We start from the raw sequence: 54484 nt of genomic DNA, 5'->3' as shown, positions 1-54484 counted from the left end.
CGGTTGCGACCTGTCCGACGCGACGTTGCACGGCACCCGGTTCGACGCCTGCCTGCCCACGCTGGCCGAGGCCGACTTCGGGCATCTCACCGGCTTCGTCTCCGTGGAGATCGACTCGCGCACCGCCATCGAGGACGTCGCGGACTTCGTCAAGCTGCTGGGCGCGGACGGGCGGCGGGAGCACCCCTTCGTCGGGCCGTGCCCCACCGCCCTTCAACTGCGGTTCCTGTTCCTGAAGTTCGTCCGCCCGGACGGCCACTACCGTCGCGACTCGCTCGACGAGAAGGGCCTGCTGTCCGGGCGGCGCATCGTCGATCCGGCGTCCGTGCTCAGCGGTGCGGTCCGCGCCGGCTTCCTCACCGCCATTCCGAAGCGCCGCCGGTACGAGCGCACCCACAGCCAGCTCTACGCGGACATGGTGGGGTTCGCCCAGAACCTCCGGGTGACCCCGGCCATCCGGTCGCTCCTGGAGGACACCTGCCGGGTGGAGGGGTGTGCCCACGTCGTGCAGGAGAACCCGACGACCGCGACCTTCGCGTGAGGGCTACTTGCCGTGCGGGTCGGCGGCGTTGACGGTGGCGACGACCTGGTCGTAGTCGCCGCGCGCCTCCCCGTACCGGAGGAACTTCACCCGCTCGACCTGGATCTCCTTCGCGTCGGGCTGCGACTCGATCAGCGCGACGACCTCGCTCACGAACTCGTCGAGCGGCATGGCGAACTCGCTGGTCTCCTGCCCGGGCATCAGCGCGGTACGCACCGACGGCGGTTCCAGCTCCACGACCTTCACGGTGGTGTCGGCGAGCTGGAGCCGCAGCGACTCGCTGAGCATGTGGATGGCGGCCTTCGAGGCGTTGTAGCTCGGGGTGACCTTGAGCGGCGTGAACGCCAGGCCCGAGGAGACCGTCATGATCGTGGCGTCCGGCCGCGTCTGCAGGTGCTCGATGAACGCGGCGATGAGACGGATCGGGCCGAGCAGGTTGGTGGTGACGGTCGCCTCGGCGATGGCGAGGAACGACTCGGGCCGGTGCCAGTCCTCGACGCGCATGATGCCGGCCATGGTGACCAGGACGTTGAGGTCGGGGTGTCGCGCCAGCACCGCCTTGGCGGCGGCGTCGATGCTCGCCGGATCCGTGGTGTCGATCTCCACGGTGTCGATGCCGGGGTGCTCCGCGGCGACCGCGTCGAGCAGGTCGGTACGCCGGCCGCCGATGACGACCGTGTTACCCCTGGCCCGCAGTTCGAGCGCCAGCGCGAGGCCGATCCCGCTGGTGGCGCCGGGGATGAAGATGGTGTTTCCGGAGATGTTCATGCACCGAGCCTGGCCGGTTCCGGCGGGCGGATGAAGAGAGCGGTTATCGGGGGATCGGCAATCCCTGGTTGGCCCGCGCGACGGGCGGATACTGGGATCATGGACCGCGCAGCCCTGGCCGACTTCCTCCGCCGCCGCCGCGAGGCGCTGCAGCCCGGGGACGTCGGGCTGGCCGCCGGCGTCCGCCGCCGCGCGCCGGGGCTGCGGCGCGAGGAGGTGGCCGCCCTCGCCACCATGTCGACGGACTACTACACCCGCCTGGAGCAGCAGCGCGGCCCGCAGCCGAGCCCCCAGCTGCTCGCCTCCCTCGCCCGGGCGCTGCGGCTGACCGGCGACGAACGCGACTACCTGTTCCGGGTGGCGGGGCACAACCCGCCGGCCGCCGTGTCCGCGGCGACGCACGTCTCCCCGGCGCTGCTGCGGGTGCTGGACCGGCTCGCGGACACCCCGGCGCTCATCCTGTCCAACCTCGGCGAGATCCTCGTGCAGAACCGGATGGCCGAAGCCCTGTTCGGGGACAGGTCGGGTCATACCGGCCTGGCCCGCAGCGAGATCTACCGGTGGTTCACCGACCCGGCGGAGCGGGCCCGCTACCCCGAGGAGGACCGCGACCGGCAGAGCCGCGCCCAGGTCGCCAACCTGCGCGCCGCGTACGGGTCGATGGGGCCGCAGTCGCGGGCCGGCGAGCTGGTGCGGGCGCTGCAGAAGATCAGCCCGGAGTTCGCCGAGCTGTGGGAGCGGCACGAGGTCGCCCAGCGCTTCGCCGACCACAAGACGCTGATCCACCCCGAGCTCGGCCCGGTCGAGCTGGACTGCCAGGTGCTGTTCACCGAGGACCAGTCCCAGGCCCTGCTGGTGCTCACCGCGCCGCCGCGCAGCGAGGGTCACGAGAAGCTACGGCTGCTCGCCGTGCTGGGGCACGAGCGCTTCCCGGCGAGCACCTGATCAGGGCTGGAACTCGGCGCGGGTCCGGGGCAGCCACTGCGGGTGCTGCTCGCGGATGAACTTCATCAGGCCCTCGCGCAGGTCGCAGCGCAGGTCCCAGGAGCTCGGCCCGTCGGCCGCCGAGACGCGAACCTGGAGTTCCAGCGTCTGCGGGGTGACGTCGACCACCTGGAGCACCCAGAGGGCCCGGTCCCAGAGCGCCGACTCCTCGACCAGCCGGCGCGCCTCGCGCCGGATCTGGTCCACGTCCGCGGTGTAGTCGACGTGCAGCCGCAGCTCGCCGACCACCCGGGACTCGTGCCGGGTCCAGTTCTGAAAGGGGCGGTCGGTGAAGTGGGTGGTCGGCAGAATCAGCCGGCGCTCGTCCCACATCCGCAGCACGACGCTGGTGAGCTTCACCTCCTCGACCCGGCCCCACGCCCCGTCGACCACCACCACGTCGTCGACGTGGATCGCGTCGGTGAAGGCGATCTGCAGGCCCGCGAACGCGTTCGACAGCGACGTGCGGGCGGCCACACCGATGAGCACGCCGATCACGCCCGCGGAGGTCACCAGGGACACCCCGACGACCCGTACCTGCTGGTAGCTCATCAGGGCGACGGCGATGGCGGCCAGGGTCACGACCACGGCGGTCACGCCCCGGACCAGGCGGATCTGGGTACGGATGCGCCGGTGCTGCCGGTTCGCCGTCGGCTCGTGGGACAGGCGCCCCAACGCGAGGCCCTCGGTGACCTGGAGGAATCTGATCACCAGCCAGGCGCAGGCCGCCGCGAACGCCAGCAGGAGCCCGTGCCGGAACGACGCCAGCCACTCGTACCGCCGGCCGGGGACCGAGGCGAACAGCGCCCCGATCACCAGGACGGCCACCGCGGGCCGGCGGCACGCCTCGTAGACCGGTTTGATGATCCACCCGTAGCGGGTCCGGCACGCCCACCGGAAGAACGGCCCGGCGAGCCACGCCAGGAGCAGGGCGGCGACCACCCACGCCACGACGTTCAGCAGCGCGCGCATGCGTCCCCCGAACCTGCCCCGATACCCGACCTCACGCGACGACCGCCGCCCGGCGGGTCGTCGCGGGACGGCGGCCCGGCCGGGCGACCCGGATACCCGGGAGGATCCGGGTGAAACGGCCGGCGGGCGTGACCGGTCACCGGCCACGCCCGCCGGCCGGCGCTCACGGCGTGGCGAGCGCCTCGGTCGGTGCGAGCCGCGCCGCGCGGATCGCCGGGTAGAGCCCCGCGAGGGCCCCGATCAGCAGGGTCGCGCCGATCCCGCCGCCGAGCGCCCAGGGCGGCACCACCGCCGGCCAGGACCGGGAGAACGCGTAGCCCGCCGTGACCGCGCTGCCCAGCAGGACCCCGCCGAGCCCGCCGAGGGCGGACAACAGCAGCGACTCCGCCAGGAACTGGGTACGGACCTGCCCGCGGGTCGCCCCGAGCGACCGGCGCAGACCGATCTCCGGGCGCCGCTCCAGCACCGAGATCACCATGGTGTTCGCCACCCCCACGCCCCCCACCAGCAGGGCGACCGCGCCGAGGCCGAGCAGCAGCCCGGTGAACGCCTCGTCGGTGGCCTGCTTCGCGGCGAGCGCGTCCGAGGGGCGCGCGACCTTCACCTCGTTCGGCGCCTCCGGGTTCGCCGTGGCGGCGAGCACCGCGCGTACCGCCTCGACCGCGGTCTCCGACGTCCGGGTGTAGACCGTGGTCGGGTGCCCGTCGAAGTCGAGGTACGACCTCGCGGCCTCCCAGCCGACCAGCGCCGACAGGTCCAGCTCCGGCGCGAGCGGCGCGGGCGCCAGGATCCCCACCACGGTGAACCAGCGCCCACCGAGCTGGATCCGCACGTCCGGCCCGGCCGCGCCGACGCCGAGCCGCCGGGCCGTGGTGGCGCCGAGCACCACCGCCGGGTAGCGGGCGGTGGCGGCGTTCAGCCAGGTGCCGCTGACCACCTCCAGCCCGACCGTGTCGCGCAGCTCCAGGCCCGCGGCGCGGGCCGCGATCCCGCCGCTCTCGCCCCGGGAGATCAGGTCCGAGCGGTACACCCGGGCGTCGGCCAGCAGCCCGGTGGCGGCGACCTCCCGCACCGGGCCGATCCGCCCGATCATCGCCACCGACTCCGCCGGGAGCTGGGCGTCGTCGCCGAAGAGCGTGTTGCCCGGACCGACGGTGAGCAGGTTGGTGCCGAGTTCGGCCAGCGTGCGGTCCAGCTCCGCCCGGGACGACGCCGAGATCCCGACCACCGACACCATGGCGGCGATCCCGATCGCGATGCCCAGCGCCGACAGGAACGCCCGCAGCGGCCGGGTGCGCAGCCCGACGCCGCCGACCCGCAGGACGTCCCGGGGGCGGAGCCGGGCGGGCGCCAGCCGGACCGGGCCGCTCATGCCGGCACCCCCACCGGTCGGTGGTCGGCCACGATCCGGCCGTCGCGCATCTGGACCCGGCGGGGCAGGCCGGCCGCGACCTCCAGGTCGTGGGTGATCACCACGATGGTGGTCCCGGCGGCGTGCAGGTCCCGCAGCAGCGCCAGCACCCCGGCGCCGGACGCCGAGTCCAGGTTGCCGGTCGGCTCGTCCGCGAGCAGCAGCGCGGGCGCGCCCACCACCGCGCGGGCGATCGCCACCCGCTGCCGCTCGCCGCCGGACAGCTCGTGCGGCCGGTGGTCCAGGCGGTGCCCCAGGCCCACCCGGGCCAGCGCGGCCTCCGCGCGCCGCCGCCGCTCCCGAAGGGGTACGCCCGCGTAGAGCAGCCCGTCGGCGACGTTGTCCCGCACCGGCACGTTCGGGGCGAGGTGGAACTGCTGGAAGACGAAGCCGATCCGGGTGGACCGCAGCGCGGAGAGCTGCCGGTCACCGAGCGCGGCCACGTCGTGCCCGTCGATGCGTACCCGGCCGGCGGACGGGCGGTCCAGGGTGCCGATCAGGTGCAGCATGGTGGACTTCCCCGACCCGGAGGGGCCGACGATGGCCACCAGCTCGCCGGACCGGACGGTCAGCGACACCCCGTCCAGGGCCCGTACGCCGCCCGGGTAGACCTTGGTCACGTCGGTCAGCTCGACGACCGTCTCGCCGGTCACGTCGGCATCCCCACGGTCGCCCCCTCGGTGAGCCCCGCGCCGGAGACCTCCACCCGGCCGGCGGCGAACAACCCGGTCTCCACCGCCACGATCCGGGTGGTGGCGCCCTCGACGAGCTGCACGCCGTAGCCGCCCTCGGCCAGCGCGAGCAGCGCGGCGACCGGCACGGTGAGCACGTCGCGGCGCTCGGCGGCGGTGAACGCGACCTTGGCCGAGGCCTGGTCGAAGCCGGTCAACGCACGGGGGTCGGCCACCGTCACGGTGACCTCGATCTTCGTCTCCGGGTCGCCCTGGCCGCCCGCCCCGCCCTCGGCGCCGGTCTCGATCACCGTCTCGGTGCCGGCGACCGTGCCGGCGACCTCCTTCCCGTCGGGCAGGGTGACGGTCACCCTGGCACCCTTCTTCGCCAGCCGCTCGTCGTCCACGTCGAGGGACACGGTCACCACCCGGGTGGTGCCGGTCCAGGTCAGGACCGACTGCCCGGGCTGGGCCGGGGCGCCGACCTCCGCCTCGTGGCTCTCCACCCGGACCGCGCCGTCGGCGTAGACCACCCGGCCCAGCTCGACCCGGCCGGTCTCGGGCACGCCGAGGTCCTCCTGCCAGTCCCGCACGGCCTCGGCCGTGGCCGAGGTGTACTCGTCGTCGACGGTGAACCCGGAGTAGCCCAGCGCCTTCAGGTTCCGCTCGAACTGACGCACGTCGTCGCCGGACACGCCCGGACCCAGGGTCCGGTACGCCGGCAGGCTGCCGTACAGCAGCACGACTTTGGCGTCGTCGACCGCGAACAGCGGCCTGCCCCGGGTTACCTGGCTGCCGGTGGCGGCCAGCCAGGTGACGGTGCCGCCGGTGCGCGGCGCCGCGCTGTGGCTGGCGCCGTAGTCGAGCGTCCCGTCGAAGCTCTCCGCGTCGACCAGGGTCTGCCGGCTGACCGGGGCGGTCGCCGGCGGCAGGTCGCCGCGGGCCGGCGTACCCCCGTCGCGGCCACCGGCCGCCACCGCGGCCGTGACGCCCGCCGCGGCGGCGACCACCACCGCCGAGGCCACCACCAACGGGGTACGCGCCCGGCGGCGACGACGGCTGCGCCCGGCGGCCGGTGGGATGGCGATGGTGGTCGTATCGGCCGGCGCGGTGGTGCCCGCGCTCACGGGGCCGCTGTTGTTCGCGACCGCGGGGCTCGCGAAGCCCGGCTCACTCCTCGCGCTCATGAAGTCCTCTTCATCAGCAGCGGCGCCCCGTCCTCGCGGCACTTCTCCAGGGCGGCGCGGGTGGTCGGGTTCTCCGGGTCGATGCCGGCGCCGGCCTTCAGCTCGATGCTGCCGTCCGGGCCCGGGTCCGGGAAGTCCGGCACCCCGTTCTCCCGCATGCACCGGGCCAGCTTCCGCACCTTCTCCACCTGCTCGGGGTCGAGCTTGAGCGCCTTGCCACCGTTGGGCATCAGGCTGCGGCACTGCTCCATGGCCGCCTGGACCTTCCCCTTGTCGGTCCCCGCGGGCATCCGGATGCGGAAACCGCCGCCCTCACCGGGCTCGGGGTCCGGGAAATCCGGCACCCCGTTCTCCCGCATGCACCGGGCGAACTCGCGCTGCCGGTCCTCGTCGCTGACCGGGGCGACGCTGGCGCTGGGCGACGCGCCGCCCGCACCGCCGCCCCCGGCCGTGGCCACCCGCTCCCCGTCCGGGTCGGCACCCGCGCAGCCGGCGGCCGCCAGACCCAGCAGCAGGGGCAGGACGAGCAGTGTGCCCGACAATCGTCGGCGCATGGCACAACTCCTTCCCTCCGGCCGGCGCCGATCGCCGGCCGATACGGACGAGTCGACCGCAGCGGCGGTATCCCGGGCGTAACCGCAGGCGTTAACGCCGGCGTTATCCGCGGGCGCGGCACCATGGGGGACGTGCGGGTGCTTGTGGTCGAGGACGAGACGCTGCTGGCCGACTCCATCGCGGAGTGGCTGCGGCGGGAGGCGTTCGCCGTGGACGTCGCGTACGACGGGGACGCGGCGCTGGAACGGCTCGGCGTCACCGACTACGACGTGGTGGTGCTCGACCGGGACCTGCCGGTGGTGCACGGCGACGACGTGTGCCGGGCCGTGGTGGACAGCGGCGCGGAGACCCGGGTGCTCATGCTGACCGCCGCCGCGGCCGTCCGGGAACGGGTGGCCGGGCTGGCCCTCGGCGCCGACGACTACCTGGTCAAACCGTTCGCGCTTGTCGAACTCTCCGCCCGGGTGCACGCGCTGGCCCGCCGGGCCCGGCCGGCGGTCCCGCCGAGGCTGAGCCGGGCCGGCATCGTGGTCGACCCGGCCCGCCGGGAGGTCTACCGCGACGGCCGGTACGTCGCGCTGTCCCGCAAGGAGTTCGCCGTGCTCGCGGAGCTGGTGCGGGCCGGCGGGGCGGTGGTCTCCGCCGAGGAGCTGCTGGACCGGGTCTGGGACGAGCACATCGACCCGTTCACCAACGTGGTGCGGGTGACCATGATGAAGCTGCGCCGCAAGCTCGGCGACCCGCAGGTGGTCGAGACGGTGCCGGGAGTGGGGTATCAGATCAGGTGAAACGACTGACCATCCGGGCGCGCCTGACCCTGGTGCACGGCGGGCTCCTGCTGCTCGCCGGCGTGGTCCTGCTCGCCGTCACGTACGTGCTGGTGGACCAGCGGATGCGGGAGCCGCTGACGGGCGTGATCGCCAAGGCCGACGTGGTCCAGGCCGCCCCGTTCGGCAAGGTGCCCGGCCCGGGCTCGATCGAGCAGGTACGCATCCTGCTCCGGGAGGCCCAGGACGAGGCGAAGCGGAACGCGCTGGAGTCGCTGCTCACCCAGGGCGGGGTCGCGCTCCTGCTGATCTCGGTGGTCGCCCTCGGCTTCGGCTGGCTGATCGCCGGACGGGCGTTGCAGCCGCTGCACCAGATCACCGGCACCGCCCGGCGGATCGCGGCCGCCGACGGCGGTGGCCGGGGGCTGCACGAGCGGATCGCGCTGCGAGGGCCGCGCGACGAGGTGAAGGAACTGGCCGACACCTTCGACCTCATGCTGGAGCGGCTCGACCGGTCCTTCGACGGCCAGCGTCGGTTCGTGGCGAACGCGTCCCACGAGCTGCGTACCCCGCTCGCGCTCAACCGGTCGCTGCTGGAGGTGGCGATGTCCCGGCCGGGTGCCTCCGCCGAGCTGCGGCAGCTCGGGGAGACCCTCATGGCGGTCAACGAACGCCACGAGCGGCTCATCGACGGGCTGCTCACCCTGGCCGACTCGGAGCAGCGGGTGGTCGACCGCACCCCGGTCGACCTCGCCGAGATCGCCGGCCACCTCCTCGACCAGGTGACCGGCACGCCGGGGCCGACCGTACGCCGTCGGCTCGCGCCCGCCGCCACGGCCGGTGACCCGGTGCTGCTGGAGCGGCTGACGCAGAACCTGGTGGAGAACGCGGTCCGGCACAACCTGCCGGCCGGCGGTGAGATCGACGTGCACACCGGCACCGTCGACGGCCGCGCCACCCTGGTCGTGGCCAACACCGGGCCCGTGGTGCCCGGCTACGAGATCGAGACGATCTTCCAGCCGTTCCGGCGGCTCCACCACGACCGGGTGGCCGCACCCCAGCGCAACGGCGCGCCGGACCGGGCCGGCGCCGGGCGGGGCTTCGGGCTGGGCCTGTCGATCGTGCGGGCGGTGGCCCAGGCACACGGCGGTGCCGTGCACGCCCATCCCCGGCCCGGCGGCGGGCTCGTGGTGACGGTGACCCTGCCGCCCCTGGGCGCCGCCGTCCCCGCCCAGCCGGCACGCGTACTGCCCGCCGCCGCGCGCCCCTGAGGGTGCTCACCGCCGCTTGATCGACTGCCTGCTCGCACGCGGTAACCGACGCCCGCTGATCCTCAGGACCAGGTGTCGCCGAACTCGCGGACTCCGTCGACGTCCAGGGTGACGTGGTCGTTGTCGGCCCAGGTGCCGGTGGCGGCCCGCCAGCTCGGGTCGTCCCGCTCGTCGAGGTCGGTCCAGGTCGGGCGGTGCAGCCGGAGCTGGATCGGCCCGGAGGAGGCGCCGGGAGCCAGCACGCCCGCGGTGAAGGTCAGCTCGACCCAGCCGGGGACCGGAGTGCCGGGAACCGGGTAGACCGTCGGCGTGGGGCTCGGCGTGGGACCCGGCGGCGGGGCGGGCGGCAGGAAGTACTGAAGAGTGCGCCGGACCGTGCCGCAGCCCAGCGCCGCCCAGTCGCACTCGATCGCCAGCGACGGGTTGCCGTCCTCGAAGCGCAGGTGGTAGCGCACCCGGACGGTCGTGAGGTCGAGGGACGTCGCGCCGGTGTTGGTGACCTGGAGGGCGAACTGCGCCTGGTTGTTCGTCGGCGACCAGTCCAGGTTGAGATAGCCGACCTTCGCCCGGCCGTACGCGGTGCGGACCACGGTGACCGGCGAGGTGTCGGAGTAGCCGCCGGGCGCGTACGCCTGCACGGCGATCCGGTAGCTGGTGCCGGGCGCCAGGCCGGTCAGCGTGATGGCGGTGGAGTCGGTGGTGCCCAGCCCCCGGTACGCGTTCGGGCCGACCTGCGCGCGCACGTCGTAGGTGACCGGCTCCTGCCGGGCGGGGTCGCGCCAGGTGGACGGTGTCCAGGAGAGCGCGAGCCGGTGCGGCTCGTTGGCGACCACCACCGACGCGCCGGGCGTGGTGAGGGCCGGGCTGTCGTCGGCGTGGGCGACGCCGGCGGCGAGCAGGGCCGCCAGCACGGCGACCGCGCCGACGGTGACACGACGGGCACGCATGGTGCGGATGCTAGGGAAACCCAGTCATCCTTATCAATCGGTAAGTCCAGCCCTCGGGATCGAACTCAGTCGCCCGGGGCGGTGTAGTCGGTCGGCGTCCTGGTGGCCTCGTCGACCTCGGTCGGGGTCAGCAACGGGGTGACCCGGCTCCGCAGCCCGCCGGCCGCGCCGATGCGCATGGCCAGCGCGGCGGCGGTGCGGTGATCGGGCAGGTCGCACAGCACGTACGTGTCGTCGTCAGCGAAGGCGAAGTGCATCGACAGCATCTGCCCGCCGGCCTCCTCGACCATCTTCCGGACCACCTCGGCGCGCTTGCTGCCACCGTCGCGGGTGAGCCCGTTGATCCCCTCGACGGTGTAGATGGAGCGCAGCAGGAACGCGGGCATCTCTAGCTGTTCCCTTGCCGCTGGACCCGCTGGGCGCCCTCGACCTTGGCCCGGCCCTGATCACGCTCGCTGCCCCCGGCCCCGGTGCTGGTGTGCAACTGGTGCCGCTTCCCCGTCCGTTCCATCCCCGAGCCCTGGCGGCCCGGTGCGCCGCTGCCCGGGTTCCGCCCCGCTCGCGCCGACTGGCCGCCCGGATCGTGCTTGTTCTGCTTGTGGCTACCCATGGACCGCGGTTACCCGCTGCCTCCGCCGCTAGTCATCGCCGACCTGGCGGCGTCGGCCGAGGCCCGCCGCCGTCTGGACGACCACCGGAATCCGACGGACGGCAGCGACCTCCGCGGCAGCGGGGCAGTCCTCTGACCCCCGGTCCGTGCCCGGCTGTGGCGCGGCAGCGGTGCCGCGTTGTCGGACCGATCGACTACCGTCGGGAGGTCATGGAGCCGCGGTTCGGCGAGGCCATCATCGGGCGGGAGCACCCCGCGGCCCTGCTGCGCGCCGAAGTGGACCGGGTGACCGCCAGCCACGGCGGCCTGGTGCTGGTCACCGGCGAGCCGGGCATCGGCAAGACCACGCTGGTGAGCGCCGCCGCCGACGATGCCCGCCGGCGCGGGGCGCTGGTGCTCGGCGCCGCCTGCTGGGACTCCGACAGCGCACCCGGCTACTGGCCGTGGGTGCAGGTGCTGCGCCGCCTGGGTCGCTGGCCCGACGACTGGGCCCGGGCGCAGGCGGCCGCCGGGCCCGGGTTCGCCGCGCTGCTCGGCGAGCGCACCGGCGCCGACCCGGCCGGGGCGGAGCCGGCCGACGACGGCGGTCAGGCGGAGTTCGCCCTGCACGACGCCGTGACCACCGCGCTGGTTGCCGTCGCCCAGCACCGGCCGGTGGTGGTCGTCCTGGACGACCTGCACTGGGCCGATCCGGCCTCGATGCGGCTGCTCCAGTTCGCCACCCAGCACACCTGGTTCGAGCGGCTGCTGCTGGTCGGCACCTACCGCGACGCCGAGGTCGAGTCCGGCGACCACCGGCTCCGGCCGCTGCTGCTGCCGCTGACCGCCAAGGCCACCACCATCACCCTCGCCGGTCTGGCCCGCGACGAGGTGGCCGCGCTGATTCGCCGCACCGCCGGGCGGGAACCGGGCGCCGACCTCGTCGACGAGGTGCACCGGCGCACCGGCGGCAACCCGTTCTTCGTCGAGCAGACCGCCCGGCTGTGGCACACCGACGGCCTGGCCACCACCATCGCCCCCGGCGTACGGGAGGCGGTGCGCCGCCGGCTCGACCAGCTGCCCGCCCCGGTGGTCGAGGCGCTCACCGTGGCCGCCGTGCTCGGCCGCGACTTCCACCGCCAGGTCCTCGCCGCCTGCCTGCCCGGCCCGGTCGCGCAGGTGGACCGGCTGCTCGACCGCGCGGCCACCGCCCGGCTCGTGCTGGCCCGGGGCGGCGGCCGGTTCGCCTTCGCGCACGACCTGGTCCGGGAGACCCTCTACGACGGGTTGGCCGACGCCGAGCGCCGGGCCCGGCACGCCGCGGTGGTCCGGGCCGTCGACCGGTCCGCGGCGCTCGCCGAGCGGCTCATCCCGGCCGACCTGGCCCGCCACGCCTGGCTCGCCGGTGCCGACCTCGACCCGGGGCGGGCCGTCGAGCTGCTGGTCGCCGCCGCCCGGGAGGCCGGCGGCCGGCTGGCCGTGGAGGAGTCGGCGCAGCACTTCCGTCGCGCGCTGGAGGTCGCCGACGAGCCGGCCCGCCGGGTCAAGGTCCTGCTGGAGCTGGCCCAACTGCTGCACCACGTCGGGTCGCAGGACGAGGCCGAGCGGTTGCTCGGCGACGCCGCGACCCTGGCCCGCTCGCTCGATGAGCCGGCGGTGCTGGCCCGCGTCGCGCTCACCGCCCACCGGCAGGAGGCGCCCGCCCGCCGCCGCACCGACGCCGACGGGCTGGTCCGCGAGGCGTACCGGCGGTTGATCGGCGAGCCGGAGCCGGGGCGGGGGACGAGCGCCCTGGTCACCGACCTGATCACGGCCACCGAGACGCTTGCCCGGCACGGCCGCGACGACGAGGCGCTCACCTTCAGCCTGTGGGCGCGGCACGACACCACCTGGGGGCTCGGCACCGCCGAGGACCGGGCCGTGGTCACCGCGGAGATCCGGGAGGTGGCCCGCCGCACCGGCGACCGGGAGACCGAGCTGTGGGCGACCTCGCTGCGCTGGGTCGCGTTGCTCGAACTGGGCGACCCGGGCTACCAGCACGAGCACACCGCGTTCGTCGACGGCTGCCGGCAGGGCGAGGTCGCCCGGCAGCGGATGGCGGCGGCCATCGACAGCGGCATCATCGCTGGTTTCCGCGGCGACTTCGCCGCGGCCGCCGCGCACTTCGCCGAGATGGACGGGTACGGCGAGTGGGAGCACTCCGATCACGCCTTCATGGGCCAGCACCTGCGCTGGTCCCTGCTGCTGCTCCACGGTCGCCTGGCCGAGGCGGAGGCCCTGCTCGACGGGCCGGAGGCAGCCGGCCACCCGCAGCGGGAGCTGCTCCGGGCGATCACGGCGGCCGAGCGCGGCGACACGGAGACCGTCCTGCGGCTCACCGCCGGGATCGAGGCCGCCGGCACCACGTACCCCCGGCCGGTGTCGCCGTTGTGGCTGCGCCTGCGGGCGCAGGCGGCGGCCGCCGGCGCGGATCCCCGCCGCTGCGCCGAGGCGCGGGCGGCGCTGGAGCCGCACCGGGGCGGCTGGATGGCCGCGTTCTTCGGCTGCGACATCAGCGGGCCGGTCGACCTCTGGCTGGCCGCCGTCGACGCCGCCGAGCAGCGCTGGGACGACGCGGTCGCCGGGTACACGGCGGCCCGCGCCGCCGCCGACCGGATGGGCGCCCGGCCGTGGTCGTTGCTCAGCCGGGCCGGGCTGGTGGCCGCCCTGACCGGCCGGGGACGGGCCGGCGACGCGGCCGCGGCCGCCCGGCTGCGCGCCGAGACGGTGGCCGAGGCGCGGGCGCTCGGCATGACCCAGGTGCTGCACCGTCTGGGCGAGGTGGACGCGCCGGCTCCCGTCGCCGCCGGACCCGTGGCACGACCACTGGACGCGGACCTGACCGTCCCGACGCCGGCACCGGTCGCGGCGGGCCACGTCGTCGCTGCGCCGGCGCCGGCCGGAGCGGGCCACGTCGTCGCTGCGCCGGCTGGAGGGGGCCAGCTGGTCGCGGCCGGTTCCGGTGTCGTGAGCGGTCAGCGGGCCGGTGAGGCGGAGGCCGACGCCGAGCCGGAGTTCAGGCGGGACGGGGCCGTGTGGCGGCTCGCGTACGGCGGCACGGTGGCGTACCTGCCCGATGCCAAGGGCCTGCACGACCTGCGCCTGCTGCTGAGCCGGCCCGGCGTCGACGTGCCTGCGGTCGAGCTGCTCGACCCCGCCGCCGGGCCGGAGCTGGTCGCGGCCCGGCGGCTCGGTGGTGACCCGGTCCTCGACGACGAGGCCAAGGCCCGCTACCGGCGCCACCTGCAACGGCTCGACAACGAGATCGACCGGGCCGCCGTCCGGGGCGACGACCGGAAGGTGGCGGCCCTGGACGCTGAGCGCACCGCGTTGCTGGCCGAGCTGCGCGCCGCGGCCGGGCTGGCCGGGCGCACCCGCCGGCTCGGCGACGAGGCCGAGCGGGCCCGCAAGGCGGTGACGGCTCGGATCCGTGACACGCTGCGCCGGCTGGACGATCAGCATCCGGCGCTCGCCACGCATCTGCGGGCCACCGTCTCCACCGGCAGCTCCTGCCGCTACCTGCCCGCGGAGCCCGTGTCCTGGCGCCTGTCCGAGGCTGGTGAGGCAGCCGGCCGCTGAGGCCACGGCCCGGATCGACGATGATCAGCTACCGGACCGGCCCGACCACCACGGCCGGTCCGAGCGGCATATGCTCCCTCGATGTTCCGGAACCTCTTCAGCCGTGGTCAGCGGCCGGTCGAGCCGGCCGTCGACCTGGACCGAGCCCTCGACGACCTGGAGCTGCGTGCCGCGCGGGACAAGGCGTCCGCCGACTGGCGTGCCGCCCGCGACGTGATCGAGGCCGCCGGCTCCGACTGGGAACGCCGCGCCCGCCGGGTCTCCGTCCTCAGCGACGCCGCCGCCGACGACACGTGGCTGGACGCCTGGCTGGTGTCCGCTCCCGACGATCCGACCGCCGCCGTCCTCCTCGCCGCCACGCTCGCGGAACGAGCGGGCCGGGCGCGGGGTTCAGCCCCGGCCAGCCAGACGACTCAGGAGCAGTTCCAGGGGTTCGCCGAGCTGTCGGCCCAGGCCGCGGTCGCCGCGCGCCGGGCCATCGCCCTCGCGCCCCACGATCCGGTGCCGTGGATCGACGTGCTGTGGGCGATGTTCTCCGACGGCCGGTCGCGGCAGGCGGAGTTCCACCAGGCGTTCACCGAGGCGCGGCGCCGTGACCCGTTCAACCTGGGGGTCCACCTGGCGGCGGTGAGCTTCCTCTGCGAGAAGTGGTACGGCTCGCACGAGGAGATGTTCGGCCTGGCCCGGGCCACCGCGGCCGCCGCCCCGCCCGGGACGGCGGTCACGCTGCTTCCCCTGTTCGCGCACTTCGAATACGCGATGCGCGAGTTCAACTGGGGCACCCCCACCCCGGAAGGGGTGCTGGCCTGCCGCCGGTACTTCCAGCGCCCGGAGGTGCGCCAGGAGTACGACGCCTGCGCGGCGAAGTGGCGAGCGGCCGGCCCGCCCCGGCACGGCGACGCGATGGTGTGCCGCAACTGGCTCGCCCTCGCCTACTCGCTGTCCGACCGCCGGGACGAGGCGAAGGCCATGTTCGACGAGATCGGCCCGTACGCCACGAGCCCCGTGTGGGCGTACTTCTTCGGCGGTGTCAAGCACGGATTCGTGCACAACTGGCAGTGGGCGAACCGCGTCCGGTAGGGCGGGACGACGACGGGGGTGTCGCGGCGGCGACACCCCCGTCGTCCCGTCGGTTCAGCGGCGGTTGTAGCGGTACATGGTCAGCGTGCCGAAGACGACCACGAACCCGGCGCTCCACAACAGCAGCCACATGGTGTTCGTGGCGTCCGTCGACCCGCCCATCGCGGCGCGTACGGCCGCCACCAGGTGGGTGACCGGGTTGGCCTTGACGAACGCCTGGAGCCAGCCCGGCATGGTGGCCGGGTCGACGAAGACGTTGCTCAGGAAGGTCAGCGGGAACAGCACCATCATGCTGACCCCCATCACCGACTTCTCGCTGCGCAGCACCAGGCCGAAGAACGTCCAGACCCAGGAGAACGCGAACGAGAAGACCACCAGCAGGCCGATGCCGGCGAGCACCCCGAGCGGCCCGCCGGCGGGCCGGAACCCGAGCACCAGACCCACGCCGAGGATCACCAGCGCGGCGAGCACGTAGCGCAGCACGTCGCCGAAGATCATGCCGACCAGCGCGGCCGGCCGCCAGACCGGCAGGGTGCGGATCCGGTCGAAGACGCCCTTCTCGATGTCGTTGTTCAGCCCGACGCCGGTGTACATGGTGATCATCACGACGCTGGTCACCATGATGCCCGGCAGGAAGAACTGCAGGTAGTCCCGCGGGCTGTCGGCGAGCGCGCCGCCGAACAGGTAGGTGAACATCAGCACCATGATGATCGGGAACGCGGTCACGTCGAAGAGCTGCTCCGGCACGTGCTTGATCTTCAGCATCGCCCGCCAGCCGAAGGTCAGCGACGCCGACAGCGCGCCCGGCCTCGGCGGCCGCTCGCCCGGGGCGAGGACCGTCGCCAGCGCCTCGGCGGAGGGCACGTAGACGGACGGGGGCCGCCCGGTCGTGGTCGCGGTGTCGCTCATCGGGCCGCCTCCAGTTCGTCGTCCCGCTCGTCCGTCGACACGGCGGGGTGGTCGGTCAGGGCCAGGAACACCTCGTCCAGGCTGGGCTGGCCGAGGGAGAAGTCGTCCACCACGATGCCGGCCCGGGCCAGCTCACCGAGGGCCCGCGCGGCCTGCTCGCCGGCCTCCAGGTCGGTGCCGTCCTCGCCGACCCGGGCGGTGAGCACCACCGGGTCCGCCTCCGGCTGCACCGGCACGCCCAGCGCCACCCGCAGCACCTGCTCGGCCCGCGGCCGCTCGCCGGCGTCGCGCAGTCGTACGTGGACGGTGCCGGAACCGACCGACGACTTCAGCTCGCCCGGGGTGCCCTCCGCGATCACCCGGCCGTGGTCGACCACCGCGATCCGGCCGGCGAGCTGGTCGGCCTCGTCCAGGTACTGCGTGGTCAGCAGCACCGTGGTGCCGTGCGCGACCACCGCCCGGATGATCTCCCACACCTGGTTGCGGCTGCGCGGGTCCAGCCCGGTGGTCGGCTCGTCCAGGAAGAGCAGGTCCGGGGTGTTGAGGATGCTCGCCGCGATGTCGATCCGCCGCCGCATCCCGCCCGAGTACTTCTTCACCTGCCGGCCGGCCGCCTCGGTCAGCCCGAACGCGGCGAGCAGGCGGTCGGCCCGCTGCCGGGCCGCCGGCCGGCCCAGGCCGAGCAGCCGGCCCAGCAGGACCAGGTTCTCCGCACCGGTCAGGTCCTCGTCGAGCGAGGCGTACTGGCCGGTCAGGCTGACCCGGGCGCGGACCGCGTCCGCCTCGGTGACGACGTCGTGCCCGAACACCCGGGCCCGCCCGCCGTCCGGACGCAACAGCGTGGCCAGCACCCGCACCGCGGTGGTCTTGCCGGCGCCGTTCGGCCCGAGCAGCCCGTAGACGGTGCCGGCGGGGACCTGGAGGTCCAGGCCGTCGAGCGCTCGGGTCGAGCCGAACGACCGGACCAGGCCGTCGGCCTCGACGGCCGGGCCGGTGTTCCGGTTACTCATGATCACTACCTCTCTTCGTCGGTGTTCTCAGGAGACGTACGGTCGCGCCGCGCGGCCCTCGCGCAGCGCCAGGCCCCACCAGCAGAGCTCGTCGAGGAGCACCCGGGCGTCCTGCCGGAGTTGCTCCTCGACCCGCCCCGTGGGCTCGCCGTCGAGCAGGTCGACGCCGACGGTGTCCCGCACGGTCATCGCGTGCAGGGCGGTGAACACGGTCCGCAGCTGGTCGACCGCGTGCAGGCCGACCGACCGGCAGCCGTAGGACACGAACCCGACCGGCTTGGCCTGCCACTCGTCGTAGGCGTAGTCGATCGCCTGTTTCAACGAGGCCGGGAAGCTGTGGTTGTACTCGGGGGTGACCACGACGAACGCCTCCGCGCGGTTCACCTCCTGGGCGAACGACCGCATCGCCGGTGTCGGCTCGGCGGGCAGGCTGGCCGGGAAGTCGTATCCGGCCAGGTCGAGCACGGTCAGCGCCAGCTCTTCGCGCTGCCGCGCCTGTGCGGCGAACCAGCGACCGATCCGGTCGCCGATCCGCCCCTCCCGGGTGCTGCCGATGATCACGGCGAGCCGCAACGGCGTCATGCTCCCCTCCCGTTGGTGTCGGGCCTCATCCCGCAGGCGCCAGACGCCGCCCGGCGGCCCGCCAGATCCGATCTGGCGGACGCGTGTCGGGGGTGGCTGCTTCAATCGGTGCCGGAACCAAGGGGGACGGCATGACCGAGGTACGCCTCGCGCGGTGGAGCGCCGACGATCTGGCGCTGCTGCGGCAGCTCAACGCGCCGGAGGTACGGGCGCACACCGGTGGCCCGGAGACCGACGAGCAGGTGCTCGCCCGGCACGAGCGCTACCTGCGCGGCCCGGGCCCGCGCAGCGGGCACATGTTCACCGTCGGGCTGCCCGACGGGACGAAGGTGGGCAGCGTCGGCTACTGGGCGCGGGAGTGGCGCGGCGAGCCGGTCTACGAGATGGGCTGGGCGATCCTGCCGGCGTACCAGGGGCGGGGGCTGGCGAGCGCGGCGGTGCGGGCGCTGATCGCGGAGGCCGCGGCGCACGGCGACCGGCGCTTCGCGCACGCCTACCCGTCGGTGGACCATCCGGCGTCGAACGCGGTGTGCCGCAAGGCCGGGTTCACGCTGCTCGGCGAGACGGAGTTCGAGTACCCGCCGGGGCACCTCATGCGGTCGAACGACTGGCGCATCGCGCTGACGAGAGAAGGGTGACCGGGCGGGCTCGACCGATTTGCGTCTTCGCACAGGGGGTGCGCCACCCGTCGTCGGGTGCCGGGTCGCCGACAGTCGGTGACCTGCCGGTCGCCATACGCTGCCGGCGGCACATGACGCACGGGGGAGCGTGTCTCGTCTGCTGCCACGCGGGTCCCCGTCGCGTACCGACCGGAGAGGGGACCCCTGTGTCCATCGCACGTCGAAGTCTCGCCACGCTCACCGTCGCGGCGCTGGCCGCCGCCTTACCGGCCACCGCCGCCTCCGCCGCCCAGGAGCAGGATGTCGGAACCCTCCGGCTCGCCGTGAGCCAGCCGGACGGCGCGCCCGCCCGGGGCAGCGTCCAGGTGGCGGCCACCGACGACAGCTACGGCAACTACCTGGTGCTCGACGAGTCCGGGCAGCTCAGCGTGGAGGTGCCGGCCAACGACTACAAGATTCTGATCACCCCGGCCTACTACGACCCCGACCTGCCGGACGATGGGCTCCGGCAATGGGTGCCCGGGAAGACCGGTTACGCCCAGGCCGAGGCGTTCCGCGTGACCGCGGGGGGCACGACGGAGGTCGCCGAGCGGCTGCTCCCGCCGAGCCCGATCACCGTGCGGGCGCGGGACGCGATCACGGGCGCGCCGATCACCCGGGTCTGCGCGTACGCCGACGGCCGCGGCGGCAACTGCGACGACACCGAGATCACCATTCCCCGGCTCGTCCCCGGCCCGCAGACGATCCGGGTCTACACCGAGGACGGCAACCACCTGGCCACCGACGCCATGGTGAACGTGACCGAGGGCGACCCCGCCGCCGCGGTCGTCGATCTGACGCCCGCCGCCCACGTCGAGACGACGGTGGTCGACGCCGCAACCGGGGCGCCGGTCGCGGGAGCGTGCGCGACGGTCGCGCCGGCCGGCACCGGAGAACTGCCCAGCGTCGGCCCGCTGGCCTGCTCCGACAGCACGGGGCGCCTCCGGCTCGACAACGTCGAGGCCGGTTCCTGGAACCTCTTCGTCCGTCCGACCGGCGGCTCGCCGTACGGGGCGCAGTGGGTCGGCGCCACCGGCGGCACGGGCGACCCGGCGAGGGCCGGCACCGTCACCCTCGCCGCCGGCCGGACCGTCACCGTTCCGCCGATCCGCCTCGACCGGGCCGGGGTCATCACCGGCACGGTGACCAGCGCCGCCACCGGTGCGCCGGTCACCTCGGGCGAGGTCTCCCTCGCCCACTCCTCGGGCCTGTCCTACCTCAGCTGGGGCACCTACCTGGACGGTCAGGGCACCTACCGGATCGACTGGCTCGGCCCCTACCGCTGGCCGCTCTTGTTCACCACATCCGACCACGCCCTCCAGTGGTCGGGCGGGGTCGCCACCCGGGGTGAGGCGAGTACGGTGACCGTCCGGGCCGGTCGCAGCACGGCCTACAGCCCGGCACTGAAGCGCGGCACCCTCGTGACCGGTGGGCTGACCGACCCCGAGGGACGCCCGGTCAGCGCGACGCTGACCTTCCACAACGCCGGGACCGGCGAGGTGGTCGGGTCGGTGTGGGACTACGACGGCCGGTACGAGGTGCGGGTGCTTGGCCGGCAGGCCGTCACCGTCGCCTGGCAGTGGGGTGGGTTCGCCAGCTACGCCGGCTGGTACGACGGCGTTGCCGACCCCGCCGGGGCGAAGCGGGTCAGGGTCCCGGCCACCGGCACGCTGACGCTCGACCTCCGGGTGAGCCGGACCCCGGCGGCCTGAGCGGGCCGATGGTCCTGGTCGGGTGTGCCGAGGTACGCCCGACCAGGATCGGCGTCAGCGGGCCGCGTACGGCCGGGCCCGCGCAGCGGGCGCCTGTTCACCGTCGGGCTGCCCGACGAGACCAGGGCCCGCCGCGCCGCGGGAGGACGGATCAGCTGGCGCGGGCCTTACGGCTCCGGATGCTCGGGGCGAGCCGGAGCAGGGCCGTGCCGGCGATCAGGAGCGTCGCCCCGGCCACCAGCGACCACGTGATGCTGACGCCGGTGACGGGCAGAGAGGCCGAGCAGCCGGCGGCGGCCGCGGCGCATCCACGCTGGTACATGTTGAGTGCCTTTCTTTTCAGGAATTGATCCATACGCGGTCGCTTCCGCGCACGGTCTCGGCAAGTGCTCGCCAGTAGGCGAACGACCTGACCTGCTCGTAGCACCACTCGGGGAGCAGTGCGGCGGCGGTGAGCAGTGCCCACCGGCCCTGCCGGCGGACGGTCAGCGCGCGTTCGAGCACGAACACGGCGGTGAGCGCGAGCCAACGGGGGTCCCACGGGACGAAACCGATCAGGAACCACCCCGCGATCAGGCTGGCCAGGTAGATCGGAACGAGGAGCGACGTGGCGTAGATGCCGAGCTGCCGCAGCCAGTTGCCGGCATTCCACCAGCGGAAGCCGTACAGGCGCAGTGAGTCGAGCATGCCGCGCTGCCAGCGGACCCGCTGGGTGACGAGGGCCTGGATGGTCGGCATGGAGTCGGTGACGGCCTCGAATCCGGGGGCGACCCGGGGGCGGTAGCCCAGCGAACGGACCGCGAACGTCATCTCGATGTCCTCGGTGGCCGGGTCGCGGTGGTAGAACTCGCCCCGATAGCCGGGCAGGTCACCGACGGCGCGGGCGGCCAGGATCCGCCGGACCACCGGGACGGGGAAGAGGGTGGCCACCCCGGACAGGACGACGGCGTGGCCGCCCTTGCGCCAGACCCAGCGGGAGAAGCGGGCGTACTCGTTGCCCTGCAGGATGTCCAGCAGCCGGGGTTGGCGGTCCAGCCGGTAGTCGGCGCAGACCGCGCCGACGCGCCGGCGCTCCAGTCCGCGGACGGCGGCGGCGACCGCGCCGGGCGCGAGGATGCTGTCCGCGTCCGTGACCAGCAGCATGTCCTGGTCGTGGAGTTGCGGCAGCAGCAGGTTGATGGCCCAGTTGAGGGCGCCCGCCTTCTTGTGCGGGTTCCGACCGGGCATCTCCCACACCTCGGCCCCGGCCGCCCGCGCGACCGCGGCCGTGTCGTCGGAGCAGTTGTTCGGCACCACGACCAGCCGGTCCACCGGCCGGGTCTGCGCCTGGAGGGCGCGGATGGTGTCGGCGATGGTGCCCGCCTCGTTGTAGGCGGGCACCACCGCGAAGACCCGCTTGTGGTGATAAGTGCTCATGGGGCAGTCGCCCGTGAGATCGTCCACATCGGTGTCTGGGCCCCGTTTCCCGTCGCTGGACAGTCAATTGGTCCAACGAGAGACAATGTCGGGAGTGATACTCAATTTTGGGCCGCACCCGGCAGGCGGACGGCCAGCCGAAATGCGCTGAACGGTGGAGATTCGCTACGCGCCTAGCGAGCCACGTCCAGCCGGGTCCGCTGCTCCGGGGTCAGCTCCAGGTCGACCGCCGCGAGACTCTCCTCCAGTTGCGCCACCGAGGAGAAGCCGACCAGCGGGATCGCCGGCACGTCCCCGCCCAGCAGCCAGGCGAGCACCACCTGGTTGACCGTCGCCCCGGTCTCGTCGGCCACCGCGCGCAGCGCCGCCAGCCGGGCCGGGGTGCTCGGCAGGGCGTACTCCTCGCCGAGGCGTTCCGGCTTCGCGTACGCGCCCTTGAGCAGCGGCGAGTACGCCACCAGGGTGAGCTGCGGCTCGGCCCGCAGGTAGCTGGCCAGGTCCGGGCCGACCGCGCCCACGTCGCCGTCCGGGTCCAGCTCGCCCGGCAGGTCCAGCCGCCGGGGCAGGTAGCTGCGGTGGTACTGGAGCACCTCGTACCCGGGCAGGCCGGCCGCGGCGGCGACGGCCCGGGCCCGCTCGACCCGCCAGGCGCGGTGGTTGCTCGCGCCCAACAGGCCGACGGTGCCCTCGGCGACCAGCTCCGCGAAGCCCTGGACCGTCTCCTCCAGCGGCACGGTCCGGTCCTCGATGTGCGCGTAGAGCAGGTCGAGCCGGTCCACGCCGAGCCGTTCCCGGCTGCGCTCGGCCGACTCGCGGATCACCTTGGCCGACAGCCCCTCGGCGTTGTCCACGTAGCTGGTGCCCGGGGCGAGGGGGCGGGCACCGAGCTTGGTGGCGATGACCACCTCGCGGCCGACGCCCCGGCTGCGCCGCCAGCGGCCGAGCAGCTCCTCGCTCTCCCCGCCCTGGCCCCCGTTCTGCCAGAACGCGTAGTTGTCGGAGGTGTCGATGAAGGTGCCGCCGGCCTCGACGTACCGGTCGAGGATGGCGTACGAGGTGGCCTCGTCCGTGGCGGTGCCGAAGAGCATCGCGCCGAGGCTGAGCACGCTGACCTCGCGGCGGGTGGCCGGGTCGGTGCCGATGGTGCGGTAACGCATGGAGTCCTCCCCGTCAGACGGTGGCCCCCACCCTCCACCTTCGAGTGCGCGCGAAGTCAAACCTTCACCAGGGCAGCACCCCGTAGCCGCCGCCGGCGTCCATCTGGTAGCCCCAGAGCAGGCCGCTCGGCCCGTCGGCTGGCAGGGTCGCCAGGTGCACGCTGACCTCCGCGCCCTCCTCGGCGGTGCGGAAGCCGCTGTGGTGGTTGAGGTCGGTGGCGCAGTAGCCGGGGTTGGCCGCGTTCACCTTGATCGGGGTGTCCCGCAGCTCCTTGGCGTACATGGCGGTGATCATGTTGAGCGCCGTCTTCGAGGACGGGTAGGGGATCGAGGTCAGCGCGAACAGGGCGCCCTCCGGGTCGGTCATCACGGCGATCGAGCCGACCTCGCTGGAGACGTTGACGATCCGGGCGGCCGGCGCCCGGCGCAGCAGCGGCAGCAGCGCGTTGGTCACCGCGACCACGCCGAACACGTTGGTCTCGTACACCTCGCGCAGCGTGTCCAGGGTGGTGTCGGTGGGCAGCCCGGCGCCGTCGGCCCGGATGATGCCGGCGTTGTTGACCAGCACGTCCAGGTGGCCGTACTCCCGCTCGACCAGCTCGGCCGCGGCGGCGACCGACGCCGCGTCGGTGACGTCCAGCGGCACGAAGCGGGCGTCCACCCCCTCGGCGCGCAGTTTGTCGGCCGCCTCCCGGCCGCGCGCGGCGTCGCGCGCCCCGACCAGCACGGTCATCCCGCGCGCGCCGAGCTGCCGGGCGGTGGCCAGGCCGATTCCCTTGTTGGCCCCGGTGATCAGGGCGATCGTCGTCGTCATGCGGTCGAGGCTGCCGCCGGTCGCGGGCCGGCGGGAGAGGCCCGCCGAGGCTGGTACCGGCGGTACCACCCTCGCCCGCCGGCGTTGCGGCAGGCTGGGGGGCATGAGCACGCTGCGCCGCGACGAACTGGCGAACTTCCTGCGCACCCGCCGCGCCCGGTTGCGCCCCGCCGAGGTCGGCCTCCCCGAGGGGGTACGCCGCCGCACGCCGGGCCTGCGCCGCCAGGAGGTCGCCCAGCTCGCGGGCATGTCCATCGACTACTACATCCGGCTGGAGCAGGGGCGCGGCCCACATCCGTCCCGGCAGGTGCTCGCGGCGCTGGCCCGGGCGCTGCTGCTCAGCCGGGACGAGCGGGTGTACCTGTTCCAGGTCGCCGGGGACTGCCCGCGGGACGCGACCGGCCCGTCCCGGGAGGTGCCGCCCGGGATGCGGCACCTGCTCGACGCGATGTCGGAGACGCCCGCCTACCTGGTCGACGCCGCGTACGAGATTCTGGCCTGGAACCGGCTGGCCGCCTGGTTCGTCGGCGACCTGTCGGCGGTGCCGGCGGGCGAGCGGAGCATGGTCCGCTGGATGTTCGGCCGGACCGTGCCCGAGTCGCACTGGGCCGACCCGGAGGTGCTGCGTTTCGCCCGGACCACGGTGGCCGACCTGCGGGCCGCGTACGGCCGTTACCCGGCCGACCCGGCGCTGGCCGCGCTGGTCACCGAGCTGCTCGGGCTCTCCCCGCGGTTCGCCGCGCTCTGGGCCGAGCACGAGGTGGGGGAGCGGCGCCCGACGGTCAAGCGGGTCGCCCACCCGGAGCTGGGCCCGCTGGAGTTCGAGTGCCGGGTGCTGCACGTGCCGGAGACCGACCAGCGGCTGATCGTCTACGTCGCCGCGCCGGGGTCGCCGACCGAGGCCGCGTTCCGCCGGGTCGCCGCGCGGGTCGACTCCTGAAGTTGCGACCGGGGGCCCGGCGGCCGGGCCCCGGTCGCGCGGCGGCTCATTCCGGCACGTAGTCGAAGGTGTCCGGGTTCGGTCCCTGCCGGCCCGGCTCGCCCTTGTTCAGCCCGTTGATCCGGTCCATGGTCGCGTCGTCCAGCTCGAAGTCGAAGATCCGGAAGTTCTCCTCGATCCGGCTCGGCGTGGTCGACTTCGGGAAGACGATGTCGCCGCGCTGCACGTGCCAGCGCAGCACCACCTGCGCCGGGGTCCGGCCGGCCTCCTCGGCGATGTCGACGATGGTCGGGTCGTCCAGCACCTTGCCCTGGGCGATCGGCGACCACGCCTCGGTGAGGATGTTGTGCGCCTTCCCGTACGCGCGCACCTCCTCGTTGCCGAAGTACGGGTGCACCTCGATCTGGTTGACCGCCGGCACGATCTGCGCCTCGGCGGCCAGCCGCTCCAGGTGGGCCACCTGGAAGTTGGAGACGCCGATCGACCGCGCCCGGCCGTCGCGCTGGAACTCCTCCAGCACCCGCCAGGTGGAGACGAAGTCGCCGTCGTAGAGCGTCGGCAGCGGCCAGTGGATGAGGAACAGGTCGAGGTAGTCGAACTTCAGCTCCGCGAGAGTCGACTCGAACGCCCTGCGGGCGTCGTCCGGGCGGTGGAAGGCGTTGTTCAGCTTGCTGGTGACGAACACCTCGCCGCGGTCCAGCCCGGAGGTGCGCACCGCCTGCCCGACCTCGGCCTCGTTGCCGTACATCTCGGCGGTGTCGATGTGCCGGTAGCCGATCTCGAGCGCGGTGCTGACGGCCTGCGCGGTGTCCTTCGGGTCGATCTGGAAGACCCCGAAGCCGAGCTGCGGGATGGTGTTGCCGTCGTTGAGCGAGATGTCGGGAACGCTGTTCGGGGCCATGGAAGCCTCATCTCCGATCGTCCGGGTGCCCGGGAACGCTTCCACGCGCGGCTCCGGGCCTGCCACCCGGGTTCTCTACCCGCTCGACCCGGCTCGTCACGGCCGCCGCCGGGTGATCTGCGCCGCCACCCTGGCGGGCACGTCGGTGCCGGTGGCGCAAGGTCGGCGGCGCACATCAGTTCGCGCTCAGGCTGTGTGTGGCGGACACATATCGGTGGGCATCAATGCTTGCAAGAATCCTGCAATTAGTTTCATCAATCTGCAAGATTCCAACACCACCCGAACGGGAGCGTCATGTCGTCCATCCGAAACGGTCTCCGCCGTCGCCTGCTCACCCTGCTCGCCGCCACCGCCGTCACCGTCGGCGCCGCCCTCGGCCTGGCCGCGCCGGCCTGGGCGATCAGCCACTCCAGCGCCACCTCGCAACTGCGCGCCGCCGGCATCTCCTGGACCTCCAGCGGCAACTGCAGCGACCGCTACGTCTCCACCTGCACCTCCTTCGAGGGCATCCGCCAGGCCACCATCGACGGCATCATCACCTTCAAGCGCGCCAGCGGCTGCGCCATCACCATCACCGCCGGCACCGAGGTCGGCCACGCGAGCGGCACCTACAGCCACTGGAACGGCTACAAGGTGGACATCGCCCTGAGCACCTGCATCCAGAACTACATCTCCGCCGCCTACACCTACGTCGGCTACATATCCGGCTTCGGCTACCAGTACCGCGCTCCCTCCGGCAACCTCTACACGAAGGAGGGCAACCACTGGGACATCCTCTACTACACCTGCGGCTGCTGACCCACGCTCCGCCCGCCCTGGCCGGCCTCGAAGAGGACCGGCCAGGGCCGGTCGGCGGACGCGAGTGCCACTGTCGCCGGTGGCGGCTCCGTGACGGCCAGCACCTCGGCCGCCAGCTGCCCGAACATCGGGGCCGCCGGGTGCCCCGCCCGGGCCGGCCAGGCCGCCGACGTGCGCTTGACCAGCGGGGCTCCGACCAGCGGCCGCCAGGCGACCCGCGGCTCGCGGCGGGCCACCGACTCCGGTTCCAGGGCGACCGCGCCGCCGGCCAGCAGCAGCCCGAACAGGAACTCCGGGTTGCGGGCGGGCCGGACCCGGGCGGGTGAGAAACCGTAACGGCGGCAGATCGCCAGCAGGTGCCCGTGCCAGCCGGGCGCGGTGGCCGGCGGTGCGGTGATCAGGTCCAGGCCGGCCAGGTCGGCCAGCTCCACCTCGCGGGCCCGGGCCGCCGGGGCGGCCCGGGGCAGCAGCACCCCGACCGGCGCGTCCACGGCCGGGCCGAAGCGCAGCCCCGCCTCCTCCACCGGGTGGTGCAGCAGGCCCACGTCGAGCCGCCCCTCGGCCAGCATCCGCCCCTGCTCCGCGCTGGTCAGCTCGTGCAGGTCCAGGTCGATCCCGGGCGCCCGGGCGGCGAGCCCGTCGAGCAGCGCGCGCAGCGTCACGGCCGGGGTCTCCGGGGGTACGCCGGCGCGCAGCACGCCGAGCGCGCCCCGGCGTACCTGGTCGACCAGGTTGCGCAGCCGGCGCTCCCCGGCGAGCAGCTCGTCGGCCTCGCCGAGCAGGAGCTGGCCGGCCGTGGTGAGCCGGACCTGCCGCTGCGACCGGTCGAAGAGGGTGGCGCCCAGCTCGCGTTCCAACCGCTGGATCGACTGGCTCAGCGGCGGCTGCGCCATGCCCAGCACCTCGGCCGCCCGGCCGAAGTGCAGCTCCCGGGCCACCACCACGAAGTGCCGCAGGTGTCGCAGCAGGTCCACGACGGGCACCCTACGCCCGCGGTGATCGCCGCTGGCTAGCGTGTCGGGGTGAGCGCGGAGCGGATCGGGGACATCTTCCAGCGGGCCGGGATCGGCGGCAGCCTGCACGCCGTGGACGTCGACGCGCCGGGGCGGGAGGTGGCGCTGCGCGCCGACGAGCAGGTGGTGATCGCCTCGGTGTTCAAGATCCTGCTCGCGCTGGAGTTCGCCCGGCAGGTCGTCGCCGGCCAGCTCGACCCGGTGGAGCGGGTGCTGGTCGGCGCCGGTGACCGGCTCGGCGGCTGGGGCGTCGCCGGCTGCGCCGACGACGTCGAGGTGTCCCTGCGCGACCTGGCCTACTTCGCCATGTCGGTCAGCGACAACACGGCCGCCGACCTGCTGCTGCGCCGGGTCGGCCCGGACGTGCTGCCGATGCTCGCCGCCGAGCTGGACCTGCCGCGTACCCGGATCGTCGGCGGCCCCCGGCAGCTGGTCGAGACGATGCTCGCCGACGTGGGGGCCCGCACCGAGGCCGACTTCGCCCGGATCTTCCCGACCCTGCCGCCGGAGCGGGTCCGGGCCATGCGGGTCTTCGACCCGGCACACACCACCTCCAGCACGGCCCGGGAGATGACCCGGCTGCTCGGCCTGATCTGGCGGGACGAGGCCGGGCCGCCGGTCGCCTGCGCGATGGTCCGCGAGCTGATGGCCCGGCAGCTGTTCTGGACCCGGCTCGCCGCCGGCTTCCCGCCGGGCGTCCGGGTCGCCGGGAAGACCGGCACCCTGCCCGGTCTGCACCTGGAGGCCGGGGTCGTCGAGTATCCCGACGGCGGCCGGTACGCGGTGGCCGTCTTCGCCCGCACCGAGCGGCTCAGCACCCGCCGGATCGACGTGGACCTGGCCATGGGCGAGGCCGCCCGGGCCGCGGTCGAGGCCCTGCGCGCCGGCTGAATTTCCCGGCCGGGCCGGCCCGATCTGACCGGCCATGACCTGCGGCGATATCCGGGCGCATATCGGCCGTGCCGCCGGCCGATCTTGGACGTGGGCGGGCGGCCGGTGGTGGGGTGGGCGTACCGATCAACCTGCTCCACGGGGAGGACGCTCCATGCTCGACGAACGGTCGTACGGCCGCCGCCGTTTCCTGCGCGACGCCGCGGTCGGCGCCGCCGCCGTGTCCACCGCCGGCCTCGCCGCCGGCGCGCCGGCCCGCGCCGCCGCCACCCCGGCCGCCGCCGGGACCCGGCGCTCCGGCGCGGTCAGCTTCCGCTGGTGGGGTACGTCCGGCTGGCGGATCGACATCGGCGACCGGACGGTGCTGGTCGACCCGTACCTGAGCCGCTACGACACCGGCCTGTTCCGGGGCGCGTTCGACCAGGACACGCCCCTGACGGTGCGGCCCGCGGTCATCGACCCGCTGGTGGACCGGGCCGACAACATCCTGGTCACGCACACCCACTGGGACCACTTCAACGACGTGCCCTACATCGCGGGTCGCACCGGCGCCCGGGTCCTCGGCACCCTGACCGCCTACCACCTCGGGCTGGCGTACGGGGTGCCGTCCGGGCAGCTCGCCCCGGTCAAGGGCGGCGAGGTGCTCGACTTCGGCGGCTACACGGTCGAGGTGGTCAGCTCCCTGCACAGCCGCAACGCCGGTTGGTCGATGGCCTTCCCCGGGGTCCGGGTGAGCCGGCCGGCGAAGCCGGAGAAGATCGCCGACCTGCCCGAGGGGGACACCCTGGCGTACCAGATCCGGGTCGACGGCGGACCGTCGGTGTTCTTCATGGGGGCGAGCGACTTCGTCGAGCGCAACCTGGTCGGGCTGGCCCCCGACGTGGCGATGGTGGCCTCCGCCGCGACCACCGCCACCGCCGACTACGTGCCCCGGCTGATGGCCGCCCTCGATCACCCGAAGGTCGTGGTGCCGGTGCACTGGGACAACTTCGAGACCCTGCTGACCAACCCGCCGACGGTGGCACCCAGCGATCGCGAGCGCCTCGACGGCCTGATCGCCGCGGTCCGGAAGGCGTCGCCGCGCAGCCGCGTGCTGGTGCCGGAATACCACACGGCGTACCACTTCTGACGCCGCTCGCGGAGGGGCCGGGCCACGGGGGCCGGCCCCTCCGCTCAACCGGGGCCGGCCCCTCCGCTCAGCCGGGGCCGGCCCCTCCGCTCAGCCGGCGGTCAGGTCGCGCAGGGCCAGCACCGACTTCCAGTTCCGGGTGGTCGCCACCACGCCCAGCTTCTTCTCCAGGTGCGCGTTGGTGAACTTCGTCCGCCCGTAGCCGCCGTCGGGAAAGTGCAGGTGCACCTCGCGGCCGTCGACCGTGAACTCCAGGTTCTCCCCGTCCGGCGCGGCCAGGTCCCTGACCTTGGCCGGGCTCGGCGCCGCGGCGAGGAAGGCCACCAGCACCCGCGTCGGGTCGTCCTGCTTGCCGGCGTACGGGCTGGCCGCGACGACCGCCGCGAGTTCGTCGCCGCTGCGCACCAGCACCGGCACGCGCAGGTCCAGCTCGTCGGCGAGCTTGCGGGCGATGCCCTCGGCCAGCACGTCGTCCTTGGCCGGCGGGCCGCTGAAGACGACGTTGCCGCTCTGCAGGTAGGTCTTGACGTCCTCGTGCCCGAGGTCGGTGACCAGGCGGCGCAGGTCGGCCATGGCGAGCCGGGTGGTGCCGACGTTGACGCCCCGGAGCAGGGCGGCGTAGCGGGTCATTCGGGCCTCCTCGCCTCGGCCTCCACGGGACCCCAGCGTAGAACCGGCCGCACCCGTCACGCGCGTGCGAAGACATGACTCACGTTCGTGACGTATTTGTTATCCGGGGCTCCCTCCCGCCGCACCGTCGCAAGTGGTTGCCTGAAGGCAACATTCCCCTGGTCAGCTGCTGCCTCGCGCGGCGGCGACGGGGCAACTGCTCACCCGACGGCGGTGGCCGGAGCTGATCACCGCCTCACAGCAGGAGGCATCCGCGTGCGAATGAGACGACCGAGCCGGATCGCGGCCGCGGTGGCGGGCGTGACAGCGCTCGCCTTCACGGTCTCGGCCCCGGCCGAGGCGAACGACCACGAGAACCTTCCCGGCGAACCGACCATCACGCTGCCGATCAACGACAGCGCGGCGGGCGGCAGCTACAACCAGGACTTCACCCGGGTCTACGCCAACACGACCCCCGACGGCACCCCGGTCTACATCTACGTGCCGGTGGGAACACCGCTCAACGGCACCGCACCCGCCGGTGTGGACAGCCTCGACCCGCAGTTCGACCACAACCCGGACGACGAGTTCGTCCCCTGTGCCACCGCCGCCGCGGGGCAGTTCACCCTCACCCAGGCGCAGATCAACTACGTCGGCGACAAGCTCGCCGGCCAGATCGTCGCGGTGGACGAGGAGCACTTCGGTCCGATGGAGGCGGCCGACCCGGACGAGCCGGCCAGCGACTCGCTCGTGATGGTCATCTACAACATCCAGGACGACGCCTACTACGACTGCGCCGTCGGGTCGTACACGGCGGGCTACTTCGCGCCGGACTTCATCGACAGCAACGGCATGAACGTGATCGTCGTCGACGCTCTCGACTGGGCCAACCGGGTCGGCCCGAACAGTTCGCCCTGGCGGGACGCCGACCCGGCCAACGACCGCCCCGAGCTGTACGAGGGCACCGTCGCCCACGAGCTGGAGCACCTGCTGCACAACTACAGCGACCCCGGTGAGCTCTCCTGGGTCGACGAGGGGCTGGCCGACTTCGCCATCTTCCTCAACGGCCTGGACGCCGGCGGCTCGCACCTGAGCAACCACCAGGTGCTGTACGAGGAGACGTCGCTGACCCGGTGGGGCGGCACCCTCGCCAACTACGGCGCCGCGTTCACCTACTTCCAGTACCTCTGGGAGCAGGCCGGCGGCAACGGCGACGGCACCTACACGCCGGACAAGCAGTACGACGGCCGGGCCGGTGACCTGCTCATCAAGATGATCTTCGAGGAGCAGGCCGACGGGATGACCGGCGTGCAGAACGCCATCGACGACTTCAACGCGGAGACCGGCGGCAACCTGCGCAGCGCGGCCGACCTGTTCCGCGACTGGTCGGTGGCGGTCTACCTGGACGACGAGGACTCGCCGATCTACGACATCAAGGCGTTCAACTTCGGCGACCCGGCCGACACCTCCTGGACCATCGACATCGCCGACGACGTCTACTGGGGCGGCCGGGGCAGCTACAACGGCGCCACCCCGGAGGCCAAGTGGGCGCGGCTGAAGAACCGTCCCGACACCACCGCCGTGCCGTTCGGCATGTCGGTCGAGCGGTTCCGCAACCCCGGCCCGACGGTGTCGCTGGCCTTCGACGGCGACGACGAGACGGTGATCCCGCCGCACACCGGCACCACCCACTGGTACGCCGGGTACGAGAGCCAGGACGACAACATCCTGGACGTCACCACCTCCGGTGCGGTCACCTCGCTGGACTTCTGGAGCTGGTACTTCATCGAGGAGGGCTGGGACTACGGCTTCGTCGAGGCGCTCGTCGGCGGCAACTGGGTGACGGTGCCGGTGCGCAACGACGCCGGCCAGGTCGTCACCACCGACGACGACCCGCACGGCAACAACGAGGAGGGCAACGGCCTGACCGGCACGTCCGGCGGGGCGTACTTCGTCGACGACCCGGTCTACGTGCACCTCACCGCCGACCTGCCGGCCGGCACGACGGACGTGCGGTTCCGGTACTCGACCGACGCCGCGTACCTGGACACCGGCTGGTTCGTCGACGACGTCCGGGTCAACGGCGCCGCCGCGACCCTCACCTCGGCCGCCGGCAACTGGGTGGCCACCACCGGCGTGCAGGACAACAACTGGACGGTGCAGGTCGTCAGCCACTGCGACCTCACGCCGGGTGTCACCTCGACGGGGGAGACCACCGACGGCGCCGGCAACTGGGTCTACCGGTACACCGGGGACGAGGTCGACGTGGCCGGCCTCAGGACCCGGTGCGCCAACGGCAACCAGGACGACTTCGCCGTCCTGATCTCCAACCTGCCGACCGGTGACCTCACCTACCTGGACGCGGACTACACCTTCCGGGTGACCAACACGGGCAACCGGAAGTAGCTCGCCCACCCCGTCGGGCCCGCGTCGCACGTCGGCGCGGGCCCGACGTCGTTCGTCAGGAGTCCCGGTACAGCGGCAGGCCGAGGCTGGTGCGTACCTTGTCGGCCTGCGCGCCGCCGTCATGGGCGGCGGCGGCCCGGATCTCCCGCATCAGCGCCTCGGCGCTCCCGGCCTCGCCGGCGAGCCGCCAGTGCCGCAGGGCCACGTCGTTCTCCTTGAGCAGCACGGCGACCGCGGCCTGCGTCTTCGCCGGCCAGACGGTGCCGCGGAGCTGCTCGGCGTGCGCGGCGTTGGTGGTGGCCACCGTGCGGGCCAGGCCCCGCACCGTCCGCCACGGCCGGCCCGCCTTCAGCGCCTCCTCCAGCTCCTCCAGCGCGGTGTTGTACGGCGCCACGATGGCCAGATAGCGGCCCTTCGCCTCCTTCACCGTCAGAGGAGCCGGCGCGGTCGGCGCCGGGGTCTCCCAGGCGGGAGGGGCGGTCGACGCGGTGCCGCCGCCGCAGCCGGCGAGCAGCAGCACCAGGGCCAGGGCGGCGGGCCAGCGACGCACGGGTCTCCCATCCGGTGGGCGGCAGGGTCACCGAGTGACCCGGCGACCGCGCCGGCCGCCGACTATTCGGCGACCGGGAGCACGACCTCGTTACGGCGCAGGAACCAGGGCCTCCACGGCGGGTCGAAGCGGGCGTACCGGACGGCGCCGGTCGGGCGCAGGCCGGCGGCGGTGACCGCCCGGCCCAGCGCGGTGGCCCGGCGCTCGAACGCCCGGGCGGTCCACCGCCCGGAGAACCGCATCGCCGCCGCGAGCTGCCCGGGGATCTCGCGGATGGTGACCAGCGGGTCCGCCGGCTCGGGGAGCGTCGCCGGGGTGAAGCTCGCCGGCATCACGAACCCCACGAGCCAGCTGCCCGGCCGCTCGCCCTCCTCCTGGAGCACGGGCACGGTCATGGCGATCCGCTCCGCGCCGGCCGGCTCGGGCGCCTCCGGCGCGGTCACCGGGACCGCCCGCCGCGAGCGGTTGGCGCCGGAGATGTACCGGGCCAGCGGCCGGAACCCCGCGGAGCCGGCCGACTCGAACGACCCCTCGACGCGGACCTCGGCGACCAGGTGGGCCGGGTAGCGGCGCAGCTCGAACCCCGGGTGACGGGCCACCACGCGGTACGGCTGCCGCTCGGTCATCGCACCCTCCCGCCCTCGGTGGTCCCACCGCCGACGCTACCGGCGCGCGCCGTCCCGGTCCGGCGGACCGGGGACCAGCCGCCAGTACTGCCGTTTCCCCTCGTCCCGGACCACCACGCCGAGCCGGGCCAGCTCCCCGCGCAGCTCGACCGCCTCGCCGCCCCGGTCGCCGTCGACCGCCCGCTGCCGGGCCCGCAGCAGCGCGTCCGCCCTGGCCGGCAGCCCCGGCAGGCCCTCGACCCACCGCCGGTACGCCGCCCCGTACGGGTCCTGCTCGACCCAGGGCCAGCCCTGCCCGGCGAACGCCGCGCGCAGCCCCGCCGGGCCGAGGTCGGACCGCTCCCGGGCCAGCTCGCCGCCGGCGGCGTCCAGCAGCACCAGCGCCTTCCCGTCGAGGAACACCCCGGCGACCCCGGCCCGGGCGACGTCCCGGCCGTGCCCGTCCCGGTGCAGCCGGACCGAGGCGCGCCCCACCGTCACGGTCAGCCGTTCCCGGGTGCCCAGGAACGCGAGCACCAGGCCGGCCAGCGCGGCCACCCCCGCCCCGACCGGGTACGACCGCTCCGCCGGCCACCGGTCCAGCAGCGCGAACCAGCCCTGGAAGGGGAACCAGGGCAGGTCGGCCACCCAGCCGGCCCCGGCGGTCAGCGCCGCGCCCAGCCCCGCCCCGAGCAGCGGGAACCCGGCCCACATCAGCACCAGCTCGCCGGCGCCGCCACTGACCACGACCGCCTCGCCGGATCCCCGCGCCGCCACGGTCAGGACACCTCCCGGCGCAGCGTACGGACCAGCCCGGCGACCAGCGGGACGAGCAGCCACACGGCCAGCGACACCCCGAGCCGCCCCCACTGCCCGGCGTTCATCTCCGGGCCGAGCAGGGGCTCCATGGTGACCGAGGTGTCCAGCCACCGCGCCGGCTCGCGCAGCGCCCGGATCATCGCGGCGAGGACGCTCCACACGGTCGGCAGCAGCAGGTAGGTGACGATCGCCAGCGGGGTGTTCAGCAGCAGCAGGCCGAAGCCCGCCCCCATCAGCACGTTCGCCACCTGGAACACCGCCGCGTACGGCAGCAGGTGCCAGTCGAAGGTCCAGGTGCCCGCCCCGCCGGTGGCCCGGGCCGCGAGCGTGCCGGCGGCCGCGACGGCCAGGCTGACCAGGACCGAGGCGAGCGCGGCGAGCACGACCGCGGCGAGCTTCGCGGTGACCACCCGTTCCCGGCGGGGCACCAGGGCGAAGGTGGTCAGCGCGGTGCGCTGCGACCACTCCCCGGTGATGGAGAGGATGCCGAGCACCGGCAGGAGCAGCCCCACCGGGAACAGCGACGGGGTGAAGAAGGCGGTGAAGGTCTGCTCCGGGTCCTTGAGCACGAAGATCTGCACGGTCACGATGGCGGCCGCGACGAGCCCGATGGTGATCAGGAGCCAGCGTCCGGCCCGGGTGTCGGCGAGCTTGCGCAGCTCCACCGCGGTCAGCCGGCCCAGTGAGGGCCCGGTCGCGGCCGGGCGGCGCAGGGCGGGGGAAGGGGCGGTGACGGTGGTCATCGGACGGCCTCCTTGGTGGACGCGCCGGCGGTGAGGGTGAGGAAGAGCTGTTCGAGGCCGCCGCTGCCGGCCGGGCGCAGCTCGGTGAGGACCAGCCCGGCGTCCGCGGCGGCCCGGCCGACGGCCTCCGGGTCGGCCCGGACGAGGTAGCCGCCGTCGGTGCCGGCGGAGGCCGGCAGGCCGGCCCGGTCCAGGGTGAGCCGCAGGGCCTGCTGGTCCCGGGCGCGGACCAGGGTGCCGGCGCCGGCCAGCAGCTCGTCCTTGCCGCCCTGGGCGACCACCCGGCCGCCGCCGATCACCACGAGCCGGTCGGCCACCGCCTCCACCTCGCGCAGCAGGTGCGAGGAGAGCAGCACGGTGCCGCCCCGGTCGGCGAAGTCGCGCAGCAGGCCGCGCATCCAGAAGATGCCCTCCGGGTCGAGGCCGTTGGCCGGCTCGTCGAGGATCAGCACCCGGGGGTCACCCAGCAGCGCCAGTGCCAGGCCGAGCCGCTGCCGCATGCCCAGCGAGTACGCCCCGACCCGCCGCCGCGCCGCGGTCTCGTTCAGCCCGACCAGGTCCAGCTTCGCGGCGACCTGCCCGCGGTCCACGCCCATGATCCGGGCGGCCAGGGTCAGCGCCTCCCGCCCGGTGCGCCCGGCGTGCTGCGCGGAGGCGTCCAGCAGCACCCCGATCTCCCGCCCCGGGTTGGGCAGCTCCCGGTAGGGCCGTCCGGTGACCGTGGCGCCGCCCGCGCTGGGCGTCGTCATCCCGCAGATCATCCGCATGGTGGTGGACTTGCCGGCGCCGTTCGGGCCGAGGAAGCCGGTCACCGTGCCCGGTTCGCAGCGGAACGAGACGTCCTCGACGGCGGTGTGCGGGCCGTACCGCTTGGTGAGGTGGGCTACTTCGATCATGCGATCGAGCCTGCCGGGGCCACCCGGCCGGGCGCTGCGGCCGGCGGTCGGGAGCCGCCGATACCTCGGTCTACCGGCAGGCGTCGACTTTGGTAGCTGGTGGGGCCCGGAAAGGGCTTCCTAGCATGGGTGGATGAGCAGCACCGTCGTACCCGATCACCCCTGGTTGCTGCCGGGATCCCTGGTGCCCGCCGCCCGGGCCGTCCGGCGTACGCCCCGGGACTGGCTCGTCGACGGCCTGGCCTTCCTGTTCGCGGTGGCCTGGGTGCTGCTCGCCTACGGCGACTCGGTGCAGCCGAAGCCGGAGTTCGCGCTGAACCTCGGGCCGGCCTGGCTGAACGAGCTGGACCTCGCCGTCGGGTTGCTGGCCAGCGCCGCCCTCTGGCTGCGCCGGCGCTGGCCGGTCGGGCTGGCCGTGGCCGCCGCGCCGCTGGCCCTCTTCTCGGTCACCTCCGGGATCGCGCTGCTGATCATCCTGTTCACGCTCGTGGTGCACCGGCGGCTGGCGGTGGCCCTGGCGCTGGTCGGCTGGCACCTGGCGACGACGCCGCTCTACCTGGCGATCCGTCCCGACCCGGTGCTGCCGTTCTGGGCGGCCGTGGCCTGGACCCTGCTGTTCATCGGCGGGACGGTGGCCTGGGCGCTCTTCGTCCGGGCCCGCCGACAGCTGGTGCTGTCGCTGCGCGACCGGGCCGAGCGGGCCGAGGCCGAGCAGCAGCTCCGGCTGGACCAGGCCCGCCAGCTCGAACGCACCCGGATCGCCCGGGAGATGCACGACGTGCTCGCGCACCGGATCTCCCTGCTCAGCCTGCACGCGGGCGCCCTGGAGTTCCGCCCGGGCGCGCCCCCGGCCGAGGTCGCCCGGGCAGCCGGCGTGATCCGGGCCAGCGCGCACGCCGCGTTGCAGGACCTGCGCGAGGTGATCGGCGTGCTGCGCGCCGAGCCGGCCGCCGAGGCCACCCCGGAGCGCCCGCAGCCCACCCTCGGCGACGTGCCCGCGCTGGTCGCCGAGTCCCGGTCGGCCGGCGTACGGGTCAGCGTGGTGGACGAGGTCGCCGACCCGGGGGCGGTGCCGGCGGCGGTCGGACGCAGCGCGTACCGGATCGTGCAGGAGGGGCTCACCAACGCCCGCAAGCACGCGCCCGGCGCGGTGGTGACCGTGCGGCTGGCCGGCGGCCCCGGTGACGGCCTGGCCGTGGAGATCCGCAACCCGTGGCCGGTCGGCGAGGCGGCCTCGCCCATCCCCGGCACGGGCACCGGACTGGTGGGGGTCGCCGAACGGGTCACCCTGGCCGGCGGCCGGCTCGACCACGGGCGGGACGCCGGCGGCGACTTCCGGCTCACCGCCTGGCTGCCCTGGGCTCCCGCGTGAGCGCGGAGCCGCCCGTCCGGGTGCTCATCGTCGACGACGACCCGCTGGTCCGTGCCGCGCTGTCGATGATCCTCGGTGGGGTGCCGGAGGTCCGGGTCGTCGGCGAGGCCACCGACGGCGCCGAGGTGCCCGCCGCGGTCGCCGCGTTCGCCCCGGACGTGGTGCTCATGGACATCCGGATGCCCCGGGTCGACGGGCTGGCGGCCACCGAGGCGCTGCGGGCCGCGCCCGATCCGCCCGAGGTGCTGGTGCTGACCACCTTCGACGCCGACGAGCAGGTGCTGCGGGCGCTGCGCGCCGGGGCGAGCGGCTTCCTGCTCAAGGACACCCCGCCCGCCGAGATCGTGGCGGCGGTGCGCCGGGTCGCGGCCGGCGAGGCCACCCTGTCCCCGGCGGTGACCCGCAAGCTCATCGCGCACGTCACCGCCCCGACGCCGGCCCGGGCACCGGACACCCGGCGGGACCGGGCGCTGCGGCTGCTCGGCGGGCTGACCGAGCGGGAGCGGGAGGTCGCCGTGGCGCTGGGGCAGGGGCGGACCAACGCGGAGATCTCCGCGGAGCTGTTCATGAGCGTGGCCACCGTGAAGGCGTACGTCTCACGGCTGCTCACGAAGCTCGATCTGAACAACCGGGTGCAGGTGGCGCTGCTGGTGCAGGACGCCGGGTTGGTCTGACCGCCGGGCGGGATTGAACTGCTGCCGTCGCGGGGCCGTACCAGTGGTCGAGGATGTGGTGCGGCCGGTCCGCCGCACCGCTGCCGAGCTGCGGGAGGCCTGCCGTGCGAGTTGGTGAGCAGTCGACGGATCCCATCGATCAGATCCTGGGCGAGGTGCCGGTGCCGGCGTCGTTGACCCCCGAGGATGTCCGGCTCGCGGTCCGGGCGGTGGTGGTGCACGCCGCCGAGGAGTGGCCCGCCGGACCGAAGTGCCGCAACGACGGCGCCACGTACCCCTGCCGGCTGCACCGGTGGGGGCGGCGCGTGCTGGAGGCCCACGGCCTCAACGAGCGCCAGATCGACGCCCTGGTCCGCCACGGGAACCCGTTCGTGCACGTGCCCTTCCCGTTCGTGCTGACCGGGCCGTCGGCCGGGCGGCCGGCGGCACCCCAGTCCCCGCGCGGCCCGGCCGGCCGGGTAGCCGCACCTCCGGTGCGGCCCGCTCTCCGGCCCGGCGGTACCGGTCGGCCCGTGGCGCCCCCCGCCACCCGGCCGCGCTGGCCCCGGGCGAGCTAACGGCCGTCCGGGGCACGGGACGGCGGCCCGGCCGCGGGGAGCCCCCACCCCCGCGTCGGGCCGCCGTCGACGTCGCTCAGCTCACGCCGCAGTTCGGTGCGGACCAGCTGGTGGTGTTGGAGGACCGGTCCTGGTTGTTCTCCCGGCGCGAGTCCACGTGGACGTGGTCGCTGTGGTTGGGGTAGCCGGGGCCGTACAGGCCGCTGAAGCCGTGGTCGCGGGCCGACCGGGCCACCTGGCAGAGGGTCCGGCTGCGCGAGATCACGTCGGCCGCGCTCCCGTAGAGGTGCTGGCTGTCCGAGGCGCCGCCCACCTGCTGGTTGCAGGCGATGCTGCGGAAGCCGCTGGTGACGTAGAGCGGCGTGTCACCGAGGCTGCGCCGCAGCGCCTCCAGCTTCCACATGGTGCGCAGCGCCTTCTCCCGCGTCGCGGTCGACGAGAGCGGGCCCCCGCTCCACCCGCCCTTGCCGCAACCGTTGTCGAGTTCGGCGTAGCTGAAGTGCTTCGGCGTGCAGTCGTTGTCCTGCAGGTCGTAGATCTTGGCGAAGGTCTGCGGGCCGGCGATGCCGTCGGCGCGCAGCCCGTACGCGGACTGGAAGCGCCGGACCGCCGCCGCCGTCTCGGGGCCGTAGATCCCGTCGACCCGGACGATGTCCCGGTAGGCGGCCCAGCCGGCCACCCGGATCTGGAGCTGCCGGACGTCCTCGCCGGACCGCCCCTGGGAGAGGTTCCGGTTCCAGGTGTAGCAGCCGTCGGCATGGGCCGCTGGCGCGGCGACGACCGTGGCGATCGCGGCCCCGGGCAGGGCCAGCGCGAACGCGACGGCCGCCCGCTTGAGCGTGTTGACGCGCACAGAATTCCTCCCGGTTAGAGAGTGATGTGGGGTTGAACGGGACATCGACCGGAAGGTCCCGTCCCTTCCACCGTGACAGCCGCGCTGCCGATTCGTGGCGAATAACGGGAATTGCTCTCGCATTACGCCCCTGCTGGGCATTACCTGTGAATTGCCGCGAATGGCGAAACGCCCAATCCGGCCCTGCGGCCGCGTGTCGGTGACGCAATCCGCCATTCCGTGACACCGAGGGTGATGTCCCCTCGTCACCCCGGCCCGGTAACGTCTGCCTCCGAGGCGGGGGAGGTGGACGTTGGCACGTGGTGGCGTCTTCTGCGTCGAGGGTCAGTGGCACCGGGACCTCAACGAGCGCGGCTCCGTCCTGCCCACCCTCGAACTGCTCGAACGGCTGGGCCGGATCCGTTTCATCCACAAGGACGCCGCCACCCGCGACGAGCTCTTCTACTTCCTCGACCGCTGGCTGCTCAAGCAGTACGCCGACTACCGGGTCGGCTTCTTCGCGATGCACGGCGAGCCGAGCCGGCTCTGCCTCACCGACTGGGACTCGGTCGAGCTGGCCGACGTCGCCGAGCGGATGGCCGGCCGCTGCGAGGGTCGCCGCCTCTACTTCGGCAGCTGCTCGGTGCTGCGCGCCTCCGACGCCACGCTGCGCGACTTCCTCGACGTCACCGGGGCCGCGCTGGTCTGCGGCTTCACCCGCGAGGTGGACTGGGTCGAGTCGGCCGCCTTCGAGACCGTGCTGCTCGACGTGCTGGCCAACGGGCAGCGGCACAACGCCGCCGAGCTGCGGATGGGCTCGGGGCACTGGGCGCCGCTCGCCTCCTACCTCGGCTTCCGGGTGATCTACGCCAACGGCCGCGCCTGGCGGGCGAGCGCACGGCCGCGCGTGCCGGAGCAGGCCTCCCCGCGCCGGGTCGCCGGCCGTCCCCGCTGAGGCCCGCCCGGGCCGCCTGGTAGAACCGAGGCATGGCACGCAGCATCGCGACCAACACCCGGGTCGACCGGGACGCCCTCATCGAGTTCCTCCGCCCCCGGCACCGGGTGGTGCTCATGACCACCCGCGCCGACGGCCGGCCGCAGTCCTCCCCGGTCTCCTGCGGGGTCGACGCCGAGGGGCGGCTGGTGATCTCCACCTACCCGGAGCGGGCCAAGGCCGCCAACATCCGCCGCGACCCCCGGGTCTCCGCGTGCGTGCTCTCCGACGACTGGGACGGGCCGTGGGTGCAGGTCGACGGCACCGCCGAGGTGCTCGACCTGCCCGCGGCGCTCGAACCGCTTGTCGAATACTTCCGCAGCATCTCCGGCGAGCACCCCGACTGGGACGAGTACCGCGAGGCCATGGTCAAGCAGGGCAAGTCACTGATCCGGGTGACCATCGACAGCTGGGGTCCGATCGCCACCGGGGGCTTCCCCGCCCGGCTGGCCGACTGACCTCAGTACGCCGCGGTGAACCGGGAATTGCCGAAGCGCGGGTTCTCGATCTCGTCGACGATCGCCACCGCCAGGTCCTCGTAGGTGAGCACCGAGCGGCCCTGCGCGTCGGTGACCGGGTGGTCGGTGCCGGTGCGGTAGTGGCCGGTCCGCTCGCCCGGGTGGAACTCCAGCGGCGGCGGCGAGACGTAGGTCCAGGTCACCCCGTCGGCCGAGGAGCGGTAGACATCCAGGGCGTCGGCCTGCCCCTCGGCCGAGTCCCGGTACTCCTCGGGAAAGTCCGGCTCGTCCAGGAACCGGGTGCCCTTCGGGGTGAGCAGGGTCGCCCCGCCCCCCACGTGGATCACCCGGGGCGGGTCGGGCAGCTCGCGCAGCGTGTCGACCAGGGTCCGCGCGGCGTCGCGCCACAGCTCCCGCTCGCCGCCGCCGATGGCCACCACGAACACGTCGGCGTCCCCGGCCAGCTCGCGTACGCTCCGCGCCGAGGTCGCGTCACCGGTCACCGTGCGTACCCCGGGCGGCAGATAGCTGGTCGCCTCCGGGCGGCGCACCGCCGCGGTGACCCGGTGCCCCCGCTCGACCGCCTCGGCGGCGATCCGCGAGCCCGCGGTCCCACCGGCGCCGAACACGACGATGTCGCTCATGCTCCCCAGGCTAGGGAGCGGGGCCGCCCGGCCGGTGCCGTTCCGACGAACCGGCCGGGCTGCCCGGTGGCTGTCAGTCGACCAGCGCCGAGTAGACGAGCTGGCGGAGCTGGGGGCGGAGCGGGTAGGTGCTCGACGGCATGAGCTGGGTGAAGAGCAGCGCGGTGACCTCCTCCACCGGGTCCACCCAGAACGCGGTGCTGGCCAGGCCGCCCCAGTAGTACTCGCCGACGCTGCTCGGCACCCGGGACGGCACGGGGTCGAGCACCACGGCGAAGCCCAGGCCGAAACCGACCCCGTCGAGGATCGTCTCGGCGAACCCGTCCGGGGAGAACGAGGCCAGGTCCCGGTCGCCGGGCAGGTGGTTGCGGGTCATGAAGCGCACCGTCCGGGGGCCGAGCAGGCGGACCCCGTCCAGCTCGCCGCCGCGCAGCAGGAACTGGGTGAACCGGTGGTAGTCGGCGGCCGTCGAGACCAACCCCCCGCCGCCGGAGAGGCACTCCGGCGCGGTGAGCGCGTAGCGGCCGATGGCCTCGGCGCGGACCGCCTGGCCGGTGGCCGGGTGCGGGGCGTAGAGCGCGGCGAGGCGCTTGGCGTCCGGCTCCTCGACCCACCAGCGGGTGTCGGTCATGCCCAGCGGCCGGAAGATCCGCTCGGCGAAGAACGCGTCCAGCGACTGCCCGGACACCACCTCGACCAGCCGGCCCAGCACATCGGTGGAGACGCCGTAGTTCCAGCTGGTGCCCGGCTGGAAGAGCAGTGGCAACCGGGCCATGCCCCGGGTCGCCTCGGCCAGGTCCGCGCCCGCCGGCACGCCCAGGTCGAAGCCCGCCGCCCGGTAGAGGCCGTCGACCACGTTGACCTGCGCGAAGCCGTAGGTCAGGCCGGCGGTGTGGGTGAGCAGGTGCCAGACCCGGACCGGCTCGACCGCCGGCACGGTGTACGGCTTCAGCACCGAGCCCCGGTCGTAGACCCGGACGTCGGCGAACTCCGGCAGCCAGCGGCTGATCGGGTCGTTCAGCTCGAACCGGCCCTCCTCCCAGAGCATCATGGCCGCGACCGAGGTGATCGGCTTGGTCATCGAGTAGATGCGCCAGAGGGTGTCCGGCTCGACCGGCGCACCGGCCTCCCGGTCCCGCAGCCCGTACGTCGAGGAGTGGGCGATCTCGCCCCGGCGGGTCACCACGATCTGCCAGCCGGCGAGCCGGCCGTCGTCGACGTACCTGCCGAAGTGCTCGTCGATCCGCGCCAGCCGGGCGGGGTCGAAGCCGATGCGGTCCGGGTCGGTGCTCACTGCGACGCTCACGACGCCGAACCTACCGGCCGGTACGGCGAGCGGGAAGTGTCGGCCGGTCACACTAGTCTCGGCCCCATGCCGGAAGCCGTCGAGGACGTCACCTACCGCCACGAGGACTGGTACGCCGAGGAGCTTGTCGACCGGCACTTCGTCCGGTGCCAGTTCTTCCACGTCGACCTCACCGAGGCGGTCAGCCAGGGCGCCACCTTCACCGAGTGCGTCTTCGGCAACGTGGCCCTCAACGCCTCCCGGCACACCGACTCCGCGTTCGACCGCTGCACCTTCAAGCGGTGCAACCTCTTCGAGGCGGAGTTCACCGGCTGCAAGCTGGTCGGCAGCAGCTTCGAGCAGTGCGACCTGCGCCCGCTGCGGGTCGACGGGGGCGACTGGTCGTTCGTCGCCCTGCCCGGCGCCGACCTGCGCGGCGTGCGGATCACCGACGCGCGCCTGCGCGAGGTGGACCTCACCGGGGCCGACCTGACCGGCGCGGTGCTCACCGGCCTCGACCTCTCCGGCGCCCAGCTGCACGCCGCCAAGCTGGTCCGGGCCGACCTGCGCGGCAGCGACCTGACCGCGCTCGACCCGACGGCGGTGGAGCGGGCCGGCGCCATCGTCGACGCCGAGCAGGCCGTCGTGCTGGCGCAGGCGCTCGGCTTCGAGATCCGCTGACCCTGCCCGGGAAAGCCGTCGCCGGCTGTCAGGTTTCCCTGCCAGGCTGACCCGCATGACATGGTGGTCCGACCTGGTGGCGTCCGAACCCGACTTCGCGGCGCGGGTGCGCGCCCGCTTCGCCGTCCGCAAGCACGGCACGATGGCGACCCTGCGGCGGGACGGCTCGCCGCGGATCAGCGGCACGGAGTTCGACTTCGCCGACGACGGGCACCTCCGACTCGGCAGCATGGCGGGCGCGCTGAAGGCGCTCGACCTGCGCCGCGACCCCCGGGTGGCGCTGCACAGCCCGAGCGAGGACGCCCCGGAGGACGACCCGACCTCCTGGGGCGGGGATGCGAAGATCGCCGGCCGGGCGCACGAGGAGCCGGCGGGCGAGGACGGCTCGCACCGGTTCCGGATCGAGGTGACCGAGGTGGTGCTGACCCGGGTCGGCGACCCGCCGGACCATCTGGTGATCGAGAGCTGGCATCCGGACCGCGGCCTGCGGCGGCGCGAGCGGCGCTGACCGAGGTGCTGCCGGGAAGAGGCCTCCGGCGGGCGCTCACCACGGACGCTGAAACCGTCACGGTGAGTTGAACCGCCGTCGCTACCCCTTGGTAACGAAGTGGAAATGCCCCCCGCCGACATATGGCGCACGGCCGCCCATGATGGAAACGTGAACCGGCGGCCGGAGCGGCGGTGAGCGGAGGTTCGGTGGGGCAGGAGGACCACGGTCGGGTCGGCGGCCGGACGTCGTACCCGCACGGGCAGACGCGCTCGGCGCTCCGCCGGCTGGCACGGGCCCGGCGACGGCGGCGCTGGCTGCTGGAGGCGCTGGCCGCGTTCGCCTGCCTGGCCGCGCTGGTGGCGTACCTCGGCAGCGAGCGACACGACGCGCCCCGCGAGGAGAGCGCGGTGCTGCCCGCCCCGCCGACCGGCCGCCCGGTGCTGCCGCCCCCCGGCGCGGCGCCGACCGGGGCCGTCACGCCGGGGCTGCGCCCCCGCCAGCGCCCACCCTCGCCGAGCCCGTCGCCGTCCACGCCGACCGTGCCGCCGACGCTGACCGTGAGCCAGGCCGACGTGCCGGCCCGGGTCGACCTCAGCGCGGTGGGCGCGGTCGACTGGGTCCAGTGGGGACTGCTCGGTCCCCGGACCCCGGTGCGCAAGCGGCACGGCTCCGGCGACATCCGGGACGAGGGCGGTCGCGGCGAGCGGCAGAGCTACAGCAACAACCCGGAGGCGTACTCCTGGCGCGACGGCGCACCGGTCGGCTCGACCGACGGCACCATGTCCGGGGTGTACACCTGCGACCGGGGCAGCGGGTTCACCCTGGCGGTGACCGCCGACGGGCAGCTCCGCACCGTGCACCTCTTCGCCGGGGTGTGGATGGCCCGCGGCCGCCTCGACCTGCGGATCTCCGGCGGCGGGCCGGGCAGCACGCTGCGCCTGGAGGACCCGCACACCGCGCGGACCGCCGACTTCGCCATCCGGTTCCGTGCCCCGGCCGGCGCGAAGCTGCTGATGACCTGGACGGTGGAGGAGTCCCTGGGAGACTGCGGCAACGTCAGCCTCCAGGCCGTCGCGCTGCGCTGACCGGGACAGTTTGTCCGTCGCGGCCGGCACGGGACGCCGTACGTTTCCGATGTCCCGTCCGACCATCCCCTGTGGAGGCCCGACCGATGAGCAGCAGTGCCCGCGTCGTCCGTTCTCTCGCGCCGTCCGACGGCGACGTGCTGCGGGAGATCCCGCTGCCGCCGTACGTGACCGGGGAGGACGCCCAGTTCGCGGTGCGGGCGGTGGTCGTGCACGCGCCGCGGCGCTGGTCGGGCGGGACGATCTGCCGCAACGACGCCAGCCCGCACCCGTGCCGGTTGCACCGCTGGGGGCGGCGGGTGCTCGGGCTGCGCGGCCTGCCGCCGGCCGAGATCGACGCGCTGATCGAGCGCGGCGACCCGGCCGCCGAGCCGCTTCCGCCCCGGCCCGGCGCCTGAGCGGGCGGCCCGGGGGCCCCTGCCCGGTCCCGAGCGGCAGGGGCCCCGGTGCTCAGCAGAGGGCCGGCTTCACCCAGGAGCACTCCAGACCTTCGGGCACCCGCGGCGACTCCGGCGCCGTCGGCACCGCCAGCCGCGCCGTGGTCGTCCCCTTCTCGGTGTACGAGGCCAGCGCGATCGCGATCTGGTCCTCCAACCCCTTGACCGACGAGGTCAGGTAGTTGTTGAGCACGACGGAGAAGGCCAGCACGTGCCCGTCGGCGTCGGTGGCGTAGCCCGAGAGGCTGGACGCGCCGGTCAGGCTGCCGGTCTTGGCGTGCACGTTGTCGGCCGCGGCGGTGCCGCGCATCCGGCTGCGCAGCGTGCCGCCGACGAACCGCTCCGGGTTGCCGGCCACCGGCAGGGCGGCGTACCAGGTGCCGAACCAGGGCTCGGCGCGGACCGCCGACAGCAGCGCGACGAACTGGGCGGGCGGGATCATGTTGCGCCGGGACAGCCCGGAGCCGTCGCGCTGGCGCAGCGTCCCGGTGTCCATTCCGGAGTCACCGACGTACTCGCCGATCGCGGCCAGCCCGGCGGACCAGGTGCCGGAGCCGGAGAGCACGCGGCCCAGTTCCTTGGTGAGCACCTCGGCGTGGCCGTTGTTGGAGAGCTTGAGGAACGGCACCATCAGGTCGGCCAGCGGCATCGAGTCGTGCCGGGCGACCGGCCTGGCGTCCTCCGGGGTGGCCTGGCCGAGCACGGTCCGGCCGAGGACCCGCACCCCGTGCCGGTGCAGCGCCGACCGGAAGACGTCGGCGGCGTAGCCGGTCGGCTCCCAGACCGTCATCCAGTCGCTCTCCTCAGCCTGGCCGACCGCGATCTGGCCGGTCACCACGATGGTGTTGCCACCGTGCTCGCGCTCGAAGGAGATGGTCGTCTCGCCGGTGGCGACCGTCTCGGCCCGGTTGTCGATCCGCAGCCAGCCGTTGGCCGGCGTCATGGTGACCTTCGGTCGCGCGCCGGCCTGCCCGGCCGGTGCGGCGTGCACGATCACCGTGCCGGCGTCGTAGTCGGTGTCCGGGGCGACGGTAAGCGCGGAGACCTGCGCGGCGTAGTAGTAGGACTCGTCGTCCCAGGTCCAGTCCGGGCCGAGCCGGGTGCGGTCGTAGCGGGTGTCGTCGGCGACCAGGTTGCCGGTCACCATCCGTACGCCCGCGGCGGCCACGTCGGCGGCCAGCCGGTCGTAGTCCTCGGCCAGCATGGTCGGGTCGCCCCCGCCACGGAGGTAGAGGTTGCCGGAGAGCAGCCCGGCCCGGCGCACGCCGTCGCCGGTCACGTCGGTGGTGAAGCGGTGCCCGGGGCCGAGCAGTTCCATGGCCGCCGTCGAGGTGAGCAGCTTGGTGTTCGAGGCGGGGATCAGCCGCCGGTCCCCGTTGCGGTCGTAGAGGGTCTGCCCGGTGGTGGTGTCGACGACGACCACGCCCGCCTGTGCTCCGTCCAGCCGGGAGTCGGCGAGGATCGCGTCGATGGTGGCGTGCAGCCGGGTCTGCGCGGGGGTGGGCGCTTCGGCCGTGGCGGCGGGGGCGCCGGCGGCGGCCGCGGTGGCGACCAGCGCCAGCACCGCGAACGCTCGGGGGAAGAGACGACGATGCATGTGCCGATGCTGTCACGGAGATTTCCTCCGGAGAAGACCGCACGGCGAAAAGATATTGCCGGACGTGGGCGGAACCCGGCCGAATACCCCGAACGCGGCGGCGAAAACATTCCTCGGCGCGACGTCACCGGTCCGGTGTCGACTGACCCGGCTCTATTTGACGGATGCCCGGGCAGGGGGCACCGTAGGCCATGAGGGGCGTTCGACCTGCCCTGGTTTGCACGGCGAAGCCTGATTCGCCTTCCCGGGGTCCCGACCGGCCGCGTGGGCCGCGTCGACCCGCCCGCGATTCCCGAACCAGCCATGAGGAGTTCCGCCATGCTGACCATGACCGACAACGCCGTGATGGTGATCCGCGACCTGGCCAACCAGCAGGACGTCGCCGAGGCGGGTGGGCTGCGCATCGCCGCCGACACCGACGCCGGCTCGCTCTCCATCGAGCTGGTGGAGCAGCCGATCCAGGGCGACCAGGTGGTGGACAACCAGGGCGCCCGGATCTTCCTCGACGCCGACGCCGCCGAACTGCTCAACGACACCTCGGTGGACGCCGTCGTCGACGACGAGGGCATCGTGCAGTTCGGCTTCACCGAGAAGGAGTGACTCACCCGGCGCGGCGCGTCTCACCGCCGCGCTGGGGCCGGCCGGCTCGCCCCCGCTCGGGGACGTCCTGGTCGGCCCGCCACGGCCCGCCGCGCTGCTCCCGCTCCGGCCGGAGCAGCGTGCCCAGCACGTGCGCCAGGTGGTGCGACGTGCTCCAGGCGATCCAGTTCGCCGGCGAGCCGGCGCCCGCGCCGCGCCGCGCCCGGCGCAGGATCTCGTGGTCGCCCCAGGAGAAGCCCGCGCCCGCGGCCGGCCAGTGCGGGGCCGCGACGAGCGTGCGGCACAGGTCGGAGAAGCGGTCGTCGCCCCGGCCGCCCCGGCGCGACCACCGGTAGACCCACCACGCCCCGGCCGTCGTGTAGCGCAGCGTCGGCAGCCGGTCGCCGGGCCCGTCCGCCCCGGGCACCGCGCAGCCCACGCCGTAGTCGCCGTAGCCGACGCCGAGGTCGGCCAGGCGCTGCCAGAGCTGCCAGTCGAAGCGGTCGAGGCGTACCGGCTCGTCGGTGGGGAGCCGGGCCAGCGTCGGCGGCATCCCGCCGGCCGCCACGGTCACCGAGCGCCAGGCGTGCCGCCGGGCCCACTCCGCCAGCCGCCGGATCCGCGGCTCGGCCAGCCGGACGTCCGCCGGGCAGCAGACGTCCCCCGCGTCGACGAGCAGGTCGCACTGTTCCGGCACCAGCCGGGCCAGCCGCCACACCCGTTCCACCGCGGCGGTGGTCGCGTCGGGGCCGGCGCGGTCCTGCCCGGTCCGCAGCCGGATCACCGCCCGCCGCGCGTACGCCCGGGCGGCCGCGCCGTGCGCGACCAGCCGCCGGTCGCCCTCGGCGAGCCCGATCACCGGCACCAGCGGTACGCCCCAGCGGACCAGCTCGCTCTCCGGCGACTCCGGCAGCACCGACACGTCGACGCCGGGGAGGAGCCCGGCCGGCAGCCGGCCGAGCAGGTCCACGGTGCACGGATCCACCGCGTGGACGTCGATGACCGGAGCGAGCAGCGGAGTGGTGGCGTCGTCGAGATGGGCCAGCGCCTCCAGCTCACCCCGGCGACCGGCCAGCACAGGGCGGTAGACCGGTTCCGCCGCCCGACCCCCGTGGGCGGGCACCATACTTCAATGTAGCGACCCGATCGCGTTCCGCCACAGGCTTTCCGGGCCTCGTCGACAGTCCATCCGTCCCGGTGACGGTCGGGCGCACCGGACGGGCAACCTGCGCCGGCCGCCGCACGGTCGGGTCCGGGCGGAACCCGGTCCGCCCGGACCCGTGCACCGGCGCTCAGTCGTCGCTGCCGGACCGGTCCCCGCCGTGGTCGTCGTTCCGGTCGTCCCCGCCGTGGTCGTCACCGTGGTCGTCGTCGCGGTCCCCGCCGTGATCGTCGTACCGGTCGTCACCGCCGCTTCCGTCGTCCGTGCGGCTGTTGTCGGCCGCCCGCCGTTCGACCTCGACCACCGCGCCGTCGCCCCGATCGACCTTGACCTCGTACGTGGCACCGCCACGGGCGACCTTGACGCTCCACACCGGACGCGCGTGCTCGGTCTCCGCCTCGATCTCCACGATCCGGCCGCCGCCGAGCCGGGTCAGCGCGATCCTGCCCGCCTGCTGCGGATCGATCGCACCACTCGGCGCGGTCTTCGGCGCTCCGCGCGTCGGCGTGGCGCCCGCGGTCGCGGAGTCGTCCGCTCCGGGGGTGTCGTCGGCGGTCCCGGGGTTGTCGTCGGCGCCTCCGCCGACCGGGTCGGTGACGTCGGCGGTCACGGCGGCCGGCGCGGTGCCCGGACCCGGCCCGTCGGCCGCGGTCACGCCGATCGCCGCACCGGTGACCGCCAGCACCGCGGCCCCGCCGATCGCGGCCAGGACCAGGGAAGTTCGTCGCATGGTCTCCACCTCTCCTCGGTTGTGTGTCGAGGATCGGTCGGGGGCGGCTAGCCCCGCGCTACCCGCGGTCTAAGGCCCGGTTAAGGCCGCGCCGGCCCCGAGCCGGAGCGTCACCACCGCCCCGCCGCCGGGTCCGCCGCCCAGCTCCAGCCGGCCGCCGCTGGCCCGGGCGGCCCGGTCCGCGATGTCCAGGCCCAGCCCGGTCGACCCGGCCCCGCTGGCGCCCCGCCGGACCGACCCGGCCGGCAGGCCCGGGCCGGCGTCCGCCACGGTCAGCGCCACCTGCCCGGCGTCCGGTGCGAGCCGCACGGTGAACGGCGTGCCGTCCGGCGTGTGCGCGAACACGTTGCCCAGCAACGCGTCCACGGCGGCGGCCAGCTCGTCGCCGGCCACCCGCACCGGCAACGGCCCGGGCGCGAGGTCGAGCGTCACGCTCCGCCCGGTGTCCTCGGCGAGAACCGACCAGAACGCCACCCGCTCGGCGACCACCGCGGCCGCGTCGCACCCGCCGCCCCCGGCCGCCGTGCTGCGCCAGCGGGCCTGCCGGATCACACCGGTCACCGCCCGTTCCAGGCCGTCCACGGCGCCGGTCAGCCGGGCCGCGTCGTCGGGGTCCCGCAGCGACTCGGCCTCCAGCCGCAGCACGGTCAGCGGGGTGCGCAGCCGGTGCGACAGGTCGGCCACCTGCTCGCGTTCCTCGCGCAGCAGCACCTGGATCCGCTCGGCCAGGTGGTTGAGCGCGCCCGCGACCTCCCGCAGCTCGGCCGGTCCGGCCGGGTCGACCCGGGCGTCGAGCTCGGCGTTGGCGAGCCGGTGGGAGACCGCGCCGAGGTCGGCGATCGGCCGGACCAGGGTGCGGGCCAGCCGGTCGGCGACGAGCAGCCCGACCAGCACCAGGAGCACGCCGAGCAGCGCCAGCACGAGCCAGGCCCGGGTCACCCCGGCGGTCAGCTCGGCCCGGGGAACGACGGTGCGGATCACCGCCGTGCCGTCCGGCCGGCCCTGGACCGCGATGACCACCTCCCGACCGGCCGCCGACTCGACGGTCAGGCTCTGCCCCCGCGCGGCCAGCGCCACCGCCGGGGTACGTGGCACCCGCGCGCCGAGGACGGCGCCGTCCGGCAGGAAAACACTCACCTCCCGGCCCGAGTCGGCGGCGAGCTGCTCGACGGTCAGCCGGAGGGTGTCCGGGTCGGCCGCGCCGACCACCGGCACCAAACTCTGGGCGTCGGCGGCGGCCCGGACGGTCGCCCGGTCCGCGGCGACGGTGCGCACCAGCACGGCCAGCGGCACCAGGAAAGCCACCATGACCAGCACGCCGACGGCGGCGACCAGCAGCGCCAGGCGGCCTCTCACCGGCTGCTCCCCGGCACGTCCAGCCGCACCCCGACGCCCCGGACGGTGTGCAGGTAGCGCGGTTCCTGGGCGCTCTCGCCGAGCTTGCGGCGCAGCCAGGACAGGTGCACGTCGACGGTCTTGTCGGCCCCGCCGTACGGGATCCGCCAGACCTCGGTGAGCAGCTCCCGCTTGGTGACCACCTGCCCCGGCCGGCCGGCGAGATGGTGCAGCAGGTCGAACTCGCGGGGGGTCAGCTCGACCGGCGCACCGTCCAGCGTGACCTGCCGGGCGCGCGGGTCGATCCGCAACCCGCCGACCACCAGCACCGGGTCGGTGGCGGGGTCGCCGGCCGTGCGGCGCAGCACCGCCCGCGCCCGGGCGTCCAACTGCGCCGCGGTGAACGGCTTCACCAGGTAGTCGTCCGCGCCGGCGTCGAGCATCCGGACGATCTCGGCCTCGTCGTCGCGGGCGGTGGCCACGATCACCGGCACCTCGCTGACCGCGCGCAGCATCCGCAGCAGCTCACCACCGTCCAGATCGGGCAGTCCGAGGTCGAGCACGACGAGGTCGGGCCGGTCGTCGAGCGCGTCGCGCAGCCCGTCCAGCGCGGTCGAGGCCGCGGCGACGGCGTGCCCGCGCTCCCGCAGGGCCCGGAGCAACGGCGTACGGATGGTCAGGTCGTCCTCGATGAGCAGCAGCCGGGCCACGGTTGGCAGGCTAGCCCCTTCCGCCGCCCGGTCCCGCCCTCGTTAACCCCGCCTTAGCGTTCCCCCGAGCCCGGCTCAACCCTGGATCGGGGAGACTCGGGGCATGGGCCGTCGTCCGTTCCTCGCCGCCGCCGGTTGGCTGGCCACCACCGTTGCCGCGACCCTCGTCGGGCTGGCCGCGATCCAACTGGTCGGCGAGGGCATCACCGGCGCCCCCGGCGGTGTACGCGACGAGCGGGAGGTGGCCCGCGCGCTCGCCTCGCCCGAACCGGTGGCCACGACGCCGGGCGCGAGCCCCACGGCGGGCGCGACACCGACGGCCTCCGCGGCGAGCCGCCCGCCGGCAACGAGCGGAGCCCGACGCACCTTCCGCACGGCCGGCGGGACCGCGGTCGCCGAGTGCGCCCCGGCCGGGGTGCGCCTGGTGACCTTGTCGCCGGCCCCCGGCTACCGGGTGAAGGATGCCGACTGGGGGCCGGACGAGCACGTCGAGGTCCGCTTCGTCGGCGCCGAGGGAGAGCACGAACTGCGCCTGCGCTGCCGTGGCTCCGCGCCGGTCGTCTCCCCGCACGACTGACGTTTTCCCAGCTCAGCGACGTCAACTGTCCCTGATCGGGCCGTGCCCACACCGACCGCCCGTGCCACCTGGCCGTCCTCGCCCGACCCCACACGGGTCACGTCCTGTGGCAGCATCGCCCGGTGCGTCCCCACCGCCTGTTCGTCGCGGCCGCGGCCCTGCTGGCCCTCGCCCACCTGGTCGGGCGCTGGTACGCCCAGCCGCTGCTGCCCGCCGCGCAGGCCCTCGCCTGGTGCGCCCTGGCCGGCGCCGCCCTGACCGCACCCGACCTGCCCCCGCGCGCCCGGTACGGGCTGGCGGTCGCCGCCGCAGCCCTCGCCGCGGCGACCCTGCCCCGGCACGGGGAGCCGCAGTTCGGCTGGGTCATGGCGCCGCCGGTCGAGCCGGGGTGGACGCCGTTCCAGGCCCTGCGGGGTGTGGCCGGGGTCGGGCTCGCGGTGGCCGTTGCCACCCTGCCGAGTCGGGCACCGGACCGGTGGCGGACGGCGGGCGCCGTGCTGCTGGCCGTGCTGGCCGGCCTGCTCGCCCTGGCCCGGACTTCTGGGGTCTTCCTGCCCCCGTACGTGCTGCCGCCCGACCCGGCCGACGTCCTGCCGTCGTACCTCGTGCTGGTGGGGCTGGCACTGGTGGCCCTGGTCCGGTCGGGGTCGGCGCCGGTGACCCTGGGTCTCGGCCTGGCGGCGGTGGCCGTGCTCGGCGTGCTGCCGCCGACGCCGGGGCCGGCCTCTGGCCCGGGGCTGGCCTTCTACAGCCTGGAGGAGTACCACGTTCGGGTGACCAGCGGCGAGATCTGGGGCGACCTGCTGGGGTTCCTCGCGGCGGCGCTGGTGCTGGCCGGCTGCCGGTGGACCGAACGGGTGCGCAGACGAGCGCACGGCGCCGTCCGACCTGGGTCGTAACGTCGCCGCGCTCTGGCCGTCTCCCACCACCGCAGCCGTACGGCGGTACGAAAGCGGGGACCTGGCTCGGCCGGCCCGGCGTGCACCGGCCTTGTGGGCAGCAGATGCCCGTCCAGAGGGGATCCAAACCCCGCGCGGGTGGGGAATTCCACCATTTGCGAGTCCCGGCGTGAGCGGCGCGGGGACCGGGTATGAGCGGGCCATGGAGCATTTCACGATCGCGACCGTCGCCGAGAAGAGCCCCGACTTCCGCCGCGTGCTCTGGACCGGGCAGCACAGCCAGTTGGTGATCATGACGATCCCGGCGGGTGGGGAGATCGGCGAGGAGGTCCACGAGGACATCGACCAGATCCTGACCTTCGTCAGCGGCACCGGCGAGGCGCGGGTGGCCGGGGAGAAGAAGGAGGTCGTGGCGGGCGACCTGGTGGTCGTACCGGCCGGCACGAAGCACAACTTCGTCAACACCGGCCCCAACCCGCTCGTCCTGTACACGGTGTACGGCCCGCCGGAGCACGCCGACGGTGCGGTGCACCGGACCAAGGAGGAGGCCGACGCTGCCGAGGCCGCCGGCCAGGATGAGCCGCCCACCTCCTGACACCACGGCCCGCGCACGCGCTCCACCGCCGTGTGGAGCGCGAGCCGGGCCCTGCCCGTCCCGACTGACCTGCAACATTCCTGCACATCGCAGCCATTGACGCTGATAACTGCACGGGCCTAGCCTGCTGATACGGGAAAGCCCTTTCCTGGGCTTCGCTTCCGCGCCGCCCCGCATCCGGAGACCGGGCCTCCGGCGGGGCGCACCGACCGTCGCGACCGTGGCCAGGCGTCGACCCTCCGCCGCGGCGGTCCACCACCACGCGCCTCAAGGAGGACAACCGTGCAGACCTCACGTGCCAGACTCCGACGCCCGCTGCTGCTCGCGGTGGGCGCCGGAGCCACCGTGGCGGCGCTCGCCGCCGGGACGGTGACGTCGGCCTTCGCCGCCACCGTCTTCTCCGACACCTTCTCCGACGGCGACGCCGCCGGCTGGTCCAAGTCCGGCGGGACCTGGACCGTCGCCGACGGCGCCTTCACCCAGTCCAGCACCGCCAGCGAGCTGGCCCGCCAGTTCGCCGGCCAGAGCGGCTGGACCGACTACCAGGTCCAGGCCCGGGTGCGCCCCACCGCGTTCGGCTCGGCCAGCGCCCTGGTCGGCATCGCCGCCCGGGCCAGCAGCAGCACGAAGATGTACCGCCTGGCCCTGCTCGGCTCCGGCCGGGCCGAGCTCCAGGCGGTCAACGGCAGCCAGATCACCTCGCTCGGCTCGGCGTCGGTCGGCGCGGCCACCGGCACCTGGTACACCCTGAGGATCGAGGCGAGCGGCAGCACCATCCGCGGCTTCGTCAACGGCGCCCAGGTCGGCGGCGGCAGCAACACCATGGAGGACGCGGGCCGGATCGCCCTGGTCACCGCGTACGCCGGCGGCA

The 54484-nt window shown here is 74.3% G+C and carries 58 protein-coding genes and 1 pseudogene (1 of these 59 cut by a window edge); 27 read left to right on the top strand and 32 right to left on the bottom strand.

Features of this window, described 5'->3' with window-relative positions; all coding sequences use genetic code 11:
• Positions 1–541 carry the 3' portion of a pentapeptide repeat-containing protein gene (locus tag ACW0Q9_RS03800; RefSeq protein ID WP_456178449.1) on the top strand. It extends 1850 nt beyond the left edge of the window, so only the last 541 of its 2391 coding nucleotides appear in the window; its start codon lies off the left edge, out of view; the stop codon is at positions 539–541.
• A 3-nt stretch (positions 542–544) separates the two neighbouring features.
• On the opposite strand, the gene ACW0Q9_RS03795 is transcribed toward ACW0Q9_RS03800, so the two are convergent.
• Positions 545–1309, bottom strand: a complete 765-nt coding sequence (locus tag ACW0Q9_RS03795; RefSeq protein WP_456178448.1) for an SDR family oxidoreductase — start codon at positions 1307–1309, stop codon at positions 545–547.
• A gap of 99 nt (positions 1310–1408) precedes the next feature.
• Between ACW0Q9_RS03795 and ACW0Q9_RS03790 the strand changes: the two genes are divergently transcribed.
• A complete protein-coding gene (locus ACW0Q9_RS03790; RefSeq protein WP_456178447.1) occupies positions 1409–2254 on the top strand; it encodes a helix-turn-helix transcriptional regulator in 846 nt (281 codons plus the stop codon).
• Here ACW0Q9_RS03790 and ACW0Q9_RS03785 read toward each other — a convergent pair whose 3' ends face one another.
• The 5 genes from ACW0Q9_RS03785 to ACW0Q9_RS03765 form a co-directional block, all read right to left on the bottom strand.
• Positions 2255–3265, bottom strand: coding sequence for a mechanosensitive ion channel family protein (locus tag ACW0Q9_RS03785; RefSeq protein WP_456178446.1), 1011 nt, complete (start codon positions 3263–3265; stop codon positions 2255–2257).
• 163 nt (positions 3266–3428) lie between these two features.
• Positions 3429–4637, bottom strand: coding sequence for an ABC transporter permease (locus ACW0Q9_RS03780; protein WP_456178445.1), 1209 nt, complete (start codon positions 4635–4637; stop codon positions 3429–3431).
• Positions 4634–5329 (bottom strand): ABC transporter ATP-binding protein, encoded by a 696-nt coding sequence (locus ACW0Q9_RS03775; protein WP_456178444.1) that lies wholly within the window; start codon positions 5327–5329, stop codon positions 4634–4636. Before ACW0Q9_RS03775 ends, ACW0Q9_RS03780 begins: the two co-directional genes overlap by 4 nt.
• A complete protein-coding gene (locus tag ACW0Q9_RS03770; RefSeq protein ID WP_456178443.1) occupies positions 5326–6534 on the bottom strand; it encodes an efflux RND transporter periplasmic adaptor subunit in 1209 nt (402 codons plus the stop codon). Before ACW0Q9_RS03770 ends, ACW0Q9_RS03775 begins: the two co-directional genes overlap by 4 nt.
• Positions 6531–7088 (bottom strand): hypothetical protein, encoded by a 558-nt coding sequence (locus tag ACW0Q9_RS03765; RefSeq protein WP_456178442.1) that lies wholly within the window; start codon positions 7086–7088, stop codon positions 6531–6533. Before ACW0Q9_RS03765 ends, ACW0Q9_RS03770 begins: the two co-directional genes overlap by 4 nt.
• Positions 7089–7220: 132 nt before the next feature.
• Between ACW0Q9_RS03765 and ACW0Q9_RS03760 the strand changes: the two genes are divergently transcribed.
• Together ACW0Q9_RS03760 and ACW0Q9_RS03755 are read left to right on the top strand one after the other, a co-directional pair.
• Complete coding sequence (locus ACW0Q9_RS03760; RefSeq protein WP_393021786.1) at positions 7221–7877, top strand: response regulator transcription factor; 657 nt, start codon at positions 7221–7223, stop codon at positions 7875–7877.
• Positions 7874–9127, top strand: coding sequence for a sensor histidine kinase (locus ACW0Q9_RS03755; RefSeq protein ID WP_456178441.1), 1254 nt, complete (start codon positions 7874–7876; stop codon positions 9125–9127). The genes ACW0Q9_RS03760 and ACW0Q9_RS03755 overlap by 4 nt, the downstream gene beginning before the upstream one ends.
• Before the next feature lie 62 nt (positions 9128–9189).
• Here ACW0Q9_RS03755 and ACW0Q9_RS03750 read toward each other — a convergent pair whose 3' ends face one another.
• The 3 genes from ACW0Q9_RS03750 to ACW0Q9_RS03740 form a co-directional block, all read right to left on the bottom strand.
• Positions 9190–10074, bottom strand: coding sequence for a cellulose binding domain-containing protein (locus ACW0Q9_RS03750; protein WP_456178440.1), 885 nt, complete (start codon positions 10072–10074; stop codon positions 9190–9192).
• A 65-nt stretch (positions 10075–10139) separates the two neighbouring features.
• The gene (locus ACW0Q9_RS03745) at positions 10140–10460 is read right to left on the bottom strand and encodes a GYD domain-containing protein (protein WP_456178439.1); all 321 of its coding nucleotides are present in this window, start codon (positions 10458–10460) and stop codon (positions 10140–10142) included.
• A gap of 2 nt (positions 10461–10462) precedes the next feature.
• Complete coding sequence (locus tag ACW0Q9_RS03740; protein WP_456178438.1) at positions 10463–10684, bottom strand: hypothetical protein; 222 nt, start codon at positions 10682–10684, stop codon at positions 10463–10465.
• Between the two features lie 210 nt (positions 10685–10894).
• Between ACW0Q9_RS03740 and ACW0Q9_RS03735 the strand changes: the two genes are divergently transcribed.
• Positions 10895–14281 (top strand): ATP-binding protein, encoded by a 3387-nt coding sequence (locus ACW0Q9_RS03735; RefSeq protein ID WP_456178437.1) that lies wholly within the window; start codon positions 10895–10897, stop codon positions 14279–14281.
• Positions 14282–14362: 81 nt separating this feature from the next.
• The gene (locus tag ACW0Q9_RS03730) at positions 14363–15361 is read left to right on the top strand and encodes a hypothetical protein (RefSeq protein ID WP_456178436.1); all 999 of its coding nucleotides are present in this window, start codon (positions 14363–14365) and stop codon (positions 15359–15361) included.
• Between the two features lie 54 nt (positions 15362–15415).
• On the opposite strand, the gene ACW0Q9_RS03725 is transcribed toward ACW0Q9_RS03730, so the two are convergent.
• The 3 genes from ACW0Q9_RS03725 to ACW0Q9_RS03715 are packed head-to-tail and all read right to left on the bottom strand — an operon-like array spanning position 15416 to position 17862.
• Positions 15416–16270, bottom strand: coding sequence for an ABC transporter permease (locus tag ACW0Q9_RS03725; protein ID WP_456178435.1), 855 nt, complete (start codon positions 16268–16270; stop codon positions 15416–15418).
• Entirely contained in the window at positions 16267–17280 is a 1014-nt protein-coding gene (locus tag ACW0Q9_RS03720; RefSeq protein ID WP_456178434.1) for an ATP-binding cassette domain-containing protein, read from the bottom strand. Before ACW0Q9_RS03720 ends, ACW0Q9_RS03725 begins: the two co-directional genes overlap by 4 nt.
• Positions 17281–17307: 27 nt before the next feature.
• Positions 17308–17862, bottom strand: coding sequence for an NADPH-dependent FMN reductase (locus ACW0Q9_RS03715; protein ID WP_456178433.1), 555 nt, complete (start codon positions 17860–17862; stop codon positions 17308–17310).
• Positions 17863–17993: 131 nt separating this feature from the next.
• Between ACW0Q9_RS03715 and ACW0Q9_RS03710 the strand changes: the two genes are divergently transcribed.
• Together ACW0Q9_RS03710 and ACW0Q9_RS03705 are read left to right on the top strand one after the other, a co-directional pair.
• Positions 17994–18500 (top strand): GNAT family N-acetyltransferase, encoded by a 507-nt coding sequence (locus ACW0Q9_RS03710; RefSeq protein ID WP_456178432.1) that lies wholly within the window; start codon positions 17994–17996, stop codon positions 18498–18500.
• 188 nt (positions 18501–18688) lie between these two features.
• Positions 18689–20233, top strand: coding sequence for a hypothetical protein (locus ACW0Q9_RS03705; protein WP_456178431.1), 1545 nt, complete (start codon positions 18689–18691; stop codon positions 20231–20233).
• Positions 20234–20384: 151 nt separating this feature from the next.
• On the opposite strand, the gene ACW0Q9_RS03700 is transcribed toward ACW0Q9_RS03705, so the two are convergent.
• The 4 genes from ACW0Q9_RS03700 to ACW0Q9_RS03685 all read right to left on the bottom strand — a co-directional run bounded on the left by ACW0Q9_RS03700 (position 20385) and on the right by ACW0Q9_RS03685 (position 23620).
• Entirely contained in the window at positions 20385–20555 is a 171-nt protein-coding gene (locus ACW0Q9_RS03700; RefSeq protein WP_254331976.1) for a hypothetical protein, read from the bottom strand.
• Between the two features lie 17 nt (positions 20556–20572).
• The gene (locus ACW0Q9_RS03695) at positions 20573–21649 is read right to left on the bottom strand and encodes a glycosyltransferase family 2 protein (protein ID WP_456178430.1); all 1077 of its coding nucleotides are present in this window, start codon (positions 21647–21649) and stop codon (positions 20573–20575) included.
• A 173-nt stretch (positions 21650–21822) separates the two neighbouring features.
• The gene (locus tag ACW0Q9_RS03690; RefSeq protein ID WP_456178429.1) at positions 21823–22806 is read right to left on the bottom strand and encodes an aldo/keto reductase; all 984 of its coding nucleotides are present in this window, start codon (positions 22804–22806) and stop codon (positions 21823–21825) included.
• Positions 22807–22870: 64 nt separating this feature from the next.
• Positions 22871–23620: an SDR family oxidoreductase gene (locus ACW0Q9_RS03685; RefSeq protein WP_456178428.1), complete on the bottom strand. Its 750-nt coding sequence runs from the start codon at positions 23618–23620 to the stop codon at positions 22871–22873.
• Between the two features lie 103 nt (positions 23621–23723).
• On the opposite strand from ACW0Q9_RS03685, the gene ACW0Q9_RS03680 reads away from it, so the two are divergent.
• Positions 23724–24560 carry a helix-turn-helix transcriptional regulator gene (locus ACW0Q9_RS03680; RefSeq protein ID WP_456178427.1) on the top strand — a complete coding sequence of 279 codons (837 nt, stop codon included), beginning with the start codon at positions 23724–23726 and terminating at the stop codon, positions 24558–24560.
• 46 nt (positions 24561–24606) lie between these two features.
• Here the strand turns inward: ACW0Q9_RS03680 and ACW0Q9_RS03675 are convergent, their stop codons facing one another.
• Positions 24607–25461 carry an aldo/keto reductase gene (locus ACW0Q9_RS03675; RefSeq protein WP_456178426.1) on the bottom strand — a complete coding sequence of 285 codons (855 nt, stop codon included), beginning with the start codon at positions 25459–25461 and terminating at the stop codon, positions 24607–24609.
• Positions 25462–25755: 294 nt separating this feature from the next.
• Here ACW0Q9_RS03675 and ACW0Q9_RS03670 point away from each other — a divergent pair, with 294 nt between their 5' ends.
• Positions 25756–26259 (top strand): hypothetical protein, encoded by a 504-nt coding sequence (locus ACW0Q9_RS03670; RefSeq protein WP_456178425.1) that lies wholly within the window; start codon positions 25756–25758, stop codon positions 26257–26259.
• Here the strand turns inward: ACW0Q9_RS03670 and ACW0Q9_RS03665 are convergent.
• Positions 26241–27233 carry a LysR family transcriptional regulator gene (locus ACW0Q9_RS03665; protein WP_456178424.1) on the bottom strand — a complete coding sequence of 331 codons (993 nt, stop codon included), beginning with the start codon at positions 27231–27233 and terminating at the stop codon, positions 26241–26243. The genes ACW0Q9_RS03670 and ACW0Q9_RS03665 overlap by 19 nt on opposite strands.
• Positions 27234–27281: 48 nt before the next feature.
• On the opposite strand from ACW0Q9_RS03665, the gene ACW0Q9_RS03660 reads away from it, so the two are divergent.
• Together ACW0Q9_RS03660 and ACW0Q9_RS03655 are read left to right on the top strand one after the other, a co-directional pair.
• Entirely contained in the window at positions 27282–28163 is an 882-nt protein-coding gene (locus ACW0Q9_RS03660; RefSeq protein WP_456178423.1) for a serine hydrolase, read from the top strand.
• A 154-nt stretch (positions 28164–28317) separates the two neighbouring features.
• On the top strand, positions 28318–29292 hold the full coding sequence (locus ACW0Q9_RS03655) for an MBL fold metallo-hydrolase (RefSeq protein WP_456178422.1): 975 nt from the start codon (positions 28318–28320) through the stop codon (positions 29290–29292).
• 90 nt (positions 29293–29382) lie between these two features.
• Here the strand turns inward: ACW0Q9_RS03655 and ACW0Q9_RS03650 are convergent, their stop codons facing one another.
• On the bottom strand, positions 29383–29922 hold the full coding sequence (locus ACW0Q9_RS03650) for a DUF1697 domain-containing protein (RefSeq protein ID WP_456178421.1): 540 nt from the start codon (positions 29920–29922) through the stop codon (positions 29383–29385).
• Positions 29923–30183: 261 nt separating this feature from the next.
• On the opposite strand from ACW0Q9_RS03650, the gene ACW0Q9_RS03645 reads away from it, so the two are divergent.
• Positions 30184–32307 carry a hypothetical protein gene (locus ACW0Q9_RS03645; RefSeq protein ID WP_456178420.1) on the top strand — a complete coding sequence of 708 codons (2124 nt, stop codon included), beginning with the start codon at positions 30184–30186 and terminating at the stop codon, positions 32305–32307.
• 55 nt (positions 32308–32362) lie between these two features.
• On the opposite strand, the gene ACW0Q9_RS03640 is transcribed toward ACW0Q9_RS03645, so the two are convergent.
• From ACW0Q9_RS03640 to ACW0Q9_RS03620, 5 genes are all read right to left on the bottom strand, one after another.
• Positions 32363–32857, bottom strand: coding sequence for a hypothetical protein (locus ACW0Q9_RS03640; protein WP_456178419.1), 495 nt, complete (start codon positions 32855–32857; stop codon positions 32363–32365).
• Positions 32858–32919: 62 nt separating this feature from the next.
• Positions 32920–33483, bottom strand: coding sequence for an SOUL family heme-binding protein (locus ACW0Q9_RS03635; protein WP_456178418.1), 564 nt, complete (start codon positions 33481–33483; stop codon positions 32920–32922).
• A gap of 36 nt (positions 33484–33519) precedes the next feature.
• Positions 33520–34239 (bottom strand): YqeB family protein, encoded by a 720-nt coding sequence (locus ACW0Q9_RS03630; protein ID WP_456178417.1) that lies wholly within the window; start codon positions 34237–34239, stop codon positions 33520–33522.
• Positions 34240–34241: 2 nt separating this feature from the next.
• The gene (locus tag ACW0Q9_RS03625; protein ID WP_456178416.1) at positions 34242–35024 is read right to left on the bottom strand and encodes an ABC transporter permease; all 783 of its coding nucleotides are present in this window, start codon (positions 35022–35024) and stop codon (positions 34242–34244) included.
• Positions 35021–35920 carry an ABC transporter ATP-binding protein gene (locus tag ACW0Q9_RS03620; protein ID WP_456178415.1) on the bottom strand — a complete coding sequence of 300 codons (900 nt, stop codon included), beginning with the start codon at positions 35918–35920 and terminating at the stop codon, positions 35021–35023. Before ACW0Q9_RS03620 ends, ACW0Q9_RS03625 begins: the two co-directional genes overlap by 4 nt.
• A gap of 133 nt (positions 35921–36053) precedes the next feature.
• Here ACW0Q9_RS03620 and ACW0Q9_RS03615 point away from each other — a divergent pair, with 133 nt between their 5' ends.
• From ACW0Q9_RS03615 to ACW0Q9_RS03605, 3 genes and pseudogenes are all read left to right on the top strand, one after another.
• Positions 36054–37292, top strand: coding sequence for a sensor histidine kinase (locus tag ACW0Q9_RS03615; RefSeq protein ID WP_456178414.1), 1239 nt, complete (start codon positions 36054–36056; stop codon positions 37290–37292).
• Positions 37270–37966: pseudogene (locus ACW0Q9_RS03610) on the top strand (response regulator); the annotation flags it as partial. The gene ACW0Q9_RS03615 and the pseudogene ACW0Q9_RS03610, both read left to right, overlap by 23 nt.
• Before the next feature lie 104 nt (positions 37967–38070).
• Positions 38071–38523 carry a hypothetical protein gene (locus tag ACW0Q9_RS03605; protein ID WP_456178413.1) on the top strand — a complete coding sequence of 151 codons (453 nt, stop codon included), beginning with the start codon at positions 38071–38073 and terminating at the stop codon, positions 38521–38523.
• 76 nt (positions 38524–38599) lie between these two features.
• Here the strand turns inward: ACW0Q9_RS03605 and ACW0Q9_RS03600 are convergent, their stop codons facing one another.
• A complete protein-coding gene (locus tag ACW0Q9_RS03600; RefSeq protein ID WP_456178412.1) occupies positions 38600–39376 on the bottom strand; it encodes a D-Ala-D-Ala carboxypeptidase family metallohydrolase in 777 nt (258 codons plus the stop codon).
• 292 nt (positions 39377–39668) lie between these two features.
• Between ACW0Q9_RS03600 and ACW0Q9_RS03595 the strand changes: the two genes are divergently transcribed.
• Together ACW0Q9_RS03595 and ACW0Q9_RS03590 are read left to right on the top strand one after the other, a co-directional pair.
• Entirely contained in the window at positions 39669–40310 is a 642-nt protein-coding gene (locus ACW0Q9_RS03595) for a DUF6642 family protein (protein WP_456178411.1), read from the top strand.
• Between the two features lie 32 nt (positions 40311–40342).
• Positions 40343–40807 carry a PPOX class F420-dependent oxidoreductase gene (locus ACW0Q9_RS03590; protein ID WP_456178410.1) on the top strand — a complete coding sequence of 155 codons (465 nt, stop codon included), beginning with the start codon at positions 40343–40345 and terminating at the stop codon, positions 40805–40807.
• Positions 40808–40809: 2 nt separating this feature from the next.
• On the opposite strand, the gene ACW0Q9_RS03585 is transcribed toward ACW0Q9_RS03590, so the two are convergent.
• A complete protein-coding gene (locus ACW0Q9_RS03585; protein WP_456178409.1) occupies positions 40810–41451 on the bottom strand; it encodes an NAD(P)-dependent oxidoreductase in 642 nt (213 codons plus the stop codon).
• 73 nt (positions 41452–41524) lie between these two features.
• Positions 41525–42757, bottom strand: a complete 1233-nt coding sequence (locus ACW0Q9_RS03580) for a serine hydrolase domain-containing protein (protein ID WP_456178408.1) — start codon at positions 42755–42757, stop codon at positions 41525–41527.
• Positions 42758–42823: 66 nt separating this feature from the next.
• On the opposite strand from ACW0Q9_RS03580, the gene ACW0Q9_RS03575 reads away from it, so the two are divergent.
• From ACW0Q9_RS03575 to ACW0Q9_RS03560, 4 genes are all read left to right on the top strand, one after another.
• Positions 42824–43417, top strand: coding sequence for a pentapeptide repeat-containing protein (locus ACW0Q9_RS03575; RefSeq protein WP_456178407.1), 594 nt, complete (start codon positions 42824–42826; stop codon positions 43415–43417).
• A 55-nt stretch (positions 43418–43472) separates the two neighbouring features.
• Positions 43473–43925 (top strand): pyridoxamine 5'-phosphate oxidase family protein, encoded by a 453-nt coding sequence (locus ACW0Q9_RS03570; RefSeq protein WP_456178406.1) that lies wholly within the window; start codon positions 43473–43475, stop codon positions 43923–43925.
• A gap of 173 nt (positions 43926–44098) precedes the next feature.
• Positions 44099–44992 carry a hypothetical protein gene (locus tag ACW0Q9_RS03565; RefSeq protein WP_456178405.1) on the top strand — a complete coding sequence of 298 codons (894 nt, stop codon included), beginning with the start codon at positions 44099–44101 and terminating at the stop codon, positions 44990–44992.
• 86 nt (positions 44993–45078) lie between these two features.
• On the top strand, positions 45079–45390 hold the full coding sequence (locus ACW0Q9_RS03560; protein ID WP_456178404.1) for a hypothetical protein: 312 nt from the start codon (positions 45079–45081) through the stop codon (positions 45388–45390).
• Positions 45391–45442: 52 nt separating this feature from the next.
• Here the strand turns inward: ACW0Q9_RS03560 and dacB are convergent, their stop codons facing one another.
• Positions 45443–47026 carry a D-alanyl-D-alanine carboxypeptidase/D-alanyl-D-alanine endopeptidase gene (gene dacB, locus ACW0Q9_RS03555; RefSeq protein ID WP_456178403.1) on the bottom strand — a complete coding sequence of 528 codons (1584 nt, stop codon included), beginning with the start codon at positions 47024–47026 and terminating at the stop codon, positions 45443–45445.
• A gap of 318 nt (positions 47027–47344) precedes the next feature.
• Here dacB and ACW0Q9_RS03550 point away from each other — a divergent pair, with 318 nt between their 5' ends.
• Entirely contained in the window at positions 47345–47626 is a 282-nt protein-coding gene (locus ACW0Q9_RS03550) for an iron-sulfur cluster biosynthesis family protein (RefSeq protein ID WP_456178402.1), read from the top strand.
• A 1-nt stretch (position 47627) separates the two neighbouring features.
• Here ACW0Q9_RS03550 and ACW0Q9_RS03545 read toward each other — a convergent pair whose 3' ends face one another.
• The 4 genes from ACW0Q9_RS03545 to ACW0Q9_RS03530 form a co-directional block, all read right to left on the bottom strand.
• Entirely contained in the window at positions 47628–48731 is a 1104-nt protein-coding gene (locus ACW0Q9_RS03545) for a beta family protein (RefSeq protein WP_456178401.1), read from the bottom strand.
• A gap of 166 nt (positions 48732–48897) precedes the next feature.
• Positions 48898–49497: a PepSY domain-containing protein gene (locus ACW0Q9_RS03540; RefSeq protein ID WP_456178400.1), complete on the bottom strand. Its 600-nt coding sequence runs from the start codon at positions 49495–49497 to the stop codon at positions 48898–48900.
• Between the two features lie 69 nt (positions 49498–49566).
• Entirely contained in the window at positions 49567–50853 is a 1287-nt protein-coding gene (locus ACW0Q9_RS03535; protein WP_456178399.1) for a HAMP domain-containing sensor histidine kinase, read from the bottom strand.
• Positions 50850–51542 carry a response regulator transcription factor gene (locus ACW0Q9_RS03530; RefSeq protein WP_456178398.1) on the bottom strand — a complete coding sequence of 231 codons (693 nt, stop codon included), beginning with the start codon at positions 51540–51542 and terminating at the stop codon, positions 50850–50852. The genes ACW0Q9_RS03535 and ACW0Q9_RS03530 overlap by 4 nt, the downstream gene beginning before the upstream one ends.
• Positions 51543–51645: 103 nt before the next feature.
• On the opposite strand from ACW0Q9_RS03530, the gene ACW0Q9_RS03525 reads away from it, so the two are divergent.
• The 4 genes from ACW0Q9_RS03525 to ACW0Q9_RS03510 all read left to right on the top strand — a co-directional run.
• Positions 51646–52119, top strand: a complete 474-nt coding sequence (locus ACW0Q9_RS03525; protein WP_456178397.1) for a septum formation initiator — start codon at positions 51646–51648, stop codon at positions 52117–52119.
• 122 nt (positions 52120–52241) lie between these two features.
• On the top strand, positions 52242–53018 hold the full coding sequence (locus ACW0Q9_RS03520) for a hypothetical protein (RefSeq protein ID WP_456178396.1): 777 nt from the start codon (positions 52242–52244) through the stop codon (positions 53016–53018).
• A gap of 202 nt (positions 53019–53220) precedes the next feature.
• A complete protein-coding gene (locus tag ACW0Q9_RS03515) occupies positions 53221–53613 on the top strand; it encodes a cupin domain-containing protein (RefSeq protein WP_456178395.1) in 393 nt (130 codons plus the stop codon).
• 282 nt (positions 53614–53895) lie between these two features.
• The coding region (locus ACW0Q9_RS03510) for a family 16 glycoside hydrolase (protein ID WP_456178394.1) at positions 53896–54484 on the top strand (589 nt) is incomplete at its 3' end.

The sequence above is a fragment of the Micromonospora sp. I033 genome (assembly GCF_053890995.1).
The sequence above is the reverse complement of the archived record's forward strand: the minus strand, read 5'-3'. Positions and strand labels throughout refer to the sequence as shown.

Coding starts and splice junctions, on each gene's coding strand:
- ACW0Q9_RS03795 (WP_456178448.1), bottom strand. CDS start 1,309: ATGAACATCTCCGGAAACACCATCTTCATCCCCGGCGCCACCAGCGGG.
- ACW0Q9_RS03790 (WP_456178447.1), top strand. CDS start 1,409: ATGGACCGCGCAGCCCTGGCCGACTTCCTCCGCCGCCGCCGCGAGGCG.
- ACW0Q9_RS03785 (WP_456178446.1), bottom strand. CDS start 3,265: ATGCGCGCGCTGCTGAACGTCGTGGCGTGGGTGGTCGCCGCCCTGCTC.
- ACW0Q9_RS03780 (WP_456178445.1), bottom strand. CDS start 4,637: ATGAGCGGCCCGGTCCGGCTGGCGCCCGCCCGGCTCCGCCCCCGGGAC.
- ACW0Q9_RS03770 (WP_456178443.1), bottom strand. CDS start 6,534: ATGAGCGCGAGGAGTGAGCCGGGCTTCGCGAGCCCCGCGGTCGCGAAC.
- ACW0Q9_RS03765 (WP_456178442.1), bottom strand. CDS start 7,088: ATGCGCCGACGATTGTCGGGCACACTGCTCGTCCTGCCCCTGCTGCTG.
- ACW0Q9_RS03750 (WP_456178440.1), bottom strand. CDS start 10,074: ATGCGTGCCCGTCGTGTCACCGTCGGCGCGGTCGCCGTGCTGGCGGCC.
- ACW0Q9_RS03745 (WP_456178439.1), bottom strand. CDS start 10,460: ATGCCCGCGTTCCTGCTGCGCTCCATCTACACCGTCGAGGGGATCAAC.
- ACW0Q9_RS03740 (WP_456178438.1), bottom strand. CDS start 10,684: ATGGGTAGCCACAAGCAGAACAAGCACGATCCGGGCGGCCAGTCGGCG.
- ACW0Q9_RS03735 (WP_456178437.1), top strand. CDS start 10,895: ATGGAGCCGCGGTTCGGCGAGGCCATCATCGGGCGGGAGCACCCCGCG.
- ACW0Q9_RS03730 (WP_456178436.1), top strand. CDS start 14,363: ATGTTCCGGAACCTCTTCAGCCGTGGTCAGCGGCCGGTCGAGCCGGCC.
- ACW0Q9_RS03725 (WP_456178435.1), bottom strand. CDS start 16,270: ATGAGCGACACCGCGACCACGACCGGGCGGCCCCCGTCCGTCTACGTG.
- ACW0Q9_RS03720 (WP_456178434.1), bottom strand. CDS start 17,280: ATGAGTAACCGGAACACCGGCCCGGCCGTCGAGGCCGACGGCCTGGTC.
- ACW0Q9_RS03715 (WP_456178433.1), bottom strand. CDS start 17,862: ATGACGCCGTTGCGGCTCGCCGTGATCATCGGCAGCACCCGGGAGGGG.
- ACW0Q9_RS03710 (WP_456178432.1), top strand. CDS start 17,994: ATGACCGAGGTACGCCTCGCGCGGTGGAGCGCCGACGATCTGGCGCTG.
- ACW0Q9_RS03700 (WP_254331976.1), bottom strand. CDS start 20,555: ATGTACCAGCGTGGATGCGCCGCGGCCGCCGCCGGCTGCTCGGCCTCT.
- ACW0Q9_RS03695 (WP_456178430.1), bottom strand. CDS start 21,649: ATGAGCACTTATCACCACAAGCGGGTCTTCGCGGTGGTGCCCGCCTAC.
- ACW0Q9_RS03690 (WP_456178429.1), bottom strand. CDS start 22,806: ATGCGTTACCGCACCATCGGCACCGACCCGGCCACCCGCCGCGAGGTC.
- ACW0Q9_RS03685 (WP_456178428.1), bottom strand. CDS start 23,620: ATGACGACGACGATCGCCCTGATCACCGGGGCCAACAAGGGAATCGGC.
- ACW0Q9_RS03680 (WP_456178427.1), top strand. CDS start 23,724: ATGAGCACGCTGCGCCGCGACGAACTGGCGAACTTCCTGCGCACCCGC.
- ACW0Q9_RS03675 (WP_456178426.1), bottom strand. CDS start 25,461: ATGGCCCCGAACAGCGTTCCCGACATCTCGCTCAACGACGGCAACACC.
- ACW0Q9_RS03670 (WP_456178425.1), top strand. CDS start 25,756: ATGTCGTCCATCCGAAACGGTCTCCGCCGTCGCCTGCTCACCCTGCTC.
- ACW0Q9_RS03655 (WP_456178422.1), top strand. CDS start 28,318: ATGCTCGACGAACGGTCGTACGGCCGCCGCCGTTTCCTGCGCGACGCC.
- ACW0Q9_RS03650 (WP_456178421.1), bottom strand. CDS start 29,922: ATGACCCGCTACGCCGCCCTGCTCCGGGGCGTCAACGTCGGCACCACC.
- ACW0Q9_RS03645 (WP_456178420.1), top strand. CDS start 30,184: ATGAGACGACCGAGCCGGATCGCGGCCGCGGTGGCGGGCGTGACAGCG.
- ACW0Q9_RS03635 (WP_456178418.1), bottom strand. CDS start 33,483: ATGACCGAGCGGCAGCCGTACCGCGTGGTGGCCCGTCACCCGGGGTTC.
- ACW0Q9_RS03625 (WP_456178416.1), bottom strand. CDS start 35,024: ATGACCACCGTCACCGCCCCTTCCCCCGCCCTGCGCCGCCCGGCCGCG.
- ACW0Q9_RS03620 (WP_456178415.1), bottom strand. CDS start 35,920: ATGATCGAAGTAGCCCACCTCACCAAGCGGTACGGCCCGCACACCGCC.
- ACW0Q9_RS03615 (WP_456178414.1), top strand. CDS start 36,054: ATGAGCAGCACCGTCGTACCCGATCACCCCTGGTTGCTGCCGGGATCC.
- ACW0Q9_RS03590 (WP_456178410.1), top strand. CDS start 40,343: ATGGCACGCAGCATCGCGACCAACACCCGGGTCGACCGGGACGCCCTC.
- ACW0Q9_RS03585 (WP_456178409.1), bottom strand. CDS start 41,451: ATGAGCGACATCGTCGTGTTCGGCGCCGGTGGGACCGCGGGCTCGCGG.
- ACW0Q9_RS03575 (WP_456178407.1), top strand. CDS start 42,824: ATGCCGGAAGCCGTCGAGGACGTCACCTACCGCCACGAGGACTGGTAC.
- ACW0Q9_RS03570 (WP_456178406.1), top strand. CDS start 43,473: ATGACATGGTGGTCCGACCTGGTGGCGTCCGAACCCGACTTCGCGGCG.
- ACW0Q9_RS03560 (WP_456178404.1), top strand. CDS start 45,079: ATGAGCAGCAGTGCCCGCGTCGTCCGTTCTCTCGCGCCGTCCGACGGC.
- dacB (WP_456178403.1), bottom strand. CDS start 47,026: ATGCATCGTCGTCTCTTCCCCCGAGCGTTCGCGGTGCTGGCGCTGGTC.
- ACW0Q9_RS03550 (WP_456178402.1), top strand. CDS start 47,345: ATGCTGACCATGACCGACAACGCCGTGATGGTGATCCGCGACCTGGCC.
- ACW0Q9_RS03545 (WP_456178401.1), bottom strand. CDS start 48,731: ATGGTGCCCGCCCACGGGGGTCGGGCGGCGGAACCGGTCTACCGCCCT.
- ACW0Q9_RS03540 (WP_456178400.1), bottom strand. CDS start 49,497: ATGCGACGAACTTCCCTGGTCCTGGCCGCGATCGGCGGGGCCGCGGTG.
- ACW0Q9_RS03525 (WP_456178397.1), top strand. CDS start 51,646: ATGGGCCGTCGTCCGTTCCTCGCCGCCGCCGGTTGGCTGGCCACCACC.
- ACW0Q9_RS03515 (WP_456178395.1), top strand. CDS start 53,221: ATGGAGCATTTCACGATCGCGACCGTCGCCGAGAAGAGCCCCGACTTC.